At 30.0% G+C, this 57,671-nt stretch carries 37 protein-coding genes (2 of these 37 running past the window's edge); 19 read left to right on the top strand and 18 right to left on the bottom strand.

The window, feature by feature from the left end; all coding sequences use genetic code 11:
* Positions 1-1,700, bottom strand: partial view of a sulfatase gene (locus tag DAD81_RS12265; RefSeq protein ID WP_111708560.1) — the 5' portion only. It extends 811 nt beyond the left edge of the window; the window shows 1,700 of its 2,511 coding nt (coding positions 1-1,700); it begins with the start codon at positions 1,698-1,700; its stop codon lies beyond the left edge, outside the window.
* Positions 1,701-1,967: 267 nt separating this feature from the next.
* Positions 1,968-2,906 carry a UDP-glucuronic acid decarboxylase family protein gene (locus tag DAD81_RS12270; RefSeq protein WP_111708561.1) on the bottom strand — a complete coding sequence of 313 codons (939 nt, stop codon included), beginning with the start codon at positions 2,904-2,906 and terminating at the stop codon, positions 1,968-1,970.
* A gap of 989 nt (positions 2,907-3,895) precedes the next feature.
* On the opposite strand from DAD81_RS12270, the gene DAD81_RS12275 reads away from it, so the two are divergent.
* The 4 genes from DAD81_RS12275 to DAD81_RS12290 all read left to right on the top strand — a co-directional run bounded on the left by DAD81_RS12275 (position 3,896) and on the right by DAD81_RS12290 (position 11,999).
* Positions 3,896-5,728 carry a glycoside hydrolase family protein gene (locus DAD81_RS12275; RefSeq protein ID WP_111708562.1) on the top strand — a complete coding sequence of 611 codons (1,833 nt, stop codon included), beginning with the start codon at positions 3,896-3,898 and terminating at the stop codon, positions 5,726-5,728.
* 128 nt (positions 5,729-5,856) lie between these two features.
* On the top strand, positions 5,857-7,824 hold the full coding sequence (locus tag DAD81_RS12280; RefSeq protein WP_111708563.1) for a NosD domain-containing protein: 1,968 nt from the start codon (positions 5,857-5,859) through the stop codon (positions 7,822-7,824).
* A 183-nt stretch (positions 7,825-8,007) separates the two neighbouring features.
* Positions 8,008-10,260 carry a glycoside hydrolase family 3 C-terminal domain-containing protein gene (locus DAD81_RS12285; protein WP_111708564.1) on the top strand — a complete coding sequence of 751 codons (2,253 nt, stop codon included), beginning with the start codon at positions 8,008-8,010 and terminating at the stop codon, positions 10,258-10,260.
* Between the two features lie 86 nt (positions 10,261-10,346).
* Positions 10,347-11,999: a 3-keto-disaccharide hydrolase gene (locus DAD81_RS12290; RefSeq protein ID WP_111708565.1), complete on the top strand. Its 1,653-nt coding sequence runs from the start codon at positions 10,347-10,349 to the stop codon at positions 11,997-11,999.
* 346 nt (positions 12,000-12,345) lie between these two features.
* Here DAD81_RS12290 and mnmE read toward each other — a convergent pair whose 3' ends face one another.
* The 8 genes from mnmE to DAD81_RS12330 all read right to left on the bottom strand — a co-directional run bounded on the left by mnmE (position 12,346) and on the right by DAD81_RS12330 (position 21,992).
* Positions 12,346-13,731 carry a tRNA uridine-5-carboxymethylaminomethyl(34) synthesis GTPase MnmE gene (gene mnmE / locus DAD81_RS12295; protein ID WP_111708566.1) on the bottom strand — a complete coding sequence of 462 codons (1,386 nt, stop codon included), beginning with the start codon at positions 13,729-13,731 and terminating at the stop codon, positions 12,346-12,348.
* A 109-nt stretch (positions 13,732-13,840) separates the two neighbouring features.
* Positions 13,841-14,281: a DUF4268 domain-containing protein gene (locus tag DAD81_RS12300; RefSeq protein ID WP_111708567.1), complete on the bottom strand. Its 441-nt coding sequence runs from the start codon at positions 14,279-14,281 to the stop codon at positions 13,841-13,843.
* Positions 14,282-14,863 (bottom strand): tRNA-(ms[2]io[6]A)-hydroxylase, encoded by a 582-nt coding sequence (miaE, locus tag DAD81_RS12305; RefSeq protein WP_111708742.1) that lies wholly within the window; start codon positions 14,861-14,863, stop codon positions 14,282-14,284.
* Between the two features lie 2 nt (positions 14,864-14,865).
* Positions 14,866-16,785, bottom strand: a complete 1,920-nt coding sequence (locus DAD81_RS12310; protein ID WP_111708568.1) for a cation:proton antiporter domain-containing protein — start codon at positions 16,783-16,785, stop codon at positions 14,866-14,868.
* Between the two features lie 52 nt (positions 16,786-16,837).
* Positions 16,838-18,541, bottom strand: a complete 1,704-nt coding sequence (gene dnaX / locus DAD81_RS12315) for a DNA polymerase III subunit gamma/tau (protein ID WP_111708569.1) — start codon at positions 18,539-18,541, stop codon at positions 16,838-16,840.
* A gap of 127 nt (positions 18,542-18,668) precedes the next feature.
* Positions 18,669-19,517, bottom strand: a complete 849-nt coding sequence (locus DAD81_RS12320; protein WP_111708570.1) for a class II fructose-bisphosphate aldolase — start codon at positions 19,515-19,517, stop codon at positions 18,669-18,671.
* Between the two features lie 12 nt (positions 19,518-19,529).
* The gene (locus tag DAD81_RS12325) at positions 19,530-21,086 is read right to left on the bottom strand and encodes an L-fucose/L-arabinose isomerase family protein (RefSeq protein WP_111708571.1); all 1,557 of its coding nucleotides are present in this window, start codon (positions 21,084-21,086) and stop codon (positions 19,530-19,532) included.
* Positions 21,087-21,089: 3 nt separating this feature from the next.
* Entirely contained in the window at positions 21,090-21,992 is a 903-nt protein-coding gene (locus DAD81_RS12330; RefSeq protein WP_111708572.1) for a carbohydrate kinase family protein, read from the bottom strand.
* Positions 21,993-22,123: 131 nt separating this feature from the next.
* Between DAD81_RS12330 and DAD81_RS12335 the strand changes: the two genes are divergently transcribed.
* Positions 22,124-22,972: an AraC family transcriptional regulator gene (locus DAD81_RS12335; RefSeq protein WP_111708573.1), complete on the top strand. Its 849-nt coding sequence runs from the start codon at positions 22,124-22,126 to the stop codon at positions 22,970-22,972.
* A gap of 20 nt (positions 22,973-22,992) precedes the next feature.
* Here the strand turns inward: DAD81_RS12335 and DAD81_RS12340 are convergent, their stop codons facing one another.
* The gene (locus DAD81_RS12340; RefSeq protein WP_111708574.1) at positions 22,993-24,777 is read right to left on the bottom strand and encodes an AMP-dependent synthetase/ligase; all 1,785 of its coding nucleotides are present in this window, start codon (positions 24,775-24,777) and stop codon (positions 22,993-22,995) included.
* A 760-nt stretch (positions 24,778-25,537) separates the two neighbouring features.
* Between DAD81_RS12340 and pflB the strand changes: the two genes are divergently transcribed.
* From pflB to DAD81_RS12355, 3 genes are all read left to right on the top strand, one after another.
* Positions 25,538-27,763, top strand: coding sequence for a formate C-acetyltransferase (gene pflB, locus DAD81_RS12345; protein WP_111708575.1), 2,226 nt, complete (start codon positions 25,538-25,540; stop codon positions 27,761-27,763).
* Positions 27,764-27,890: 127 nt separating this feature from the next.
* Positions 27,891-28,604, top strand: coding sequence for a pyruvate formate-lyase-activating protein (gene pflA / locus DAD81_RS12350; RefSeq protein ID WP_262511277.1), 714 nt, complete (start codon positions 27,891-27,893; stop codon positions 28,602-28,604).
* 34 nt (positions 28,605-28,638) lie between these two features.
* Positions 28,639-29,412: a formate/nitrite transporter family protein gene (locus DAD81_RS12355; protein WP_111708577.1), complete on the top strand. Its 774-nt coding sequence runs from the start codon at positions 28,639-28,641 to the stop codon at positions 29,410-29,412.
* Positions 29,413-29,505: 93 nt separating this feature from the next.
* On the opposite strand, the gene DAD81_RS12360 is transcribed toward DAD81_RS12355, so the two are convergent.
* The gene (locus DAD81_RS12360; RefSeq protein ID WP_111708578.1) at positions 29,506-30,708 is read right to left on the bottom strand and encodes a threonine/serine exporter family protein; all 1,203 of its coding nucleotides are present in this window, start codon (positions 30,706-30,708) and stop codon (positions 29,506-29,508) included.
* A 483-nt stretch (positions 30,709-31,191) separates the two neighbouring features.
* Between DAD81_RS12360 and DAD81_RS12365 the strand changes: the two genes are divergently transcribed.
* Positions 31,192-34,389 (top strand): chondroitinase-B domain-containing protein, encoded by a 3,198-nt coding sequence (locus DAD81_RS12365; protein ID WP_111708579.1) that lies wholly within the window; start codon positions 31,192-31,194, stop codon positions 34,387-34,389.
* A 78-nt stretch (positions 34,390-34,467) separates the two neighbouring features.
* Here DAD81_RS12365 and purL read toward each other — a convergent pair whose 3' ends face one another.
* Positions 34,468-38,121: a phosphoribosylformylglycinamidine synthase gene (gene purL, locus DAD81_RS12370; RefSeq protein ID WP_111708580.1), complete on the bottom strand. Its 3,654-nt coding sequence runs from the start codon at positions 38,119-38,121 to the stop codon at positions 34,468-34,470.
* Positions 38,122-38,679: 558 nt separating this feature from the next.
* Here purL and hisG point away from each other — a divergent pair.
* The 8 genes from hisG (at position 38,680) to hisIE (ending at position 46,441) form a co-directional block, all read left to right on the top strand.
* On the top strand, positions 38,680-39,537 hold the full coding sequence (gene hisG, locus DAD81_RS12375; protein WP_111708581.1) for an ATP phosphoribosyltransferase: 858 nt from the start codon (positions 38,680-38,682) through the stop codon (positions 39,535-39,537).
* A gap of 109 nt (positions 39,538-39,646) precedes the next feature.
* On the top strand, positions 39,647-40,930 hold the full coding sequence (hisD, locus tag DAD81_RS12380) for a histidinol dehydrogenase (RefSeq protein WP_111708582.1): 1,284 nt from the start codon (positions 39,647-39,649) through the stop codon (positions 40,928-40,930).
* An 81-nt stretch (positions 40,931-41,011) separates the two neighbouring features.
* Positions 41,012-42,046 carry a histidinol-phosphate transaminase gene (gene hisC / locus DAD81_RS12385; protein WP_111708583.1) on the top strand — a complete coding sequence of 345 codons (1,035 nt, stop codon included), beginning with the start codon at positions 41,012-41,014 and terminating at the stop codon, positions 42,044-42,046.
* A gap of 1 nt (position 42,047) precedes the next feature.
* Positions 42,048-43,184, top strand: coding sequence for a bifunctional histidinol-phosphatase/imidazoleglycerol-phosphate dehydratase HisB (gene hisB, locus DAD81_RS12390; RefSeq protein WP_111708584.1), 1,137 nt, complete (start codon positions 42,048-42,050; stop codon positions 43,182-43,184).
* Between the two features lie 63 nt (positions 43,185-43,247).
* Positions 43,248-43,829 carry an imidazole glycerol phosphate synthase subunit HisH gene (hisH, locus tag DAD81_RS12395; RefSeq protein WP_111708585.1) on the top strand — a complete coding sequence of 194 codons (582 nt, stop codon included), beginning with the start codon at positions 43,248-43,250 and terminating at the stop codon, positions 43,827-43,829.
* Between the two features lie 331 nt (positions 43,830-44,160).
* Positions 44,161-44,886: a 1-(5-phosphoribosyl)-5-[(5-phosphoribosylamino)methylideneamino]imidazole-4-carboxamide isomerase gene (hisA, locus tag DAD81_RS12400; RefSeq protein ID WP_111708586.1), complete on the top strand. Its 726-nt coding sequence runs from the start codon at positions 44,161-44,163 to the stop codon at positions 44,884-44,886.
* Between the two features lie 88 nt (positions 44,887-44,974).
* Complete coding sequence (gene hisF / locus DAD81_RS12405; RefSeq protein WP_111708587.1) at positions 44,975-45,730, top strand: imidazole glycerol phosphate synthase subunit HisF; 756 nt, start codon at positions 44,975-44,977, stop codon at positions 45,728-45,730.
* Positions 45,731-45,844: 114 nt separating this feature from the next.
* Positions 45,845-46,441 (top strand): bifunctional phosphoribosyl-AMP cyclohydrolase/phosphoribosyl-ATP diphosphatase HisIE, encoded by a 597-nt coding sequence (hisIE, locus tag DAD81_RS12410; RefSeq protein ID WP_111708588.1) that lies wholly within the window; start codon positions 45,845-45,847, stop codon positions 46,439-46,441.
* Between the two features lie 123 nt (positions 46,442-46,564).
* Here hisIE and DAD81_RS12415 read toward each other — a convergent pair whose 3' ends face one another.
* From DAD81_RS12415 to DAD81_RS12430, 4 genes are all read right to left on the bottom strand, one after another.
* A complete protein-coding gene (locus tag DAD81_RS12415; protein WP_111708589.1) occupies positions 46,565-47,926 on the bottom strand; it encodes a glycoside hydrolase family protein in 1,362 nt (453 codons plus the stop codon).
* Positions 47,927-48,006: 80 nt separating this feature from the next.
* Complete coding sequence (locus DAD81_RS12420) at positions 48,007-49,614, bottom strand: alpha-L-fucosidase (RefSeq protein ID WP_111708590.1); 1,608 nt, start codon at positions 49,612-49,614, stop codon at positions 48,007-48,009.
* Positions 49,615-49,684: 70 nt separating this feature from the next.
* The gene (locus DAD81_RS12425; protein ID WP_111708591.1) at positions 49,685-51,301 is read right to left on the bottom strand and encodes an alpha-L-fucosidase; all 1,617 of its coding nucleotides are present in this window, start codon (positions 51,299-51,301) and stop codon (positions 49,685-49,687) included.
* A gap of 233 nt (positions 51,302-51,534) precedes the next feature.
* Complete coding sequence (locus DAD81_RS12430) at positions 51,535-52,383, bottom strand: carbohydrate-binding protein (RefSeq protein ID WP_111708592.1); 849 nt, start codon at positions 52,381-52,383, stop codon at positions 51,535-51,537.
* A 230-nt stretch (positions 52,384-52,613) separates the two neighbouring features.
* Here DAD81_RS12430 and DAD81_RS12435 point away from each other — a divergent pair, with 230 nt between their 5' ends.
* Together DAD81_RS12435 and DAD81_RS12440 are read left to right on the top strand one after the other, a co-directional pair.
* Positions 52,614-53,285, top strand: a complete 672-nt coding sequence (locus DAD81_RS12435; RefSeq protein ID WP_111708593.1) for a DUF2461 domain-containing protein — start codon at positions 52,614-52,616, stop codon at positions 53,283-53,285.
* A gap of 216 nt (positions 53,286-53,501) precedes the next feature.
* Positions 53,502-54,500 carry a lipoate--protein ligase gene (locus tag DAD81_RS12440; RefSeq protein WP_111708594.1) on the top strand — a complete coding sequence of 333 codons (999 nt, stop codon included), beginning with the start codon at positions 53,502-53,504 and terminating at the stop codon, positions 54,498-54,500.
* Between the two features lie 189 nt (positions 54,501-54,689).
* Here DAD81_RS12440 and DAD81_RS12445 read toward each other — a convergent pair whose 3' ends face one another.
* Positions 54,690-57,671, bottom strand: the 3' portion of a protein-coding gene (locus DAD81_RS12445) for an endonuclease (RefSeq protein ID WP_111708595.1). The gene runs 828 nt beyond the window's last position; the window shows 2,982 of its 3,810 coding nt (coding positions 829-3,810); its start codon lies off the right edge, out of view; it ends in the stop codon at positions 54,690-54,692.

Here is a 57,671-nt window from a genome sequence, read left to right on the forward strand (position 1 = left end):
TGATTTTTTAAAAATTGATCTCCTTTCAAATAACTTAAATCTGCAGATGTGAAAAAGGATGTTTTATAGTCGTGCTCTTTTAATAATGATGGTAATGTGATGTGATTAAAATCAGGTTTTTCGTTGGTTAAACATTTATAAGATACATAAGGATATATTCCGCCAAACAGAGATATCATTGATTTCATTGTAGCTGGGGCATGGGCATAAGCATTTTTATATAGAATGGCTTTATTGGCATAAGCATTCAAATTAGGAGTAATATTATATTTGCCGTCGTATGCATCAAAATATTTTGCTCCTGATGATTCTAATATTATAAAAATTACATTTTTAATAGCCTTCTCTTTTGAATAATTTTTTACTTTAAGACTAGTACCTTCCCTTGGCTTAAATCTTTCATTATCATCTAAAGGAAGCGTAAAAAAAGAGGTTACTTTATCATTATTAATAATTGAAGCTCCCATTGCTAAAACAGCATTTTCAACTTTCCCTTTGTCGTACTTTTTATCTAGTCTAAATGAAGCGGTTACTAAAAATACTATGGATAAAAAAACAAGTAGATAACTAGGATGTTTTATGTATTTATTGGCGTTTATGAAGGCGTCTATGAATTCCCATATTTTCTCTAATAAAAAAACGCTCGTTGAAATTGCTACCAGATTTATAATTGTAAGTAGTGTTAAATTTTCTTTTATTGCATTTATGGAATCTTCACTTCCTAAAAAGTCAGAATAATAGAACCATTCATAATTAAAAGGATGACCCAATAATATTACTGTTGTTATGTTTGTAAAAGCAACAAATGCAGATATAAATACTATGACTTTAAATATCCAAAGAACAATATTTCGAAGCTTGTTCTTTTTAATAAAAAATAATGTACTAATAACTGTAGATATCAATATTAAAACATAAATGAGATCCTTGAAACTAGCTTTAAAAAGTTTTATTACATTACCCCAATCATAGAACAAAGATTTTGGGTTTAACCTTATAATTTCACTTCTAGCCAAAACGTGAAATAAAAACAAAGCTACGCCAAGGAAAACCACCTTTTTAATCATTGAAGTTTTCTCAAGATTTTTGAACCATAAACCTTTTAACGAGTAAAGAATTAATAGGAAAAGTGATAAAATCAGAAAAATAAGCCATCCGTATGGCACTACTCGAGATTTTTTACTTTTTTCATTTTGAGAATAAACAACTTGAAACGTTAGTTGCTCTTGATTGTTTAAGGTTACTTTTTCTTTACGCCAATCCCATAAATCTTGATAAACTCCAGATGTATTTTTCGTTATCCAAAATCCATAATAAATTTTTGAATCTTTGGGCATCGTAATCGAAATTTTAAATTGGCCAATATTATTTTTTAGCATTGGTGCGTACACAAAATTTTTAAACACTTTGGCACTCTTATTCAATTTAATTACTTTTTCATTAGAAAAATCTTCTGAAAACCAACAAAAATTGACAATTTCAGATTTAGGAGCGTTATAGACAATCTCGTTAGTGATGAGCTCATTCAAATTAATACTATCTGTTAACACCAAGTACGACTCACTATAATTTAGAGAAGTGTTTTTCTTAGAAGTCCCATCTGCATTAACACTATCAAAAGAGCACAAAAAAACAAACAAGAAAAAAAGTAATCTAAAAACTTTATTATATTTAATTAAGTTAACTTTTTTCAAGTTCATTTTTTATTTATTAAATGGTCAATTTATTTAGATTTTCTTTAACTATAAGGCATCTGAAAATTTTGAGTTTTTTGGTAACTTTATAATAGCAATTATTAGGGGGGTATTTTATAAATGTACAATTTTAGCTTTAAGTAAAAAAAAAGTTAAAGCTAAAATTTAATAAAGTAGATTAAAACTAGTTGTATTCAGTTTAAATTAAAATTAGAGCTATAATTTTTTTGAATTCAAATTTTTATTATTGATTTATACATTATGTTTCTAATATTAAATAATTGATTTAAAATATTCAATAGTTTTAATTAAGCCCTCATCTAATTCAGTTTTTGGCTCCCAATTTAATTCCTTTTTTGCAAGACTAATATCTGGCTGTCTCATTAGAGGGTCATCAGAAGGTAAAGGTTTATTAATAATTTTAGAATTTGAACCTGTAAGTTTTATTACTTTTTCTGCGAGTTCAAGAATTGTAAATTCATTAGGGTTTCCAAGATTTACTGGCCCAGTAAAACTATCAGGCGCGGCCATTGTTTTAATCATACCTTCAACTAAATCATCTACATATTGAAAACTACGAGTTTGCTGTCCATCACCATAAATAGTAATATCCTCGTTTTTCAATGCCTGAACTATGAAGTTTGAAACAACTCTACCATCATGTGGATGTAAACGAGGACCATAAGTATTGAAAATTCTGATGATTCTAATATTTACATTATTGTGTCTTTTATAATCCATAAAAAGAGTTTCAGCAGAGCGTTTTCCTTCATCATAACAAGAACGTATACCAATAGGGTTTACATTTCCCCAATATGATTCTGATTGCGGGTGTACAAGAGGATCTCCGTAAACTTCACTAGTAGATGCCTGCAGTATTTTTGCATTAATTTGCATTGCTAGATCTAGCATATTTATGGCCCCCATTACTGAAGTTTTTATTGTTTTTATAGGATTGTATTGATAGTGTATAGGAGATGCCGGACATGCAAGATTATAAATTTCATCTGCTTCAATAAGAAAAGGATTTGTAACATCATGCCTAATCAATTCAAAGTAAGGATTGTTTAATAAGTGAACAATATTCTCTTTTTGTCCTGTGAAAAAATTATCAAGAGAAAAAACTTCATTGCCTTCATTTAATAATCGTTCACATAAGTGAGAACCAACAAAACCAGCTCCACCGGTTATGAGTATTTTTTTTCTAACCATAGTTATTTTAATATGAATAATTTTATAATATGTTGGGATTATCTTATCCTGAAATATAGCTCCAGGTTAAAATTAAATTTAGGGTTTTAATTGATATACAATATTACTTGTTTTATAGTTTAAAGATAAGTGTAATCTTATCTCATTATAAAATTTAATTGTATTTTTTGAAGCTCTTTTCTATTAAGCTACAAATAGAGGTTGGTCGAGATAAACTCGTTTTTTAATATTTCGTAAACTTTTTCATAAATAGCATTAATCTTAAAATTGATTTTCTTTATTATAATAAAATTAATCTTTTTTTTTATTTAAGCTAATTTTTATAGTAGGTTTATTTTTAAAGTGTTTAATCTACTTTCGTTGTTAGCTTAAAGGAAGCAAAGTAAAAGTTAATTAAATGAAAAAGTTGTTATTTAGTTTCTTTTGTTAGATAGGGTAAATTAGAAATACAATAAGTAATAATCCCTTATTTAATTGGATAAACAGAATTAAGGGTAAATAAAAATTAGAGGTTAAAAGTTTATTGTCATTATTGGAGAACCCTAATAATAAATGTAAACCAAGATTACTTTAAACTTAAATGGGAGATATAAAAAAAGCTGATAAGTAAATTAAACAGTTTTCAACTTTATAGAACCGCACAGATATTGTTACTTTTTAATAAAAGTTATTTGGTGCTATTTTTTAATGTAGTAAATTAGATGTCTAAATTATTAGTTACACTAAATTGTTATGATAAAATACCCAGATTCTCTTGTTGGTACGATGAATGAAAAGAATGTAAAATATCCAAGTTTTATTAAACATTTTATTTGTGGAGGAACTGATTTTAAAATTTATACTAAAAAGATCCTAAGGAATTAAATTATATATAAGGATCCTACGTACAAATCAGTAATTAAAGATTTAAAGAACGAGTTAATAGTTTTAAGGAAAAAATAAATTGAAAAAGCTGTTTTTATAGATGGTATAAATAATATTAAAAAAGTATGACTACAAAATTTTTAAAATTAGTAATAATCAACTTTATAATTTTTGGAGTAATTGGATGTAACAGTTCTAAGCTATCTAAAAATACTGATAATTATTCAGTTGATTTTACATTACAAGATAAATATCCTGTTGGTGAGAGTATTATTAAAAGTCAAAATTGGATTTCTCCGAACGGAAATGAAGTATTTAAAAGCAGTGAAAAAGGAGTTTTAGTTTCATCAGAAAAAGAAACAGCTTTTAATTATATACAATATGTTAATGCTATTTCTGCCCCTAAAATTGGTGATGCAGTAACGGCTAGAATTAATTTCACCTATGACCAAGTCAAGAAAAAAGCAGATAAGGAAGTTATCCGTGTAGGTCTAGGCAATGGTTCAAGTAATTTAATGGCAACTTTTAATCGCAAAGGATGGGGAGATTATCATTCTATAGGAATGGAGGATTATGTAGTAGGGGCTGTAATTTTTACTCCAGAAATTGGATTCAAAAACAACGCTTCTATTGGAACTAGTGACCTGCTTCAATTATCTATAACATTAACCCGAGCTAAAGATAATTTATGGGATATGGTTGTCCTATTAAAAAATCTTAAATCAGGATCAGATTGGTCTAAACGTTGGGAGAAACGTGATGTTGCATTTAAATCAGGAAGTACAGATAAGTTATTTGGTGTTATTCAGGCTGGGGCTTCTGATGTTGATGCAGGTATTTCTAATCGAATAATAACTCGTTTCGAGTTAAACAATGATAAAGCACCATTGGGTATTGCTAAAACTTGGAATGGTGTTGATTTTAAAAAATATATACTTCCAATGGAACCACAAGGACCCTTAGTACATAAAGGAATTTGGGGTGAGTCTATCTTGCCTCGTGATCCCAAAAATGGATTGGAAGATCCTACTATGAAGAATTGGTGCTATTGGGATGGAAGTATAGTAAAAGATGATTCCGGTAAGTATCATATGTATGCTAGTCGTTGGACACAAACCGCACCACATGGTAATGGATGGAAAGAGCATTCTAAAGGAATACATGCCGTTAGTGAAAATATTATGGGCCCTTATAAAGATTTAGGATTAACTTGGCCTGAATGGAAAGAGGGACTTGGACATAATGTTGTTGGGGTTCGAATGTTTGACGGGCGTTACGCAATGGTTACTAGCGATAGAACACGTGGAGAAGTGTTTGTTTCTGATAACCCAAATGGCCCATTTAAATTGATGGGGGAAATTAAAGTTGATCCTAATGGATTTAATCCAGGATTGGCGCGTTACCAAAGTGGTTCATCAAAAGGAAATATGTCTAATGTTATGATTATTCCAAGAGAAGATGGACGTTATATGATTGTTGGACGTTCTACAGCTATTTTGATTAGTGATAATGGAATTCTAGGACCATATAAAATTATGTCTGATCGAATTTACAAAGATATGCCTGAGATTCCACAGACACGGATGGAGGATCCTACAGCTTGGTATAGTGGAGGAATGTATCATATGTTAGTAAATCATTGGCCAGGAAAAACAACATATTATTTTTCTTCTAAAGATGGTATAACAGATTGGAGGTACCGTAGCATTGCTTATAGAAAAGATGAATCAATATTTAGATACACAGATGGTACAGTTGACGAGTGGTATATTGTACAGCGTCCAACTGCTTACACAGAAAATGGACATATTACTCATTTTAACTTTTCTGTAATTGATGTAACTAAAGGAAGTGATAAGGGAAATGATAAACATGGTAGTAAAATAATAGTAGTTCCATTTGATGGAGAAACTTTTGATAAAGATATGCAAGCAATTATTAGCTCTGAAAATAACTAATCTTAATATTATTATCTCATACATCTTATGTCTAATTCAATTTTTAGATAAATGATTCTATATAAAAATATGCTAAGTGTATTAATAGCTTATTTATTAGGGGAATAATATTTAAATCTTAATAAAAAATGAAGTTAAAATCGATTTTCATAGGTATAGCTATTTTATTAATATGTAATTCTTTAGTCGCAAAAGAATACTTTGTATCTGTAAAAGGTTCCAACCAAAATCCAGGAACAAAGAAATTGCCTTTTAGAACCATACAAAAGGCTGCAGATATTGCAATTTCAGGAGATATAGTAACTGTTGAAGGAGGTACTTATCGAGAATGGGTATCACCAATGCATGGAGGTTATCATAAAACTAAACCTATTATTTATAGAGCCGCTTCAGGTGAAAAGGTTCATATAAAAGGTTCCGAGGTTGTAACTAATTGGAAGAGATTTAATAAGAATGTTTGGAAAACAACTGTTGATAATTCTCTTTTCGGAGATTTTAATCCATTTGATAGATTCGTTAAAGGGGATTGGTTATTAACAGCTAATAAGTATCATCTTGGAGAGGTATATCTTAATGAAAAATCTTTATATGAAACAGCCTCATTGCATCAATTAGATAACCCTATAGCACATAAAAAAGCACAAGACAAAGAAGCTGCAAAGTTGCAATGGTTTGCAGAGGTGAAGGATGATGTAACAATTATTTATGCAAATTTTGGAGAAGGTGTTAATCCGAATAAACATCTTACTGAAATCAATGTACGTCCAACTTGTTTCTTTCCGAAGAAAACAGGTGTAAATTACATTATTGTTCAAGGGTTTTATATTTCACAGGTCGCTACCCAATGGGCTCCTCCTACAGGAGAACAAATTGGTGCAATTGGCCCACATTGGAGTAAAGGATGGGTTATTGAAAACAATGTAATTCGTAACTCTAAGTGTACAGGTATAAGTTTAGGAAAAGAATTTGCTTCGGGTGACAATGAATTTTCTAAAAGAAATAATTTGAGAGGATTTCATCGCCAGATCGAAACCTTAATAACAGCTATTGATTTAGGATGGAGCAAGGAACGTATTGGGTCACATACAATTCGCAACAATACCATTTATGAATGTGGTCAGACAGGGATTTGCGGACATATGGGGTGTGCATTTAGTACCATTTCATACAACAAAATATACGATATCAATAATAAAAGACTAATCTTTGGTGCTGAGGTAGCAGGTATTAAATTACATGCTCCCATAGATGTATTGGTGGCTCATAATTATGTAATAAATACCTACAAAGCTATATGGTTAGATTGGCAGGCAGAAGGTACCCGAATTACAGGAAATTTGTTTGCAAATAATGAATGGCAAGATGTGTTTGTAGAAGTTTCTCACGGGCCAACGCTTATTGATAATAATATTATGCTTTCACATAGTTCATTAACTACTGCTTCTCATGGTGTAGCTGCGGTGCATAATTTATTTGGGGGAACTATGCGAACGTTGCCAATTCTTCACAGATATACTCCGTATCAATTACCTCATTCAACAAAATTAAAAGGTGTTGCTGCTATTGGAGGAGGAGATCATCGTTTTTATAACAATCTATTCGTTTCAAATGAGGATTTAACTAAAAAATTGGATGCTTCCGGATTGGATGCGTTTAACGATTATCCGGTTTATTATGATGGTATTTATGATACTTATATAGGTAAAACAGCTACAGGTAAAAAAACTACCTGGTTTAGTTATCCTGTCTACATTGGCCAAAATATATACTATAATAAAGCAAAACCATATAAAGATGAGGCAGGAAGTATAGTAACAAAACAACAGGCAAAAGTGCACTTAGATAGAAAAGAGGATGGTTTTTACTTGTATATTGATTTGCCAACAGAGAAATTGAAAGCGCTAAATACAGATTGGATCACCACAGAAAAGTTGGGAATTACAGCCATTGGGGAAGCGAGCTATGAGAATACTGATGAAACTTCTTTAAAGATTGATACGGACTTTTTTGGAAATACAAGAACAGGGAAATTACCATTAGCTGGTCCCTTTAACGAAATTAGTTCTAAAGAAATTAAACTGTTTACTATTGAATAAATTAAAGATGTTCATACAGAAAGACTAGAATTTTTATTTGAACTATATAATTTTAAGAATGATATTGGTGAAGAAAATAATTAATAATATAGAATTAAGAAATTAAAGCTAAGTTGAAAAATGCTTTTCTGAAGCAGAATAAAAGTCTAATAAATTAAAAAATATATTAATAAAGAAAATTGAATGAAAACAATAAAAGAGTTAATCAAATTAGTAGCAAATTTTTCACTTATTTGCAGTTTAGTTTTGTTTTTTAGTTGTACAGAAGTAAACGGCCAACAAAATTACAAAGATGCAAATACAAAACCAGAGGATAGAGCAAAGGACCTAATTTCTAAAATGACTTTAGAGGAGAAAGTAGCTCAATTAAATGGTTTAGGAAATGGACATGGTGTATTTGGAGATAAAAAAGCAGGTGTTTTTGGTACTAAAGGAAATGAAAAATTAGGAATTCCTACGCTTGTTATGGGACATGGTATTACAGGAGTTAGATCTGGCCGTGATGTTTCGGTAAAGTCAACTTATATGCTTGCACCTATTGGTATAGCAGCAACTTGGGATACAGAATTGTATTCACGTGCAAGTGTGGCTATTGCAAAAGAAATGGTTGCATTGGGTCAAAATCTTAATTTGGGAACAACTTTAAATATTATTCGTCATCCTTTAGGTGGGAGAGGTTGGGAGTGTTTTTCTGAAGACCCATATTTAACTGCACAATTGGGAGTGGAACATGTGAAAGCAATGCAAGCTAATGGAATTATAAGTGGACCTAAGCACTTTGTAGCGAACAATCAAGAACAAAATAGACACGATATCAATAACGTGTTAGAAGAGCGAACTTTACGTGAAATTTATCTTCCAGCTTTTAAAACTGCAGTTGTTGAAGGTGGAGCATTAAATATTATGGCGGCTTACAATCGTGTAAACGGTACTTTTATGTGTGAAAACAAATGGCTGTTAACTGATATATTGAGGGATGAATGGGGGTTTAAAGGTTTTGTTTTGTCGGACTTTGGAAAAGGAGTACAATCTACTGTACCAACGGCTCTTGCAGGTATGAATATAGAAATGAGTTCTGCGAAATGGTACGGTTCTAAATTAGTTGCTGCTGTAAACAATGGGGAAATTAAAGAATCTATAATAGATAAATTAGTTTATGATAAACTTTTTACCATGTTTAAAATGGGATTGTTTGATAATAAATGGAAACAGCCTAAAGAAGTTGTTCATAGTCAAGAACATCAGAATATAGCTTTGGAAGTTGCTCGTAAGTCGGGTGTACTTTTAAAAAACAAAAACAATGTATTACCATTAGCATTAAAAAAAGGCAATAAATTAGCAGTTATTGGTCCAAATGCAAAGCGATATGTAGGTGGTGTTTATTCAGAATTTCTTCAAGGAGGAGGTAGTGGAGGTTGTTATTATTTTGAAGATGCAGTAACAAACCCTGTTGATGAAATTGCAAAAATTGCGAATGTAATGGAAGTTAGTTATGCTCGTGGTTGTCATATTGAATTGAAGAAGAAACAAAAGAAAATTGAAGCGAAAACGTTGATGCCAGATGCACTAGATTTAGCAGATGTTAAAAAGGATGACAAACAATTAACTAAAGAAGCAGTTGAATTGGCTGAAAAATCAGATCAAGTAATTTTGGTTGTAGGAATAACAGGAAGTCAAGAATCTGAGGGTCGTGACAGAAAATCAACAAGATTACCAGAAAATCAAGAAAAACTTATCAATGAAGTAACGAAAGTAAATAAAAATGTTATTGTAGTAATGGTTGGAGGATCATATTTTGATACTTCATCTTGGATTGATAAGGTTAATGGTGTTATTAATTATTTTTATTGTGGAGAGAAATTAAGTCAAGCAATGGCAGAGGTTTTATTTGGAAAGGTTAATCCAAGTGGTAAGTTACCTATATCATATCCTAAATCGGCTTCTCAATATCCAAAAGGAAGCATTTTTCAAGGAGGTAAGTATAAAGAAAAAAAGGAGAGCAATATATATTCAGAAGGAATTTTCGTAGGATACCGTTATTTTAATAAAAATAAGGAAGAGATGCGTTTCCCTTTTGGTTATGGGTTAAGTTATACCAATTTTAAATATAGCAAACTAAAAGTAAAAAAAGGAAAAATAGTTGAAGTTAGTTTTACAATTAAAAATACAGGGAAGATTTCAGGAGATGAAATAGCTCAGTTGTATATTCATGATAAGGAAAGTTCTGTTCCTCGTCCAATTAGAGAGCTAAAAGGTTTTAAAAGAGTTTCTTTAAAGGCAGGTGAATCTAAAAAAGTACATATAACACTTAAAGATGATGCTTTTGCCTTTTGGAGTCCAACAAAAAAAGACTGGACTGTAGAGCCAGGAGAATTTGATATTCAAATTGGAGTAAATTCAAGAGATATTAAGTTAAGCAAAATAATAAACAAATAATTTAATTGAAGTTCTATTTTTATACAATACCTGTGATAATAAAGAAATAAAGCCAAAAAATATTAATGTGAAAATTAAGATTTTATATGAAATTTAATCGAATACCACTAATTGTAATTATATCATTAATCTCTATGAGTACTTGGGGACAAACAGTGCCTTATTCCAAAGGTAGAATTGCGATGAGTTCTGATGGAAATGCACATGATCCAGATGATTGGGGAGCAACGGTTGCAAGTCTTGGTATAATTTCATCAAGAAATTTACAAGATAAACTGAGTCTCTATACATATGCAGATCATGTATGGAGTAGTAAGGAAAATCATATGACTCAAATTACTAAAAGTGCCATTACGGGGGGAATTCAATTTGGTTTTGATGTAAGTAGATTTATTCCTGCAGTTGATAATCCAGAAATAGCCTATGGTAAAATGAAGGATGAAATTATTAAATCTACTTCTGAAAATCCATTAACTATTATAGCCGCGGGACCTATGCAAGTAGTTGGAGAAGCACTTAGTTTGGCTCAAAAAGAAAACTCAAATGCTTTAAAATATATTAGAGTTATTTCTCATTCTAAGAGTAATAATCAACATGCAGACAGGCCAAGTAAAAATGAAAAACCGCATGAGGGTTGGCATTGGGATGAGTTGAAAAAATCTTTCTCTAGTGATGGAGTTGTCTTTGATCTTATTTTAGATCAAAATGACAAGAAAAATAAATTCGTTGGTTTTTCATCTAATAACGCAGGGAAAGATGGTAAGGCAGATTGGAGTGTTTGGAACTTTTTAAAAGGCTATAATAATCATTCTATAAGAGTAAATAATGGGATTCAATTGATTTATACACAAATGAAAGCTTCACACAAAGCAGATATTTCAGATGCAGGAATGCTTTATTATTTGTTTACTGGTGATGTGCATGGAGGCCCAGAAAAACTAAAAGCAATTTTTGACAATGGATTTATAGGAGAAAAAGATTTTCAAACTATCTTTAATGGGCAGAATTTTGAGGGCTGGAATTTAAAAATTAGGAATGGTGATTCTGAATTAGCAAAAAAGGTTTTTGCAATTGAAGATGAGCATGTACATGTTTTTAATGATGAATTTCCTGCACGTTATCAACTTGGCGGTAAAGATTGGAAAAAGAATAAAATACCAGTGAATAATCAGAATCGGACACATGGCTTGTTTTATTCTAAAAAAAAGTATAGCAAATACATTCTTCGTTTTGAATATAAGTGGGGGAGCAATATAGCAAATAACTTTATTAGATGGCAATACGATGCAGGATTATATTATCATGTTGTGGATGATAAAGTTTGGCCAAAAGGAATTGAATATCAAGTTCGTTTTAATCATCTAACCAATCAAAATCACACAGGAGACTTTTTTACAGGAGGAGCTTTTACTTGGTTTGCAAATGAAGAGGGAACAAAGTTTGTGTCTCCAAAGCATGGTGGAAAAAAATTTGAAAATAGAAAGAGAGGATTAATAGCTTCGTCTCCAAAAAACTTTCATGCCTTAGATGGTGAGTGGAATTATTGTGAAGTCATTGTGATGGGGAATGAATATACAATTCACAAATTGAATGGTGAAATTGTAAATATGGCAACGGATTTGCCATTTAGTGAGGGAATAATTGGGTTTCAATCAGAAACAGCAGAAGTCTTTTATAGAAATATAGAAATTAAGGAATTTGATAAAATTGTTCCAATAGATGAAATTTTAAAGGAGTAATTAAATTTTAATTGTGGTGTTAGTTGCATATTAAGGAGATAAGTGGATATCAGAAAAAGGTGTGGTTGTCTGGGACTTCAGCGTTTAAGAATGTTATAATTATACCAATAAAACAAATAAGAAATTAGTTGTTAGAAAAATTTATAAAGACGTAAAAGTAAAAGAGATTGAAGTTTCTGTTATTACATGTTTCACTTAAATAAAGGCTGATGTTGGTGCTTTGAAAGAAGCACTAATGTGAAATGTAAATGGGTACATAAACTAAAGAAGCAAGTATTAATGTAATAGAAAACGGATACTTTAATAAAAGGACTGTTTATTAGCTCTTTATAGTGTTTTGTTTTGCTTACTTACCGATACAAAAGTTAGCAAAAATATTTCCTAATAAATCTTCGGTAGTAACTTCTCCTGTAATTTCACCTAAATGAAATAGCGCTTGACGAATATCAATAGCAAAAAGATCAGTACTAATGTTTAAATCAATACCTTTTTGTACTTCTTTTATAGAATTGTAAGCATTATTTAATGCTTCAAAATGGCGAGAATTACTTACAATTGTTTCATTGTTACTTAAAGCTCCTTTATTAGCTAATTGTGTAAGGGTAGAGGTTAGCTCGTGAAGTCCTAATTTTTCTTTAGCTGAAAGAATAATTAGGTTAGAAAATTGTGATTTTAACTGTTTTATTTCTTCATTTGAAAGTAAATCAGCTTTATTAACAATTGTCAATATTTTTTTTGTAGGATACTTTTCTTTTAATTCAGCAATTTTTATTTCAAGTTTATCAATGTTTGAAGCATCAATTAAATGCAGCACCAATTGCGCTTTTTCAATATTTTGGTAAGTTTTTTCAATTCCAATACTTTCAACAATATCTTTTGTATGTCTAATTCCTGCAGTGTCAATAAAACGATATGCTACACCTTCAATATTTATTTCATCCTCAATCGCATCTCTTGTTGTACCTGCAATATGGCTTACAATGGCTTTTTCTTCATTTAAAAGTGTATTTAACAATGTGGATTTTCCAACATTTGGTTCACCAACAATAGCAACTGGGATTCCGTTTTTTAATACATTTCCTAATGCAAAAGAATCGATAAGACGTTTTAAAACAGCACTTATTTTATTAATTAAATTGTTAAATTCGGTTCTATCTGCAAATTCAACATCTTCTTCAGCAAAATCAAGTTCAAGTTCAATTAAACTTGCGAAGTTTAATAATTGCTGACGTAAATTTTCAATTTCGTTACTAAATCCTCCACGCATTTGCTGTAATGCAACTTGATGGGATGCGGCAGAATTTGAAGCTATTAAATCGGCAACTGCTTCAGCCTGACTTAAATCCATTTTTCCATTTAAAAATGCACGAAGTGTAAACTCACCAGCATCTGCATTTCTAACACCATTTTTTAAGAATAGTTGAATAATTTCTTGCTGAATATAAACTGATCCGTGACAATTTACTTCAACAACATTTTCTCCTGTATATGAATTTGGATTTTTAAAAATAGAGACCAAAACTTCATCAATTACACGATTTCCTTCAATAATACTTCCTAAATGAATGGTATGAGATTTAACCGAAGTTAAATTTTTATTTCCAAATTTAGATTTAAAGTGATTATTTACAATTTCAATAGCTTTTTCTCCAGAAAGTCTTATAACTGCAATTGCTCCAACACCTGCTGAAGTTGCTAAAGCAATAATTGTATCGTTTTTAATTGAATTCATGAATGCAAAAATACGCTATTTGTTATGAGTTAGAAAGCTTTTTTTAGAAGAATGAATATGGTAATTTGTTTAGTGTTAGCTGAATTTAGTAAACTGAGAAGTATTAATTTTAATAAATAGCTCTTTTAATGAAATCTTCAAAATCTTCATAAAATTCCTCAAACTGATGCATTGTTAAATTGAAAAATTCATAAGTATCTCTCCAAGTATTTTTATCATATATATTAAACTTTTGTTGATGTTTAACATAAACTCGATGAATAATTTTCCCGTTTTCTAATTGATAATTTGGATCAAAAATTACTTCAGGTAAATAATCTTCAATCAAAACAGATTTAACATCTAGAAGTTGTTCATACAATAGTTCATTTTTAGTTTTATCATATGATTCAATATCTAAACAAACCATGGCTTGTTTTTTATCTGCAACAAATTTAAAACTAAAATCTTTTATTTGTGTATTGTATAATAACCATTTTCTTGGAAAAGATTTTCCAAAACTAGTCCAGAATTCTTTTCTTAGCAATGCAGCTTCATCTTTACTAAACATTTATCCGTGAATTTTAGCTTTAATTCCTCTTTCTTTCATAAATGCGGCTTCATATTCCAGCAAACCTTTCCATTTTTTATCAACTAAATTTCTATCTTGATATTTTCTTGCAAAATTTATAAAAGTTGTATAGTGGTTAGCTTCAGAAGCCATTAAATCTAAATAGAATTTGGAAAGTTCTTCATCCTTCATATTGTCGGCAAATACTTTAAATCGCTCGCAACTTCTTGCTTCAATTAATGCTGCAACTAATAATCTTTGGATTAAACTTTCTGATCTATCTTTTGTTTTTGGAAAATAATTTTGAAGATGTGCGGCATAATCATTTTTTTGACCACGTCCTAAAACCATCCCTCGCTTTACCATAATATCATGAACCATTTTAAAATGCTCCATTTCTTCAATAGCAATTAGTGCCATTTCTTGAACTAATTCTGTTTCTTCAGAATAATTAATAATAATAGATGTTGCATTTGCAGAGGCTTTTTGCTCTGCATAAGCGTGATCAGTTAATATTTGTTCTAAATTATTTTTGGCAATTTCTGCCCACGAAGTTTCAGTTTCAAACTGTAATCCTAACATCATTATGTATCAAATTTAAATTTTAAATCTTCTAAACTATTTTCTGAACCAACAAAGGTAATAATATCACTTAAACGCATTCTTGTATATCCGTGAGAAACTAATAATTGACCGTTTCTTCTAACAGATAATACCAATACATCAGATGGTAAACGAAGGTCTCTTAAACGCATTCCATGTATATCTTTGTTTCTAATTTCAACATCCATTGTTTCTTGTCCTTCGTCCATTCCAAGTAGGAGTGAAGTGGCATTTGGAGACCTAACAAAATGATCTAATAAACTTACCATTGCTGTTGCAGGTTCAATTATTAAAGTTCCTAATTTATGGAATTTTTCAAAGTTTTCTCTTTTATTTAAGCGAACAATTACTTCTTTAGAACCTAAATGCTCGTAAATAAGTTCTGCAATTTTATAATTATCATCATCATCAAGCATTAATATTATAGCTTCAGTTTTTTCAAGATCTAATTTTTTAATAGCGGTATAACTAATTGATGAAAGTTGTACAACATCAAAATCGTTAACTTCTATTGTATTGTTACTATCAACTTTAACTATTCTGGAATCCCATTTATTCTTTTTTAATTGTTTAGCTAGAGCAATAGATTGATCTTCTAATCCAAATATTAAAGCATCTCTTGTACTTTCTAAGTTCGGAATTTTTCCTTTTAAATGACTTTCATTTAAATAATTTAAAACCCATTTAAAAAGAGGTGGACCTACTAATTGGTTTATTACAATTATAGCAATAACAATAGTTTGAAATTTATGTCCCCAATCTGGGAATTCATTAGAAATTAGTGTTGCTAAACCTAAAGCTACACCTGCTTGTGTTAAATATGGCATCCAAGCAACAAAAGTGTATTTTTTATTGTCTTTAGCCGCTAGAACTCCAAATATCCCTCCAAAAAACATTGTAATTAATCGTAAGAAAAAGAGTGCAACTGCAATGCCAAATACGCTCATTAAAGTTTGAACAGATAAGGATGCACCTGTTAATGTAAAAAAGATAATATAAATTATTGGGCTTATATTTTCTAATACTTCTGAAAATTCAATTCTGTGTTTGCTATAATTTGTTAGTACAAAACTACCTATAATACAAATTAATAAAGGTTCAAGTACAAAATCATGATGGAAAAATTCCATTGATTTTACTTTAATTAAATGGGCAAATAAGTAAACACTATAACCAATTAAAACAATTGCAATTCCTTTTAATTGTTTGTCCATTTTTGTTAAAAATGGTAATTGTAAAATCTTACCTACTATATAACCTAAGGCAAACGATGCAATAAGTTCAAAAAATAAGATTATAAAAAATAAAATATTAGTTGGCTCATTATTAATTAAAGCTTTTGAAACTGATAAGCAAACAGCAAATAAAATTATAACAAGTACATCTTTTAATACGGTTACTCCCATTACTGTTTTTGTAAAAGGGCCGTTTGCACGCATTTCATTTATAACTGCAATGGCTGAAGAAGGTGATCGGGCAACGAAAATGGTACCAAATAAAATTGAAATTCCAAATTTATGAGCAGAAGGTAAGTTGGCCATAAACGGAATTTGTTCAGCTACATAATAAATTACGGCAGAACTCATAACAAATGTTATTATAAGTTGACCAATGGTCATCCATTTAATACTCTTTATTCGGCTTCTTAAATCATTTAAATAAAGCTCAGAACCTGCTGAAAATGCAATAATTGATAAAGCTATCTCATTTAAAAAATTAAGATTTTCTAATGCTTCTTTATTTATAAAGTTTAAAACAGATGAACCAGCTATGATTCCTGTAATAATTAATCCTGTAATAAGGGGGAATTTTATTTTTTGAAAAACTTTGGCAATTTCATTGGCAGCAATTGCTACAATAAGAAATCCAATTAAAAAAGTTACTAATAATTTTATATCCAAATTAGAAAAGTTTAGGTGTTAAAGATAGTAATTGGAATTTAATAACGAGATTCTATAAATCTAAATCAAAAGTTTTTTTTAATAAATCTATAGCTTTGTTTTTTTCTTGAAATTTTAAGTATTTTTCTTGAGGAGTATAGGCATATTTTTTAGCCTCAACTTCTTTAACATTTATAATTAAATCAACCTTAAAATTGTTTAAACCTTCTCTGATAAATTTTAATAAAGGATGTTTTCCTTGCAGTAATTGATCTTTCATTAAATGATTTGGAAGATCAAAATGAATGTTTTTTTCAACAATTTTGGGAGTGTTAGTATTTAATACAGACATTAAACTCTTTTTCCCCTTTTTTAATAAAATATCAGAATATTTTTTCCATAGAATAATTAAGTCATTTTCAGTAAAGTCATCAGAAGGTAATCCATCAACTTGATCGTACTCAACTTCAATTTTTTCAATTTCCTTTTTTCTATTAACACTTTTTAAAGTAAGTGCAGATCTTCTTCTAGACTTTAAATCAATATTTGGTTTAGGCTTGGGAAGTTCTTTTTTTACAACACTTTCAGTGTTTTTATATACATTTTTATGCTGTATAATAGTTTTTGGAACAGCAATAGGTTTAGTTTTAGCTCTTCTTTTTACTTTAGTTTGAAAATGAATTGCCGCTATTATGTAGGGTTTATTGTTTTTTTTTTCTCCATCAAAAGTGATAGAGGCTAATTGCATTAAAGTAAGTTCAACTAAAAGTCGCTGGTTTTTACTGCTTTTATATTTTAAATCACATTCATTTGCCAATTCAATTGCTTGCAATAAAAAGCGCATTTCACTTTTTTCTGATTGCTCTAGATATTTCTTTTTGGCATTGTCTCCAACTTCCAATAAATCTAGCGTTATTTTATCTTTTGCAACTAATAAATCTCTAAAATGGGAAGCCAAACCATTAATAAAATGATGCCCCTCAAAACCTTTAGACAAAATGGTATTAAAATGAACTAATACTTCTGGTATTTTATTTTGAAGTAATAAATCTGTTGTTATAAAATATTCATCATAATCAAGAACATTTAAGTTTTCAGTTACCGCTGTACGAGTTAAATTTTTTCCTGAAAAACTTACTACTCTATCAAATATAGAAAGTGCATCACGCATTGCTCCATCAGCTTTTTGAGCTATAATATGAAGTGCGTCATCATCTGCATTAATTCCTTCTTGTTCTGCAATTTTTACTAAATAGTTTTTAGCATCAATAACACCAATTCTTTTAAAATCAAAAATTTGACATCTTGAAAGAATTGTAGGTATAATTTTATGTTTTTCAGTGGTTGCTAATATAAAAATAGCGTGAGCAGGCGGCTCTTCTAAGGTTTTTAAAAATGCATTAAAAGCGGCTTGAGATAGCATGTGTACCTCATCAATAATATAGACTTTGTATTTCCCTATTTGTGGAGGAATACGAACCTGATCAGTTAAACTTCTAATATCATCAACAGAGTTATTTGATGCAGCATCTAATTCAAAAATATTAAAAGCAAAATCATCTTCACTAGTTTCTCCAGCATTTTCATTAATTTTTTTTGCTAAAATTCTAGCGCATGTTGTTTTACCAACACCTCTTGGTCCTGTAAAAAGTAATGCTTGTGCTAAATGGTTATTTTTTATAGCATTTTCAAGCGTATTTGTAATTGCTTGTTGCCCAACTACATCCTCAAAAACTTGAGGTCTATATTTACGTGCAGATACTATAAACTGTTTCATTTGTTAATTTTATGGGTGTGATACAAAAATATAAAAACAAATGGTATAGAATAATTTTATTACAAAAAAACAAGATTAAGTTATCAACGAAACTTAATCTTGTTTTAATTTGAGTTTTTAAATAGAATTAATCTTGTAATTTTAAGTTAACAGCATTTAATCTGCCTAAAACAACTTCTTTAATTCTTGGGATAACGTCTTTCATTAAATATGGAGGATAAGCAGCAGAAATGTCTTTACCAATTTCATTGTAAAGTTCTCTCATATAAGTAGTGTGCACAATTGTACCAACGTTTAATTTAGCAACTCCCATTGTAATTGATTTTTGAATGTCTTCATCAGGTATTCCTGTACCGCCGTGTAATACTAAAGGAACTTTAACAGCCTCAGCAATTTCAGCTAATCTATCAAAATGAATTTTAGGTGTAGTAGGAGTAAACCCATGTGAAGTTCCAATACCAACAGCCATAATATGTGGGTTTGCTTCTTCAACAATTGCTTTTACGTCTGCTACGCTTGCTAAAAAGTCTGCATCAGATTTTACAACAACATCACGGCCCATAATTTTTCCAATTTCAGCTTCAACTAATACACCTGCAGATTCAGCATATTTTACAACTTCTTTGGTCATTGCTATGTTTTCTTTCAAGCTTTTTTGAGAACCATCAATCATTACAGAATCATAACCATCATCAATTGCTTGTTTACACATATCTACAGAAACACTGTGATCTAAATGTAAATAAATTGGTTGTTTTGTATATGGTTGAATTCCATCTACCATTTTTCTACATAAAAGGCTAGAATTTAAATCTACAACAGGTGGATAGGTCATCGCCATTACGGGACAATTTGCTTCTTCAGCAGCTAAAGCAACTGCTTTTAAATCGTAAATATCGTTTATATTAAAACCGATTAAACATTTTTGTTGATCTCTGTAATTGTTTAATAATTGTATTAAATCTGGATTTTTCATTTTATTTATATGTTAGTAGTTTAAATTTTTTTGAATACTTCTTCCTGTAGTTGCTGCTTTTACAAAGTCTAAATCTTTAATGTTAGACCAATGATTAAATTCTTGTAAATCTTCTTGAATATGCCCTCGGCCAATAATCCAATGGTGGTCTAAGCCTTTACTTAATATTGTTCCAACTATAGCTGATGCTTGTACATTTTTTGGTGAAACTTCACCGTAAGCTCCTCTAAAACGCAAAGGAGAATTTACTATTTCACCTTCAAAAGAAAGCATACTTGATGCGTGTGGATATTGATATTTAGCAATTGTTATTGCTCCTTTTTCTAATAGGAATTCTAATAACATTCCGTAAGATTGTTCTTCGTCGTAATTATCTAAAACACTGTGGTTTCTAATTTCAAAACTAGTTCCTTTGCGCAGTAATTTAGTTGCGGAGCCACCACAATGCCACATTCCTAATTTATTTTCATCTGTATTTAAAATGGATAAATCTGTGAGTGTAGGTAAGGCTTCTCCATTACTAATTTCATTCATAGTAATCATGGTTAATAATCCTCCCATATCTGATTCATCAGCAACTGGAATTCCTAAATCCTGAACTAAAGCTCCTGCACCATCACCTGCAATTTGGTAGTTGTCAAACAATTCTGGCCAGTTTTTTAAGGCTACAGCTAAATATTCACCTTGGCGAGCGTAATCTGCAATAGCTAAACTAAAACGAACAGATAAATACAATTCACGTTCACTTACTTTAAGGAATTTGCAATCTTTAGAATTTATTAATTTTTGAACAATGTTATTTATATCTTCTTTTTTGAATTTATCTCCGTGTTTCCAAACAGTTTCAATATCAACTCTATCAACACCTAAACCAAAATGTTTAGCAATTGAGATTTCGTTTAATTCACAATCATAAAAACCAGGAACACGCATACCTCCAATCATAAGCATATTGGCGTGTTGCATTCTTTTTTTAGCACTTACAACTCGTATAAAACGATCTAAAATAGTATCTAATTGTTTTGTTTTTGGAGCATTTAATACCCAAGAGTATTTAACCTCTAAAGAGTTTAAAATATTTAATAAAAAGTTTTGCCCACACAATCTGTTGGCAGTTAATCGGCCACCAGTAACTTCACCATGAGACCAACTTAATAAAGGTATTTTGTTCTCACGAAGCCAATTTCCTAGTGCAAGAGCTAAATCTCCAGCAATGTAAGAAGCTTGATAAATAATTAATCCGCTCATACCTTCAGCATTAAAATTATTTAAGACTTTTAATAATTCTTTTTTAGTTTGAAGTGGTTCTTTTAAAGCTAATAATTGATTATTTGAACCAAAAACACTTTTGGTTTGTTCTATTGCTTGAGTGTAAGATTGTTTTGCTTTTTCCCAATCAAAATGTAATTCAAAACCAATTCCAATCAATCCAATTTTAACATCTTGCTTTATTGGAGCTTTGCAAATAAGTTTTTCCATTTCTTCTGCAACTACACCTTTTCGTTGCAATATATCTAAATTCAAATCTATTGAATTGATAACAGGTTGTTCTAATATATCTGTTGCCATAATTTAATTATTTAATATTTTTTGTGCTACTTCTTCTTTATCTGGAAAATAACTTCTACCTCCAAAATGAGTTGCAATTATTGATGCATATGCAGAGGCATATTTCATGCGCTCAACTAATTTTTTATTGTTTAAAAGGGCAGAAGCATAAGCTCCGTGAAATGCATCTCCACATCCTGTAGTGTCTACAACTTTAGTTGGAAAAGCAGGTTGGTGAATTATTTTTTTATTCTCTAAAGCCCAACTTCCATTTGCTCCATCTGTTATAATTAATTGTCCTTTAGTTAATGTGCTTAATTTTTTTAAACATTCTTCAGGAGTATTAAATTCGCTAATCATTTGAGCACCTTCTAAAGGTAAAATAATATGACTTCCAAGTGAAATCATTTCTTTTAACACTTCTATATCTCCGGTTTCTATATCTAATACTGAAGGAATATTATATTTATTAGCAATTTTTAAAAGTTCTAAATTTCCAACAATATCATAACCATCAACTAATAACAGTCGGCTGTTTTTAACCCAATCTTCATTAATATCTTTTGGTTGAAGTGGTTTATAATTATTTGTAGAATAAAATACTGTTCGGTCTCCGTTTTTTGGATTTACTTCAACAACAGCTATTGCTGGTTGGAAATTATCACTCTCAATTAATAGAGACGTATCTACGTCGCATTTTTTTAATTCTTCATTAGCAATTAAACTTAAGGTGTTAGTTGCTTTATAGCCTAAAAAAGCTGTTTTTAAATTGTTTTTGGCAATTACGCAAGCTGCATTTCCAGCTGGAGCACCACCTTGAACAATTATTTTTGAAACTTCGTGTTTTGTTCCTGTTTTTATATTTGAGGGAACTTCAGATAAAATATCTACAACCATCATTCCTGAAACTATAACGTCAAATTGCATATTGTTTTCTTTATAATTAAAGGGTAAAAGTAATATTAGTTACATAAGAGTATTAAATACATATTTGGTATTAAAGTGTACTATTTTTCCTTATTTTTGTTTTTGAATGTTGTTAATATGAAAATATATACATGATGAAGGCCGTTTTTGAACCTATATCTAATTCTTTAAATCAATCTTTTCACTTTGGTGTGTTCGAAAAATTGGAGTTTGAAACTCCATGGCATTATCACCCAGAATGGGAATTAACATATATAACAGAGAGCACAGGAATACGAAGTGTAGGTAATTCTATACAAGCTTATCATCCGGGAGAATTGGTTTTACTGGGGCCAAATTTGCCACATTGTTGGAAAACTAATAAAGCAACTAAACAATTAGCAAAATCAACAGTAATACAATTTAAGAACGATTTTCTAGGAGAGGGCTGGTTGGAAAAGGATGAGTTTTCTCTGGTTAAGAAAATGCTTGATAAAAGTAATTATGGGTTAATATTTGAAAACTTAACTGCAAATGATATTGGAGAAAAAATGAATTTAATGAAAGAAATGTCTCCAACGCTTAGGTTAATTGAATTTATAAAATTACTTCATGAATTATCTTTAGAAAATGCTAAAGTTTTAAGTTTAGGAGCTAGTTTTAATGTTAATTCTATTGGTTCAGGTAGAATAAAAAAAATAATTGATTTTGTAGATAAAAATTATCAAACTAAAATAGATTCCACTCAATTAGGAGATCTGGTTTTTATGACGCCAGTTTCTTTTTCAAAATTTTTTAAAAAGTCATTTAATAAAACATTTACGTCTTATTTAAATGAGTACAGAGTTAGTAAAGCTTGTGAATTATTAAAGGAATCTGATATTTCAGTAGAGCAAATTGCTTTTGAAACAGGGTATCCAAACTTGTCTTTTTTTCATAGACAATTTAAGCTATTCACAAAAAAAACTCCAGCCAATTATAGGCTAGAGTTTTATAAGTAAAAAAGAATTGTATTAATTTTCTATTCTTTAATCTCATATATTTTGTTATACAAATCTTTATATTTTTTTAAGATTTCTGTTCTTTTAGGTTTCATTGTAGGAGTTAATAAGCCGTTTTCAATTCCCCAATCATCAGGAGTTAGTTCAAACTTTTTAATTTTTTCCCATTTTCCAAATCCTTTATTTCCTTTTTTTATCTCTACTGCTATACGCTCAATAATATGAGGGTTTTCAATTAAATCTTGATTGCTTCCTGGAATTGGTTCATGGTGAATTCTTGCCCATTCTCGTAAAAAATCAAAATTAGGTTGAATAATTGCTGCTGGTAATTTTTGTCCTTCTCCAATAACTAAAACTTGTTCAATAAATCGAGATTCTTTCATTGAGTTTTCTAACAATGCTGGTACAATATATTTTCCTCCAGAAGTTTTAAAAATTTCTTTTTTACGTCCTGTAATAGATAAAAAGCCATTTTCATCAACTTCACCTTTATCACCGGTATGGAAATAGTCACCGGTCATTACACTAGCAGTTTTTTCTTCATCTTTATAATAACCCAACATTACATTAGGGCCTTTCACTAAAATCTCTCCATCTTCAGCTATTTTAACTTCAACATTTCTAATTACTTTTCCTACACTACCTACTTTAAGCATCTCATTTTGAATCATGTTTACGGCAACAACAGGAGATGTTTCAGTTAAACCATAACCTTCCATAATAGGCATTCTTGCAGCAGAAAATACTTTTGCTAATCTAGGTTGTAAGGCAGCACTACCAGAAACCATAGTTTTTAAATTACCTCCTAAGGCATCTCGCCATTTACTAAATATTAATTTATCCGCAATTGCTAATTTTTTTTCATAAAACCATCCATTTCTTTCATAAGGTTCCCATTTTAATCCTAAATCTACTGCCCAAAAGAACAATGCTTTTTTTATTCCTTTTAATTCAGAACCTTTATTTATAATGCCATCATATACTTTTTCAAGTAACCGAGGAACTACAGTCATAAAATCAGGTTTAATTTCTTTTAAATTGTCTCCTATTTTATCTATTCCTTCAGCAAAATAAATTGAGCAGCCAGAGCATTGATATAAATATAATAGCATTCTTTCAAAAACATGGCAAACAGGTAAAAAGCTCAATGCTTTAAAATCTCCTAATTTTAAGGGTAGGCGAGGCATACAATCTAGAACATTACTTACAATGTTTTGGTGAGATAACATAACCCCTTTTGGTCTTCCTGTAGTACCAGAAGTATATATTATAGTAGCTAAATCTTTAGGTTTAATACTGTCTTTAATTTTTTCTATTTCAGGTTGCGAACTTTTATCTTCGCCTAAATTTATTATTTCTTCCCAATTTTTACATTTATTAACTTTATCGAAACTATAAATTTCTGTAAGTGTAGGGACTTTCTTTTTTACTTTAGAGACTTTTTTATACAAATCAGAATCAGAAATAAAACAAATTGAAATTTCTGCATGATTAAAAATATATTCAAAATCGTCTTTTGTAATAGTTGGATAGATAGGTACTCCAATAGCACCAACTTGTAAAATACCTATATCAAGAATATTCCACTCAGTTCTATTTGTTGAAGAAGCAACGGCAATTTTATCGCCAGGTTTAACTCCTATTTTTAGAAGACCTCTACTAACAGCATTGGCTTTTTCTATATATTCTTCTGTTGAAGTAGCAATCCATTTACCATTATGTTTAGTGTTAAAAGCATTACTAAGATTGTAATTTTCCAGTTGATATTGTGGAAAATCAAATAAGCGAGTTATTTTTTTGGACATATTGAGAATTTGATTAAATGCAACGTAGCAAATTATGAAATTTATAATACTTTAACAAATGAGTTTAAGATAATTATTCTGAAGGTGTAAATGTGTACATTTTTAAACATAAGTGATTGTATTACTATTTAATAACTTAATGTTTAATTCTAAATTTTTAAATAAAAGGACTAATTTTTAGAGTTTATTTTATTTAAAAAGCTGAAAAATAAATATTTGAGCCCTTATTCTACTAGTGTTTATTGAATTTTAGAGTTTTTTTTGAATTTAATTAATCTTTGATTATAAAATTAAATACTTAAGTAAATTATAAATGTAAAATGAATTTGTAATTATTAATTAAGACCTTACAATTTTAGGTTTATTTTTATTTAGTGGGTTTTTTGTTTTGAATTTGCACAAAAAGATATACAGTTTTTACTTAATTTTAGTTTTCGGTTTTTATGTGAAAATCATTAATAATTAGATGAAATATTTCGAAAAACGGAAAAATACCGTTGAAAATAGCGTTCAAAAAGAATAAACCTTAAAAAATAGAGCGTCTTATTTACCGTAATTATATGTAAAATTAACTTTTTTTAAAGATGTTAAAAATATTTTTTTTGAAAAACCTTATACTTCAAACGTTTTAGTAAACCTTTTAAAATATAAGAGATAAACAAGCCTTTTTTTTAATGATAAATGTCATTTTTATAGGTTTTTTATCACTTATTTTTGTAATCTAAAATTGAAACAAATAGAACTAATTAAAAGTAATTATATGATAACTGAAAAATTTAAAAAAGGTATTTGGAACGATGTTATTAATTTAAGAGATTTTGTAACTAATAATATTACTCCGTATTACGGAACACATGATTTCTTAGTTGGCCCTAGTGAGAAAACAAAAAAATTATGGGAAATCTGTAAAGAAGCAACTCAAGAAGAAAGAAATAATAATGGAGTTCGTTCAGTAGATACAGAAACTATTTCAGGTGTAAGTTCTTTTAAAGCTGGATATATAGATCAAGAAAACGAAGTTATTGTTGGTTTACAAACAGATGAGTTATTAAAAAGAGCAATGAAACCTTTTGGAGGATTTAAAGTTGTTCAAAAAGCATTGTCTGAACATGGTTTAGAGCCAAATAAAGATATTACAGCATTATTTACAAAATATGTAAAAACACATAATGATGGTGTTTTTGATGCTTATACAGCAGAAATTAAGAAATTTAGATCTTTAGGATTTTTAACAGGTTTACCTGATAACTATGCTAGAGGACGCGTTATTGGTGATTACCGCCGTATTGCATTATATGGTATTGATAGATTAATTGAATCTAAAAAAGCTGATTTAGCTTCTATTGGAGGTCCAATGAGCGATAAAGTAATTCGTTTACGTGAAGAAGTTTCTGAACAAATTAAAGCATTAAAAGAAATGGTTGTAATGGGTAACTATTACAATTTAGAGTTAAATCGCCCTGCTCAAAATGCTCAAGAAGCAGTTCAGTGGACATATATGGCTTATTTAGCAGCTGTAAAACAACAAGATGGAGCAGCAATGTCTTTAGGTAATGTATCTTCATTTTTAGATGTTTATATTCAAAAAGATTTAGAGGAAGGAATAATTAATGAAGTTGAAGCTCAAGAATATATTGATCAGTTTGTAATGAAATTGAGAATGGTTCGCCATTTAAGAATGGAAGCATATGACGAAATTTTTGCAGGAGATCCAACTTGGGTAACTGAAGCAATTGGAGGTATGTTTTCTGATGGAAGAACAAAAGTTACTAAAACTTCATTCCGTTTCTTACATACATTATATAACTTAGGCCCATCACCAGAGCCAAATATTACTATTCTTTGGTCTTACAGCTTACCTCAAAATTTTAAAGATTACTGTGCAAAAGTATCTATTGACACATCTTCAATTCAGTTTGAAAATGATGAGTTAATGAGAGGTGTTAGAGGTTCTGATGATTATGGTATTGCTTGTTGTGTTTCTTACCAAGAATTAGGGAAATCTATTCAATTCTTTGGAGCACGTACTAACTTAGCAAAAACATTATTATTAGCTTTAAATGCTGGTCGTTGTGAGTTTTCTGGAACTGAAATGGTTAAAGGAATTCCTGCATATACAGATGAATATTTAGATTACGATAAAGTAATGGCTAACTTTAAAATAGCTATGAAAGAAGTTGCAAGAGTTTACAACGACTCAATGAATATTATTCATTATATGCACGATAAATACTACTATGAGAAAGCTCAAATGGCTTTAATTGATACAAATCCAAGTATTAATATTGCTTATGGTATTGCAGGTTTATCAATTGTAGCAGATTCACTTTCAGCTATTAAATATGCTAAAGTAAAACCAATTAGAAATGAAGAAGGTTTAACTGTTGATTTTAAAATAGAAGGAGAGTTTCCAAAGTTTGGTAATGATGATGATAGAGTAGATTTATTGGCAAGTGCAGCTGTTGCAGATTTTAATAATGAATTAAAAAAATTACCAGTTTATAAAGATGCAGAACCAACAATGTCTGTATTAACAATTACATCTAATGTAACATATGGTAAAAAAACAGGAGCAACGCCTGATGGTAGAGACCAAGGTGTACCTTTTGCACCAGGAGCAAATCCAATGCACGGACGTGACTGTAACGGTGCTATTGCTTCATTAAATTCTGTTTCTAAAATTAATTATAACGACTCTAAAGATGGTATTTCTAATACTTTTTCAATTGTACCTAAATCTTTAGGAGCAACTGAAGAAGAACAAATAGAAAATTTAGCAAGTACTTTAGATGGTTATTTTTCAAGAAATGCACAACATTTAAATGTAAATGTTTTAAATAAAGAAATGTTAATGGATGCAATGGAAAATCCAGATGATTATCCTCAATTAACAATTAGAGTTTCTGGTTATGCTGTAAATTTTGTACGTTTAACAAGAGAACAACAATTAGAAGTAATTACACGTTCGTTCCACGAATCAATGTAATTTATATTAAATATTATTATTCTGAAAGGTTGATTTTCAACCTTTCAGTTTGTTTTCTAAATACTACTACTAACTAATAAATAGAAAGCTTATCAAAACTGAAGAGAATATATTAAGAGTCCATTCGATTGAATCTTTTGGAACTCATGACGGGCCAGGAATTCGGTTGGTGTTATTTTTACAAGGATGTAAATTAAAGTGCTTGTATTGTCATAACCCAGATACCATTGAAAATTCTGGAGGTACTGAATACAAAATTGAAGATTTAGTAAAACTAGCCATAAAGATGAAACCTTATTTTGGTAAAAAAGGTGGAGTTACAGTTTCTGGAGGAGAGCCATTGTTACAGGCAAAAAATTTAATCCCATTTTTTAAAAGATTAAAAGAAGAAGGTATTCATACAAATGTTGATACCAATGGTAGAATTTTAAATAACCATGCTAAAACATTAATGGATGAATATGCTGATTTGGTAATGCTAGATATTAAGCATATGACCGAAGAGGGCTATTTAGAATTAACAGGTAAGAGTTGTAAAGAAACTACTTTCAATTTTGCTAAATACAGAGAAGATTCTGGAAAAAAAATGTGGCTGAGATATGTATTAATTCCTGGGATTACTAATAAACCAGAATTACTACATGCTATGGGAGAACATTTTAAGAATTATAATACTATTGAAAAGATTGAAATTCAACCTTACCATAAATTAGGAATTCATAAGTGGGAAGCCTTAGGATGGGATTATAAATTAAAAGATGCAAGAGAAAATACTCCTGAAGAGTTAGAAGAAGCTGGAACTATATTAAAAAAATATTTTAAAGAAGTAAAAATCAACTAATAAATGTTGTTCAAAACAGCATACCCATAAAAAGATGAATAGCCCTAAAGAAGTTATAACTATAGTAAACGAGTTAGCAATAAACAAAGGAAGTTATAAAGCTAAAAAAACCCTAATACTTGCTTTTTTGGCAGGAGCATATATTGCCTTTGGAGGGCTTTTAGCTATAATAGTTGCAGGAGGATCACCTGGTATTGCAGCAGAAAATCCTGGTATTACTAAATTTCTTTTTGGAGCAACCTTTCCAATTGGTTTAATACTTGTTGTAATAGTTGGTGCCGAACTTTTTACAGGTAATAATGCTTATTTTATACCAAATGTTATGAATAAAAAACAAGGTGTAAATGCAGTTCTTAAAAATTGGGGATTGGTATATGTAGGTAATTTTATTGGAGCTGTATTTGTGGCTTATGTTATTACTCATTTAACTCATATTGTACATGATTCACCATTTGTAAATTCTGTATTTAGCATTGCAGAAGGAAAAACTAGTCATACTTTTTTAGTAACCTTTATAAAAGGTATTGGAGCTAATTGGTTAGTGTGTTTGGCAGTTTGGCAAGGTATGGCGGCTAAAGATACTACGGGAAAAATACTTGCAATTTGGTTACCAGTTATGGCCTTTGTTGCTATGGGATTTGAGCATAGTATAGCTAATATGTATTTTATTCCATTGGCTATTTTTGAAGGTGCAGATATAACTTGGACTACATTTATTGTAAAAAACTTAATTCCAGCAACATTAGGAAATATTGTTGGAGGTGCAGTTTTTGTTGGGATGTTTTATGGGTATTTATTTAAAAAATAAAATTCAATTTAAAAATCTTAAAAGCCCTTATTTAATATTAAATAAGGGCTTTTTTTTATAATAAATTTAATGGAGAATAATATTTTGTAAGCGCTAATTTACGGAAGTATCTCTAAATACTCCAGCAAATATAAGACCTCCTATTATACCCATTAAAATAAATGCAACTTGTTCAAATAAATTTGATGTATTTATTATGGTTGAATTAAAAAAGGAACTACTAAGTCCCAAAAAAGATTTACTTCCCGGAACCAACATAATAATTCCCTGAGTTAAGTAGATAATTTTAGGAGTTTTTGTTATTTTATTAAATAATCCACTAATCAGAACAACTGCTATTGTACCAATAAACGTACTAATTAGAATTCCATACCCAGAGAATATTACAGGAATAAAAAATCCAATGGCACCTGTTAAAACACCAAATAACATATCTTTTTTTCTAACTTGAAAAATAGGTAAAAGAGTTATTGAAAAAATTGGTACAGCACAAAACATAATCCATATAGGCATTTTAGAGATGTGAGTAAGTAATTTAAAATCTATAAAAGACGACATTAAAGAGATTCCTAATAATACCCCAAAAAATTGTTTGAATAACGAAATTAACGAATCAAATAATTTTGCGCCTCCAGAAACTAAGCTTTTAGAGGTGATTTCTTCTAAAGCTGTTGTAATAGCTAAACCAGGGATAAATATAATTATTGATGAAAGTATACTAATACCAACATTAAAATCTGGGAAAACTAAATAGATTAAACAAGCTAAAATAGTTACTACAAATGAAACTAAAGACTCAAGAGTATTTTCTAAATAGTTAGATTTTGTTGAAAGAAAAACAATAAGATATACAATAGCACCCAACAATAAAGAAAAAGCGATAGAAAGCCAATTGGTTCCTATCATTATACTAAATGCTCCAGAGGCAAACGCATAGGCTAAAGTGAGTATATAATGATTTACTTCTTTAGTTTTTTCGTGAATTAATTTCAATTCATCTTTTATAGAAAAATCATCATTTGTATCTTCAATTACTTTATTTGTAACTTCAACAATACTAGATAATGCACCTAAGTTTAGGTTTCCTGGAGGAATACATTCTACATAATTGTAAGAGTTTTCATCTTCATAAAAAGTATAATTTATCCAAGTAGGTAAATCCATAAAAACACCTTTAATGCCTTTTTGTTCTGCAACTTCAGATAAATAAGATTGAATTTTATAGGAAGGAACTCCATAAATATGCAAGGCTTTTCCTAATTCAATAATAAAATGATACTTTTTAGGTGGTTTCATAAGCAGTTTTAGCTGTGTTTTTATAAATTGAAAACAAAGTAATTGTTGTTGCAAACATATATAAAATTTGAATATTTTTCGTAGTAATTTATTTAGAATAAACTAATTAAGAATTACTTATCAAAAAAGTGATTTTAATAAACATAATTAAGCAGAAGTTTTAAAATATTCAATTACTTATATCTTTCTGTCTTTTTTTATATAGACTATAAATGTGTTTTATTAATAGGCTTCTATGTCAATTGTATAATTCAGTTTTTTATATGAGAATGCTATATGAAAAAGTTTATGAATTTTTTTTGAATAGGAGGAAATACTAAATAATTTGTAAGGTTTTTGCATTATGCAGTTTAAAATAAAATGTTGAAAAGGGAATATTTAGATTAATTTATTTTATATCTTCGTAAATTATAACTGGTTAACCAGTTTGGTTATCCAGTTGAATTGATTTAAATTCTATTTTAAAAAATAACATATATAAGTATGAGAAAAAATTACTCACAGAAGATTCTATTCTTTTCTATTGTTTTTGCTTTCTTATTGTCCTCAATCAATATAAATTCTCAAACCACATATAATATTAATGACCCTGAAGAATTAGAGGATCAGACATACGTGGCGGGAGATGAAATTATATTAGCAAATGGAGTTTATGATACTGATGAGCGAATAGATTTTGTTGGTAATGGTACAGCAGATAATCCAATTACTTTTAGAGCGGAGTCACCTGGAGGTGTTGTTTTTACTGGTGGTTTAGCAATGAATATTGGTGGAGATTATGTGGTTGTTGATGGATTTCATTGGCAAGGAGGCTATGGAGCTAGCAATTTTATTCAATTCAGAAATGGTTCTACATATGCTAATCATAGTACAATTCAAAATTGTGCAATAGATGGCTTAGCTTTAAGTCCAGATGAAATAGCCGATGATGGAACTACTTCAATAACAAAACATAGATGGATTGTTTTGTATGGAACTTACAATTCTGTAATTAATTGTTCATTTATGAATAAAGCAAGTGCAGGAGCTTTGGTTTTAGTAGAGCTTGGTTATAATGCATCTCCTGATAATGGTGTTACAAATACTCGTTGTAATGTAGTTGGTCATACAATTAGTAATAATTATTTTTATAAATATGATAAAATTGATAATACGTTAAGTAATTCTGGAGATAGTGAAACTATTAGAATAGGTTCTAGTGGTGATCAAAATGTAAATAGTAGTACTACAGTTAGTAATAATTATTTTGTTGAGACTGATGGAGAAAATGAAATTATTACTAATAAAAGTAAAAACAACACATTTATTAATAATACTTTTAGAAGATGTAGAGGCTCTTTAGTACTCCGTCATGGTTCTAACGCTACAGTTAATGGAAATTACTTTTTAGGTGAAGATATTGAAGGTACTGGAGGAGTTAGAATTTCTGATAGTAACCATTCAATTACAAATAATTATATTCAAGATTGTATTAATGTTGCATCGCAAGCTCAATGGAATAATGGTATAACATTTATAGGAGGAAACGATAACGCTGCAGTTGTTTGTTCGGCTACTTCGGGGATAACGAATGGTTATCAAAAAGTTGAAAATATTAACCTTTCTAATAACACAATTATAAATACAAATGCTCCTTTGTATTTTAATACAGCTAAAGGATCAACAGATCCAACAGGAACGGTTGATAATAACTTAATTTATTTTGCTGCTAGTGACTCAAATTTAACAGATGTTATTAAGGGTGATTATACAAGTCTTGGCACAGCATTATCTTACTCTGGAAATGTTTATAATGGATCTGATTTAGGAGTAACAAACACAGGTTTTTCTGATGATACAGGAATTACAGCTATTGCTGATGGTGAAATTTTTACTTTTACAGGAGCCGGGTCTAAAGATAAAGGTGCAGATATGGGGGCTTATATGCCAACAACTGATGGTATGGTTGGTTATGGAATTGGAGCTTGTTTTTTAAATAATTTAGGAGCTAATATAAGTGATGGTACTTGCACTATTGTAATAGGTGAATATTTAACGGTTAGTAGTTTGCCAACGTTTACTAATGTTGCGTCTAGTAATAATGTTTCTATTAATACTAATGTAAGTTGGACAGCTACCTCAAATGATTCTTGGATTACTATTGATAAAAGTTCGGGTAATGGTAATGAAACTATTTCAGTTTCAGTTACTGAAAATGTAAATACAAGCAGTAGGACAGGTAGTGTAACTTTTACGCAAGATGCAGGAGGTGATGATATTGTAAGAGATTTAAATGTAATCCAAGAATCGGCTCCACGCTTAAATTTAATTAATGATGGTTCTGTAGCCGACCCGGTTACTATTAATTTTGTTTCAAAAGAAAATACTTCTAAATCTGAATTAGCAATTAATTCTTTAGATAAGGATATGGGTTCTGTTTGGACAGCTGATGATGGTGCTGTCTTAAATGGAGATTACAAAGGTGATGGAGAATTTGTTATTTATGATTTAGGGAGTTCTTATACACTAGATTTTATTCAATTTAACACTACAAATAAATCAGATGCTTTTGGAATTCAAATTTTGGTGTCAACTACAGGAACAGATCTTTCAGATTTTTCAATAATTTTACCTGAAACAGGGGATTTGTTATTGACAGCAACAGGAACTACAGAATTTAATAAATATGAAGTCAATACAGATGCCCGTTATGTTAAATTAATAGGTTATGGCAGATTTAATAGTGCTGGAGATACCAGAGCAAGCGCTTGGTCTGCTATTGGAGAAATAGAATTTTATGGAAATGAAGCAGGTCTTTCAGGTGATGATGATCAAGACGGTGTAATGAATAATACAGATAAATGTTCAAATACACTTTTGGGTGAAATAGTAGATGTAAATGGGTGTTCAGATAGCCAATTAGATGATGATTCTGATGGGGTTATGAATAATATAGACCAATGTAATAATACAACTGCGGGAGCCAATGTAAATGAATTAGGATGTTTTACACTTTTGGAAAACAATTTTAAAATTGAAACAGTTGGAGAAACTTGTCCTGATAAAGACAATGGGAAAATAATTATTTCTGCAATTGAAAATTTGAATTATTCTACTATGATTAATGGAATTGAATATAATTTTAATGATACTTTAGAAGTTGATAATTTGGCTCCAAAAACGTATGAATTCTGTATTGAAGTTGATGGAGAAAGCTATGAACAGTGTTTTAATGTAACAATTGAATCGGGAACTACAGTTTTAGGGAAAACAAGTATTTTATTAAACAAAGTAACTATTGATATTACACAAGGTTCAGCTCCTTTTAATATTTATTTAAATGGACAAGAGTTATTCCAAACTTTAAATAATTCATTTTCAGTTGATGTAGTGCAAGGAGATTTAATTCAAGTTAAAACCGATGTAAATTGTGAGGGGATTTTTTCAAAGAAAATAGATTTATTTGAAAGTATAACTGCATATCCTAATCCAACAAAAGGAAAAATATCAATTAATATACCTAGTGGTAAGAAAGAAGTAATAATTGAATTGTACAATATATATTCCCAGTTGATTTTATCAAAAACATATACTATTAATTATGGAAAAGTTGAAATTGATATTGAAAATATGTCTACAGGAATTTACTTGGCTAAGGTTATGTTAGATAAACCTGTAACAATTAAAATTGTAAGACATTAGTGTTTTTAAATTTAGTATTAAATAAAAAAAGCGCTTTCAAATTTTGAAAGCGCTTTTTTTATTTAATATATATTGGATTTATTTATTAGAATCAATCCATTTTTTTGCATTTACAAAAGCTTCTGCCCAAGGAGAAACTTCATCGTTTCTATGTGCTGGGTAATTCGCCCAGTTCCATTGAAAAATAGAACGTTCAATATGTGGCATCATTACTAAATGACGTCCATCTTTACTACTCATCATTGCAGTATTATAATCTGAACCATTTGGATTTGCTGGATAACTTTCATAACCATATTTAGCAACTATGTTATATGCACTTTCTTCCATTGGTAAATTAAATTTACCCTCACCGTGAGAAATCCAAACTCCTAAAGTACTTCCTGCTAATGTAGAAAGCATTACAGAATTATTTTCTTGAATAGTTACAGAAGTAAAATTACTTTCGTGTTTATGTGAGTCGTTATGAAGCATTTTTCCGTGAACTTTATGTTCTGGATTAATTTCTTCTAATTCCATAAATAACTGACAACCATTACAAATACCTACAGACAATGTATCTTCTCTTTTAAAGAAGTTTTGTAAAGCCGTATTTGCTTTTTCATTGTATAAAAATGCTCCAGCCCAACCTTTAGCTGAACCTAAAACATCTGAATTACTAAATCCACCAACAGCACCCACAAACTGAATATCTTCCAATGTTTCACGACCCGAAATTAAATCGGTCATATGAACATCTTTTACATCAAAACCAGCTAAATACATAGCATTTGCCATTTCTCGTTCAGAATTAGATCCTTTTTCACGAATAATTGCAGCTTTAGGTCTTGGTTTACTTTTGTCAACTTCAGGAGTTTTACCAGTAAAGTGAGTTGGGAACGTATATTTTAAAGGTTGTTTTTTATAATTATCGTAACGATCCTTAGCTAAACCATTTGCAGTTTGCTTATTATCTAATAAATATGATGTTTTAAACCAAATATCTCTATATGTAGGAATATCTAACTTACAAGGTCCAAAATCTAATGTTTCTTCACTCGTTACAGTTCCTAATTTGTAAAAAGAAACGTAATTCTCTTTTAGTTTGTTTTCAATCAGTTTATCTTCTTTGGCTTGGAAAACAATTCCAATATTTTCAGAAAATAAATATTTGATAATATCTTTTTCTTCAAAAACAGAAAAATCTATTTTTAAACCTAAGTTAGTATCAGCAAAACACATTTCCAATAAAGTTGTAATTAAACCACCACTTCCAATATCGTGTCCTGCAAGAATGTTACCTTCTAAAATTAATTCCTGAATTGTATTGAATGCTTTTTTGAAAAAATCGGCATCTTTAATTGTAGGGGCATCACTACCAATTGCATTTAAAGTTTGTGCAAATGAGGAACCACCTAATTTAAATTCATCTTGAGAAAGGTTAATATAATAAATAGAACCACCACCTTTTTGTAAAACTGGCTCAACTACTTTTTTAACATCGGTACAATTTCCAGCTGCAGAAATAATAACCGTTCCAGGAGCAATTACTTCATCATTTGGATATTTTTGCTTCATGGAAAGAGAATCTTTTCCTGTAGGAATATTGATTCCTAATTCAATTGCAAAATCTGAACAACTTTTTACAGCTTTATATAAACGAGCGTCTTCACCTTCATTTTTACAAGGCCACATCCAGTTTGCTGAAAGTGAAAGTCCATCCAAACCATTTTTTATTGGAGCCCAAACAATGTTAGATAAAGATTCAGCAATAGCAGTTCTGCTTCCTGCAGCAGGATCAATTAATGCTGCAATAGGTGAATGACCTATAGAAGTTGCTATTCCTTCTTTTCCATTATAATCAAGCGCCATAACACCACAATTGTTTAATGGTAATTGTAATGGTCCTGTACATTGTTGTTTGGCAACTTTACCACCAACACAACGATCTACTTTATTAGTTAACCAATCTTTACAAGCTACTGCTTCTAATTGCAATACTTGTTCTAAATAAGTTGAAATATTTCTTATAGAATATTCTAAATCACCATAATTATAAGTAACAGTTTTGTCATTCATAATAGTTTTTGGAGAACTACCAAACATATCGTTCAATTCTAAATCCATTGGTTTTTCACCGGTAGTTTTAGATTGAAATGTAAAACGATCATTATTTGTAACTTCTCCAACTTCATAATAAGGAGAACGCTCACGATCTGCAATTCTATGAAGGTAATCTGCATCTTTTTCACCAATAACCAATCCCATTCTTTCTTGAGATTCATTACCAATAATTTCTTTTGCTGACAGTGTAGGGTCACCAACTGGTAATTTGTCTAAATCAATTAATCCTCCAGTATCTTCAACAAGTTCAGATAAACAGTTTAAATGTCCACCAGCACCGTGATCGTGAATAGAAACAATGGAGTTTACATCACTTTCTACCATTCCACGAATTGCATTTGCAGCTCTTTTTTGCATTTCAGGATTAGAACGTTGAACGGCATTTAATTCAATACCACTTTCAAAAGCTCCAGTATCTGCAGAAGAAACTGCAGCTCCACCCATTCCTATTCTATAATTATCACCACCAAGAATCACAATTTTATCGTGTTCTTTTGGCGTGTCTTTTAAAGCTTGTTCTTCTTTACCATAACCAATACCACCCGCTTGCATTATAACTTTATCAAATCCTAACTTACGCGCTTCTTCTTTATGTTCAAAAGTTAAAACAGATCCTGTTATTAAAGGTTGTCCAAATTTATTTCCAAAATCTGAAGCTCCATTAGATGCTTTTATTAAAATATCCATTGGAGTTTGATACAACCATTCACGTTCTTGCATTCCGTTTTCCCACGGTCTGTTTTCTTCTAAACGAGAATAGGAAGTCATATAAACTGCAGTTCCTGCTAATGGTAAAGAACCTTTTCCACCTGCAAGTCTATCTCTAATTTCTCCTCCAGAACCCGTTGCAGCTCCGTTAAAAGGCTCTACGGTAGTTGGAAAATTATGAGTTTCTGCTTTAATAGAGATTACAGATTTAAAATCTTTTTTCTCGTAAAAATCAGGTTTGTCAGCTGTTTTTGGAGCAAATTGTTCAACGGTTGGTCCTTTTACAAAAGCAACATTATCTTTATATGCAGAAACGATATCGTTAGGGAATTGTTTAGAGGTTTCTTTAATTAATTTGAATAAAGAAGAAGGCATTTCCTCTCCATCAATAACAAAAGTTCCGTTAAATATTTTATGACGACAGTGTTCTGAATTTACTTGTGAAAATCCAAAAACCTCAGAGTCAGTTAGTTTTCTGTTAATTTTAGAGCTTAAATTATTTAAGTATTCAACTTCTTCATCACTTAAAGATAAACCTTCTTGTTTGTTGTAAGCTGCAATATCTTCAATATCTAAAACAGGTTCTGGTTGAATATGAATATCAAAAATTTCTTGGTGTAGCTTTTCATACTTTTGAAATATCATTGGGTCAAAATCTTCTTCCCCGTTTGAAGTTGTGAATTCTTCAATTCTTAAGATTCCTTCAATACCCATATTTTGAGTAATTTCAACAGCATTGGTACTCCAAGGAGTAATCATTGCTGCACGTGGACCAATAAAAATAGCATCAATAGATTGAAGTTCTAGTTTTTCTTGATTACCAAAGAGCCAATTTAATTTTTGAGTAGTTTCTTGCGAAAGTTCTTTTGACGTTTTCACAGCAAATATTTTACCGTTTTTGTTCCCAAAGAAATGAATCATACTTAAGTTAAGTTTAGTGTTTTGTTAGAAAAATGCAAATTTAATTAAATAATATAGAATGAAGTAGATTTAAAGGATAGAGATTTGGTAACTTATTAAAATAGTTTTTAACAAAAAATATGAATTTAGTATATTTTAGGTTGTTGATTAACAGTTTATTATTGGTGTTTGTAAAAATAACGCAAACTAAAATATTTAAAAATGAATGAATGGAAATTAAATATCCTAAGAGTTTTCTTCTTTAGAGATGAGTTTAATAAGGAAATAATTATAAGAATCTTATAAAAATTGTTAAATAATTAACATTAGAATAAGGGTTGTAATTTTTTTTAAAATAATAATTAAATATTAAGTCAATTTGTTATATTTGCAACTCAAAATAAATAAGAAATGTTATTAATTCAATTACATCATCGTCATCATTTAAATACTTGCAATCAAGCGAAGTGAAGATGTATTGAATTTAGTTAAAATATATTATAAACCCGTTTGAGTAAATCAAGCGGGTTTTTATTTGTAAATCAAGCACGTTTACTTAAACACATTATTAAAAATAAGATGAATAAAATTAAAATCGCAGTTCAGAAATCAGGAAGATTAAACGAAGATTCATTAAAATTATTAAAAGATTGTGGAATTTCAATTGATAACGGAAAAGATCAATTAAAAGCTTCATCTAGTAATTTTCCTTTAGAAGTACTGTATTTACGTAATGGAGATATTCCTCAATACTTAAGAGATGGAGTTGTTGATATTGCTATAATTGGTGAAAATGTATTAATTGAAAAAGGTACAGATATTGGAATTGTTGAAAAACTAGGTTTTTCTAAATGTAGAGTTTCAATTGCAGTACCAAAAGAAGTTGAATATAAAAGTATTCAAGATTTAAATGGAATGCGTATTGCAACTTCATATCCAAATACAGTATTAAATTATTTTAAAAAGTTTAATGTAACAGCTGATATTCACTTAATTAATGGTTCTGTTGAAATTGCTCCAAATATTGGATTGGCAGATGCTATTTGTGATATAGTTTCAAGTGGAAGTACATTATTTAAAAATAACTTAAAAGAGGTTGAAGAAATGTTGACAAGTGAAGCTGTATTAGCAGTTTCTCCAAATATTTCTGAAGAAAACCAAGTGATTTTAGATAAATTACAATTTAGAATTCAAGCAGTTTTAAAAGGACGTAAATCTCAATATGTTTTAATGAATGCGCCAAATGATAAAGTTAAAAGCATTATTAAATTATTGCCAGGAATGAAAAGTCCTACAGTGTTACCATTGGCAATTGAAGGGTGGAGTTCTATTCACACAGTTGTTGAGAAAAATTCATTTTGGAAAGTTATTGATGACTTAAAAGCGAGTGGGGCAGAAGGATTGTTAGTTATTCCAATTGAAAAAATGGTATTATAATTTTTGTTAAAGAATTGGTTTGTTGAAGCAATTAACTGTTGAAATTTAAACAATTTCACAATTATTATTTTATACAAATCAATAATTAAACAATTAAACAGAATTTTAAATGAACAAAATAATTAATCCTCCAAAATCTGAATGGTCTCAAATTTTATTAAGACCAACTCAAACTGTTGAAGATGTTGAAGCAACTGTTACTGAAATTTTCATGGATGTGAAAAAAAATGGTAATGAATCTGTTAAAAAATATACATCTAAATTTGACGGTGTTCAATTAAGTAATTTATTTGTTTCTGAAGAAGAACTTGCAAGTTCAGAGCAATTAGTTTCAGAAGAATTGAAAGAAGCAATACAACTTTCAAAAGCAAATATTGAAAAATTCCATACAGCTCAAAAAACAGCTAAAGTTTTAGTTGAAACAACTGTAGGTGTTCAATGTTGGCAAGAAAAAAGACCTATACAAAAAGTAGGTTTGTATATTCCAGGAGGAACAGCACCTCTTTTTTCAACAGTGTTAATGTTAGCAATTCCCGCTAAAATTGCCGGATGTAAAGAAATAATATTAACAACGCCTCCAAATAAAAAAGGAAAAATTAATCCTGCAATTATTTATGCTGCAAAACAATGTGGTGTAACTAAAATTGTAAAAAGTGGAGGAATACAAGCTATTGCAGCATTAACTTTTGGTACGGAAACTATTCCACAAGTTTATAAAATATTTGGACCAGGAAATCAATATGTAACTGTTGCAAAACAATTAGCAACTAAATATGGAGTGGCAATTGATATGCCAGCAGGACCAAGTGAATTATTGGTGGTAGCCGATGATACAGCAAACGCGAGTTTTGTTGCTTCAGATTTATTAAGTCAGGCAGAACACGGAACTGATAGCCAGGTTATTTTAGTTACAACTTCAAAAAATAAATTAAATGAGGTTGAGGAAGCTTTAGAAAAACAAATTGAAGATTTATCAAGAAAAGAAATTGCAAAAAAAGCGATTAAAAATTCTAAACTTATTTATGTTGAAAGTAAAGAAGAAGCTTTAGATATGATAAATGAATATGGTCCAGAACACTTTATTGTTTGTACAGCTGACAATGATTTTTACGTTGATGGGATTGAAAATGCAGGTTCTGTTTTTATAGGAGATTATACACCAGAAAGTGCAGGAGATTATGCATCAGGAACAAACCACACGTTACCTACAAATGGGTATACAAAAGCATATTCAGGTGTAAATTTAGATTCATTTTTAAAAGCTATTTCTTTTCAGAAAATTTCAGAAAAAGGAATTAAAAATATAGGTAATGCAATTGAAGTTTTAGCAGCAGCTGAAGGGCTAGATGCACATAAAAACGCAGTAACTTTACGATTGAAAAGTTTAAAATAAGTATAATAAAAAGGAAACTAAGTAAATGGTTAGGTTGTATAACTTATCTTGTCTAAGTTTTTAAGGAGTAAAATAAATGTTATGAATATTATAGATTTAGTTCGTGAAAACATAAAGGTATTAAAACCATACTCTTCTGCAAGAGATGAGTTTAAAGAATTTAATTCTGATATGATTTTTTTAGATGCAAATGAGAATCCGCACGAAAACGGAGTAAATAGGTATCCTGATCCTCAACAAATTACTGTAAAAAAAGAGTTATCCAAAATTAAAAAAGTTAAAGAGAATCAAATATTGTTAGGTAATGGAAGTGATGAAATATTGGATTTAATTTTTAGAGCTTTTTGTGAACCTAAACAAGACAATATAATTACATTACCACCAACTTATGGAATGTATAAAGTTTTGGCTAATATTAATAATATTGAAGAAAGAGAAGTTTTATTAACTAAAGACTTTGAACCAAATGTTAAACATATTATAGAAGCGATAGATGAAAACTCTAAAATATTGTTTTTATGTTCGCCTAATAACCCAACAGGAAATTCTTTTTCAAAAGAAAGTGTAGAAGTTTTATTGAGTACTTTTAAAGGTTTAGTTGTGTTAGATGAAGCTTATATAGATTTTTCAACCCAAAAAAGTTGGTTAAAGAAGTTAAATGAATTTCCAAATTTAATTATAACTCAGACTTTATCTAAGGCTTATGGGATGGCAGGTATCCGTTTAGGGATTTGCTATGCTTCTACAGAAATAATAGCAATTTTAAACAAAATTAAACCACCCTATAATGTTAATGAATTATCCCAGCAAAGAGCATTAAAACGGTTGATAAATGTGGTTAAAGTTAAGGATGAAATTAAGAAAATTCTTAAGGAAAGAGCTCGTCTTATAACACAATTAGAAGAAGTTACTTTTGTAGAAAAAGTATATCCAACAGATGCAAATTTTGTTTTGGTAAAAGTAGATGATGCAGATAAAAGATACAAACAACTTATTGATAAAGGAATTGTAATTCGCAATAGAACAACACAACCTTTATGTGAAAATACATTGCGATTAACAGTTGGAACAAAAAGAGAAACAAAGCTTTTAATTAAAGCACTTAAAGAAATTTAATATGAGTAAAAAAGTATTGTTTATAGATCGTGATGGTACTATGATAAAAGAACCTGCAGATGAACAGATAGATGCATTTGATAAACTGGTTTTTTATCCAAAAGTATTTACTTATTTAGGTAAAATTGCAAAAGAATTAGATTTTGAATTGGCAATGATTACCAATCAAGATGGTTTAGGAACAGACATTTATCCAGAAGATACTTTTTGGCCTGTACATAATTTTATAATGAATTCTTTTGAAAATGAAGGAGTTGTATTTAATGATGTATTTATAGATAAAACATTTCCTCATGAAAATGCTGATACTCGAAAACCAAAAACTGGATTGCTAACAAAATATTTTTCAGAAAAATATGATTTAGAGAATTCATTTGTAATTGGAGATAGATTAACAGATATTGAATTAGCAAAAAACTTAGGAGCTAAAGGGATTTTTATTAATGATAATACCAATCTTGGAACGGATGAAATTTCAGTAAAAAGAAATGAGTTAGATTCGTTTATAGCATTAGAAAGTAACGATTGGGAAAAAATATATGAGTTTTTAAAGCTAGAAAATAGAACTGCTGAATTAACGCGTAATACGAATGAGACGAAAATTTATATAAAATTAAATTTAGATGGAACTGGTAAAAGTGAAATTTCAACAGGAATTGCATTTTTTGACCATATGTTAGATCAAATTTCTAGACATGGAAATATGGATTTAATCATTCAAGTAAAAGGTGATTTAGAGGTAGATGAACATCATACTATTGAAGATACTATGATTGCTCTAGGTGAAGTATTTGCAAAAGCATTAGGAAATAAATTAGGAATTGAACGTTATGGTTTTTGTTTACCAATGGACGATTGCTTAGCGCAAGTTGCTATTGATTTTGGAGGTAGAAATTGGCTAGTTTGGGATGCAGATTTTAAACGTGAAAAAATTGGTGAAATGCCAACTGAAATGTTTTATCATTTGTTTAAATCATTTACAGATGGTGCACGATGTAATTTAAATATTAAAGCAGAAGGAAATAACGAACATCATAAAATTGAAGGAATCTTTAAAGCGTTTGCAAAAGCGATTAAAGTTGCGGTAAAACGAGATTCTGAAAAAATGATATTGCCAAGTACAAAAGGAATGCTTTAAATTAATAATTGTTTAGTCTTTGCTAAGGAGTAATGACTGTGGCAATTTGATAATAAGAAATAAATGAAAATAGTAATAATAAATTACGGAGCAGGAAATATTCAATCTATAAAATTTGCAATTAAACGTTTAGGTTATGAAGCTGTTTTAACGGATAATGAAGAAGAAATAAGAAATGCAGATAAGGTAATTTTCCCTGGAGTAGGTGAGGCGAGTAGTGCAATGGAAAAGTTAAAACATACTGGGTTAGACAAGATAATACCAACCTTAAAACAACCTGTTTTAGGAATTTGCTTAGGTATGCAATTAATGTGTAAACATTGTGAAGAAGGAGATACAAATGGTTTAAATATTTTTGATGTTGATGTTATTAAGTTTGATGATACTAAAAAAGTACCTCAAATTGGTTGGAATCAAATTGAAAATTTAAAATCAGATTTGTTTAAAGGGATTTCAGAAAAAGAATATATGTATTTAGTGCATAGTTTTTATGTTCCAATTAATGAAGAAGCAATTGCGATTACTAGTTACGGATTAAAATATGCTTCAGCATTACAAGAAAAGAATTTTTATGGTGTGCAATTTCACCCAGAAAAAAGTAGTAAAGCAGGAGCGCAAATTTTGAAGAATTTTTTGGAGTTGTAACTCGTCATTTCGAGGAGAGATAACGACGAAGGCTAATTAAGAAAAGATTGCCGCAGTAAATAAAAAATTTGCTTCGCAATGAAGGTGAGAATGTAACGTCATTACGAGGAGAGACAGCGACGAAGTAATCTGTTAATTTATAACTAAAAACAAACAGATTACCACAGCAAATGAAAAATTTGCTTCGCAATGATAGTTAGTAAAAATAAATATTAAGAATAAATTATCGTCACCCTGAACTTGTTTCAGGGTCGCATCAAAATAGGATTTGTAATGATGAGATACTGAATTAAGTTCAGCATGACTAAATTGAAAATATAATTAATAAACAATGAGAATTATACCAGCAATAGATATTATTAACGGAAGATGTGTTCGTCTTTCAAAAGGAGATTACGCAACAGAAAAGGTTTATAATGAAAACCCGTTAGAAGTAGCTAAAATGTTTCAAGATCACGGTGTTAAACATTTGCATTTGGTTGATTTAGATGGCGCAAAAGCCAGTCATATTGTTAATTATAAAGTATTGGAAACAATTGCTTCAAATACTGATTTATCTATAGATTTTGGAGGTGGGTTAAAATCTGACGAAGATTTGAAAATTGCTTTTGAAAGTGGAGCTAATCAAATTACAGGAGGAAGCATTGCGGTAAAGAATCCAGATATATTTAAAAGTTGGTTACAAAGATTTGGTGCTGATAAAATTATTTTAGGTGCTGATGCTAATAATGAAAAAGTTGCTGTTGGTGGTTGGTTAGAAGAATCAGATAAAGAATTAGTTCCTTTTATTCAAAATTATGAAAAAGAGGGTGTTAGCTATGTGATTTGTACAGATATTTCAAAAGATGGAATGTTACAAGGACCTTCATTTGATTTGTATCAGAAAATTTTAAATGAAACAAATAATATTAAATTAATAGCATCAGGAGGAATTTCAACATATGATGAATTACCTAGGTTGGCTGAAATGGGTTGTGAAGGAACAATTGTTGGTAAAGCCATTTACGAGCATAAAATTAGTATGAAGCAAATAGAGAGTTTTATTTTAAATAATTAATTGTCATTACAAGGAGAAACGAAGTGGTAATCTGTTTTTTTTAGAAAGAGATTGCTTCATTTTATTCACAATGACGAAATAAAAGAAAATGTTAACAAAAAGAATAATACCTTGTTTAGATATTAAGGATGGAAGAACTGTAAAAGGCATAAATTTTGTAGATTTACGTGATGCCGGAGATCCTGTTGAATTGGCTGAGATATATGCAAATGAAGGTGCCGATGAATTGGTTTTTTTAGATATTACGGCAACGGAACAAAAACGTAAAACATTAGCTGAATTGGTAATGCACGTTGCGGAAAAAGTAAATATTCCGTTTACAGTTGGTGGAGGAATTTCATCAGTTGAAGATGTAGATTTATTATTGAATTCGGGAGCAGATAAAGTTTCTATAAATTCTTCCGCAGTAAAAAATCCTCAGTTAATAAATGATTTAGCGGCCAAATTTGGAAGTCAATGTGTTGTTGTAGCTATAGATGCTAAACAAATTGATGGTGAATGGATGGTGCATTTAGTTGGTGGGAAAGTGCTAACAGATATTAAATTATTTGAATGGGCTAAAGAAGTTGAAGAACGTGGAGCTGGTGAAATTTTATTTACATCAATGGATCACGATGGAACTAAAAATGGATTTGCAAATAAAGCGTTGGCTTATTTAAGTGATTTAGTTAATATTCCAATTATTGCTTCTGGAGGCGCAGGGAATATGCAACATTTTGCAGATACTTTTATTGAAGGAAAAGCAGATGCAGCTTTAGCAGCAAGTGTATTTCATTTTAAAGAAATTGAAATAGTAGATTTGAAAAAAGCATTAAAAAAGAATAATATACCGGTAAGATTATAATAATATCGTTATTACAAGAAGTAAAATAACGAATTAATCTTATGATTAATAATTAAAAAATAACAAATTGCCATGGCAAATGAAAAATTTGCTGAGCAATGACAAGACGCAATTATGAATATAGATTTTAACAAAAACAGTGATGGTTTAGTACCTGCAATAATTCAAGATTTTGTAACAAGACAAGTATTAATGTTAGGTTATATGAACAAAGATGCCTACGATAAAACTGTAGAAACTGGAAAGGTTACTTTCTTTAGTAGAACTAAAAAAAGACTTTGGACAAAAGGGGAAGAAAGTGGTAATTTCTTGAATTTAGTTTCTGTAAAAAATGATTGTGATAGTGATAGTCTTTTAATTAAGGTGAAGCCCGCTGGCCCAACTTGCCATAAAGGAACTGATACTTGTTGGGATGAAACAAATGAAGCTTCATTTGGTTTTCTTTCAGAGCTTGAGTCTGTGATAACAAGTAGAAGAATGAATGCTGATTCTAAAAAGAGTTATGTAGCGTCGTTGTTTGAAAAAGGAATTAATAAAATTGCTCAAAAAGTAGGAGAAGAAGCTGTAGAGATTGTTATTGAAGCGAAAGATAATGACGACAATCTATTTTTAAATGAAGGAGCGGATTTACTGTTTCATTATTTAATTCTTTTACAAGCAAAAGGGTTTACATTAAAAGATATTGTAAAAGTTTTAGAAGGGAGACATTAGTCTATCCTTTAGTAATAGAATATCTCAATGATGTTCAGCAATTAAATACTGAAGAGTATCATTGAGATATTTGTACGTCTATTAAGGTCGTTCTTTTTATAAATGGAAAAGTATAGATAAACCTTAGTTATTTTTATTTTTCTTCTTTTTATGTTTTTGGATCTTTACAATTCCGGAGTAACTACAATTGTTAAGTAATTCATTATTGGAAGCAACATATTCTTTATTTTCCATAACTCCATCAACTAAGGGGAAACCTTCCATTTTAAAATTAGGCATTTTAATAGTGTAAAAACCTTCACTTTGCTCAGTGCCTCCTTTTGCAAAGTAAATAATTCCGGCAACTGTTGGTCCTTTAAAACTTTCATTGTCAATATTTCTTTTTTGAGCTAATAATTTTCTTTGGCTACAAGGAACAAAACCACGTCTTTGAGATCGTAATTGAGCGTTAGTTCCGTAAACAACAGTTAAGTTAGATATAATAGAGTTAGAATCGAAATAACCAAATTGATATCCAGGCATAGGAGCTCCTTGTTTATTCTTCTCGCCTTTTTTAGCGCTTAAAAAGCCACTTGCAATAATTGCTCCAGCTTCGCAGCTTTCAGCTCTTACATTATCAATGGTAACTAAACCATTATCAACAGTGTGTGGAGATAGTGTAACAGCCGCTTGACCATTTTTACAAAAAATATTATAAGCGTAAATATTATGTAATTTAATAGAATTATCAATAGCATGAGGTTTTCCTATAGCTCCAGTTTCAAGTCTAAGTGTAGCTCCACCTTCTCCTTGTAAATTTCGGTATAAAATGTTTATTCCAGCTTGGTTTTGAACAGTTCCATATCCATAATGTCCATTTTCTGTTTTTAAATGCTCTATAATTCCATTATTAGCAAAAAGAAATTTGGTTTTAGAAAGTAGCTGTAGATTAATTGTTATTGAAGAAAATGATGTAAAATTATCTTTTACGTGAATATCTGAAATTTTAAAATTTTCAACACCACCAAGTGAAACTGCAATTGCACCTCCATTTTTTTCTCCAGAAATACGTTTAGAAAAATCAACTGTGAAATATGATTTTGGATTAGTACATGACATACTAAAATTAGAAATAAGAGTTGTCCCTTTTTTACCTGCGGAAAACAATGTTATTTTTCTTGGCGATGAGCTTGTGAAAATTACATTTGGTGCTACACGGATATGAACATTAGATTTTAATTGAATTTCTTTATTAATTTTATAAACATTGTTTTTAGATGAAGCTTTTATTGTTAAGGTTCCTCCACCAGCTTTTGCAACGGCATCAATTGCAGTTTGTAATTGTTTAAAGTTATCTTCTACATTATCTGGTTTTTCAATAGTTTTATTGAATTTAGCAATAGTAGGGTTATAAAAATTTGTATCGCTCGGGAATGATATTTTTTGTGCATTTACTGTTGTGGTGAAAATGAATAGGGTAAAAGCTAATAAAAGTATATTTTTCATTTTTGTGTATTTATAAAATTTAATCTTAATTCTTGTTTACTTAAAAGTTTTCTATTTTGAATGAATTTAACTTGTAATAATTATTTTACAAAAGGAATTTGACCTTTAAATTCTAACCTTATAGGATATGCATATTTGTAGGTAGGTTTTTTAGGCAAACTAATTTCTAATCCTTCCACAGTTTGTTTAATTTTCACACGTCCTTTTTCACCAATTAATTTAATAGATTTTAATGTTTTTAAATCTAAATTGGACAATGATTTAATTATTAATTTGCAATTTTCAGGCCATTTTAAAGAGGTAATATATAAAATAGTATTTTTCTTATTACGAGTAAAACGAACATCTTTTGTGGTTGCAGTGTATATTTTATGTCCTGTTTCGTTTTTTTCTCCCCATTTTTCACCAACATCACCAAACACTTCATAAGGACGAGTTTTATAAACTGCTTCTCCGCATATTTTTAACCAAGCACCTAATTCATACATCATTGTTTTTTGTTCTTCGGGAAAAGTACCATCAGGTCGCGGAGCAAAAGACAACATTAAAACACCTCTTTTACTAATAATATCCATTAACTGGTCTACTATCATATTTGTTGGTTTAATAGGTGTTCCTTCAACAAACCCCCAATTATGATCGTCATAAACACAATCATCTGTTTGCCAAACCATTTTAGCAATATCGTTCATACCACCACGTTCAAAATCACGTACAGCAGAGCCTTCAGCATAAAATTTCGATTTATAATTTAATACAACATTAGGATTTCCATATTTACCTTTCCCTGCTTCAATTGCATTATTGTAATAAAATGCACCAAATTCTTTTTTACGTGATTCCCAAACAGGAAGCTTAAATCCCCAATCGAAATAATATAAATCTGGTTTATACATATCAGCTAACTCTTCAGTACGAGCCAACCAACGATTCATATCACGCTCACTAGGTTTAACCAAGCCTCGAGAACGAGGTATCCAAGTTTTACGTTCTTCGCCATCATAAATTCGAACAGTATCTGCACTTTTCTGTACAATTGGATTTCCATATAGGTCTTGATATTCTGGGTTGGTAGCATCATATCTATTTATATGATTCCATTGAAAAAAAGCATAGTTCCAAGCAGTATGGTTTGAAACTCCAAATTTTAAACCTCTTTTACGAACAGCTTTTTCAATTTCACCAACTAAATCACGTTTAGGTCCCATATTAACCGAATTCCATTTACTTAATTTAGTATCCCATAAACAAAAGGAATCGTGATGAGCTCCCATCATTGTAAAGAATTTTGCTCCGCCTTGTACACATAAATCAGCCCATTCATCTGCATTAAAATTTTCGGCTTTAAACATTGGAATAAAATCTTTATAACCAAATGTTTCTGGGGGGCCGTATGTTTCGTTGTGATGTAAGTGTGTAGCTAAACCTTGATTATTTCTACTACTTTGATCTTTTTGAGAATACATCCATCTTCCATACCATTCTGCAGCGTGGTTGCCCTTAAAAGCAGGAACTGAATAAACACCCCAGTGTACCCAAAAACCTAATTTAGCGTCTTCATACCATTCAGGAGCTTCATAATTTTGAAGTGATTCCCATTCAGGTTTGTACTTTTCAGAATTGGTTTGTGCAGAACTTATAATTGATATGCTAACAAAGAGAATAAACAAATAGCTGAAGTTTTTCATTTTAAAAGGTTCTTGGTTTTTATATAAAAGAATTGATTGTTTCTTATAGTTGAAAAAATGTTCTTGAAATCTAATTATGGTTTATTTTTCCTTTAGGTAATTGTCCATTAAAATCTATTTTAATAGGATAAGCAAATTTATAGTTTGGTTTTTTAGGCATGGTAATTTGCAGGCCTTCCCGTGTTTGCTTCCATTTTAGTATTTTGGTTGTACCTAGAAGTTTTATTGATTTTAACTTACTTAAATCAGCTTTGGCAAGTGTCTTAATTAGCATTTTTTCTCCAGGCCAAACCAATGAGGTTGCATAAAGTGTAGTATTGGCTTTATTCCGAGTAAATCGAATATCTTCTGTAGTAGCTAAAAAAAGTTTATGTCCATGCTCATCTTTTATTAGCCATTTTTCACCAAGTTCCCCAAATACATCATAAGGACGAGTTGAGTAAACAGCTTCTCCACATATTTTAAGCCAAGTTCCCATTTTTTTTATGAATTTTTTTTGATTTTCTGGAATTGTACCATCTGCTTTAGGTGCGATAGCTAGCATTAAGACTCCACGTTTGCTGATTACATCTATAAATTGGTCTATAACCATGTTTACAGGTTTAATTTCTATTCCATCGGCATATCCCCAATTATGTCCAAAATAAATAGACTCGTCTGTTTGCCATACCATATCACTAATACTATCAAAGGCACCATGTTCAAAATCACGTACGGCAGAATCAGCTTCAAACATTTTATTTTTGTAATTAATTACTACATTTGGTTTTCCAAAATTACCGTTTCCTCTTTCAACTGATTTATTGTAATAGTGAGCAGCAAACTCCTTTCTATACGGTTCCCACACAGCTGTTTTAAATCCCCAATCGAAATAGTGTAAATCCGGTTTATATAAATCTGAAACTTCCTTTGTTCGCTCTATCCAACGGTTTAAATCGCGTTCGCTAGGTTGAACTGCATCTCTGGAACGTGGAATCCAAGTTTTACGTTCTTCTCCCTTGTATATACGAATTGTATCTGCACTTTTTTGTACAATTGGATTTCCATATAGATCTTGATAATCCGGGTTTATTGCATCATATCTGTTGATATGATTCCACTCGAAAAAGCAATAATTCCATGCAGAATGATTTGATACTCCAAATTTCAAACCTTGTTTTCGACTTTCCATTGCTAATTCACCTACAATATCTCGTTTGGGGCCCATTTCAACAGAATCCCATTCTGTAGAAGGAGAATCCCACATACAAAAAGCATCATGGAAAACAGCTAGAGCAGTGAAATATCTGGCACCACCTTCTTTACATATAGTTATCCATTCTTTGGCATCGAACTTCTCTGCCGTAAACATTGGGATGAAATCTTTATAACCAAATTTTCCTGGAGGTCCATAAGTTTCATTATGATGTAAATGCGTTGCTAACCCTTGATTATTTCTACTACTTTGATCTTTTTGAGAATACATCCATCTACCGTACCATTCGGCAGCATGGTCTCCTTTAAAAGCAGGAATAGAATATACACCCCAAATTGGCCAAAAACCCAATTTTGCATCTTCGTACCATTCTGGAGCTTCATAATTTTGAAGTGATTCCCATTCAGGTTTATACTTTTTAGAATTGGTTTGTGCAAAACTTACAATTGATATGCTAACAAAGAGTATAAACAAGTAGCTGAATTTTTTCATTTTTAATGAGTTCTTAATTTTAATATAAAAATACCTTAATCTAAAGTGCAGCTTGTTGTTTGTAGTGTAAACTTTGTATTTTTCAGTTTATTTAAGTTGTATATATAAAGTATAATTCTAATAGTCGCTGTTTAAATGACTTTAATAGATAGATGAATTTGAATTTTAAAAAGAAAAAAGCACCCAAATTGGATGCTTTTTTTAATTTCTTAATAAAAATTAACAGGATGTTATTATTCAACGCAAGGATTTTGAACTGCGTTTTTTGCATATTTATTGTAGTTAGCATAGTCGTATTTATTTAAATCCACGATTAAAATTCGGTCCATACTAAATTCAGATGATCTTCCTGTAATTGTAAGTGTATAAGTTTCCCCTGCTTTAAAGTTATATGTAGCCCAAGGTTTAACGTTATGCAAGTCTAATTGTCCAGCTGCGTTTTTAAATTCACCATCGCCACCCGTACCAAAAAATTTGGTATCTTTTTTCAATGCGTTTGTGTTGGTTGAGTTTCTGTCAGCATTTTTAAGGCAGCTATGCATTTCACCTGCAATAAAATCTCCCTCCATTTTAATAAAACAATCGTTATTTGCATCTGAAGCTACACCATCTGGTTTTGAGCTTCTAATCATAAATCGATAAATTCCTGCATTTTGAATTTTAAACTTATAAACTAGTGGAGAACTACCAGTAAAAGGTCCTTTATACCTTAAGTAACCAGTTCCTCTATAATTTGGAATTGAAGTTTCATAAATCCATTTGTTAAAATCTGATTTTGTGTTTTCAGCTTCAAAAATAAGGAGTCCATTTTCTTCTAAAAAAGTATCACATTTGTTATCAGTAGGAGTTACGTTGGTATCAATATATTCAGGAGTTGGTTGAATCTCTCCATCGCAGATAGCAATTCCTATTTTGTTAGGTTCTTCTTCTTCTTCTTCTTCTTCTTCTTCGTTAACTTCCTCATTAGGAGTTACCTCTGTTTCGGACTCCGTATTTTCTATTAAATCTATATCATCGTTAGATTTTGAACAAGAAAAAATTAATACAAAAAGGGATAATAGTAGCGCACGAGAAAGCTTCATATAATATAGGTTTTAATTTTTTTAAAAATAATGTATCATTTAGAATGATAATGAAAGGCTAGACTAAAAAGGTATTACATATGTCTTTTTTTAGAAACAATTATTGTTTAAAAAGGATTATGTTATTATAATACTATCTTATGATGGGGTATTTACAAAAAAGTAATTTTAATTGGTAAAAAATTATTCTTCTAAATATTTTTATATATTCACAATCCAAAAAATATATAATGGCATTAATAGATAAATCTATTTTAAATATATTAAACGAGTTAAAGGAAAATAATAGTAGAGAATGGTTTAATGAGAATAAACCTCGCTTTCAAAAAGAACAACAAAAAGTTAAAGATTTTTATAATTCTTTAATGGAACAGTTAAAAACTCACGATAATATTGATAAGTTTAAATTTTTTAGAATTTATAGAGATGTGCGTTTTTCAAAAGATAAAACACCTTACAAATCACATTTTGCAGGTTCTTTTTCAAGATCTTCAAAGAGATTAAGAGGAGGATATTATTTAAGAATTAGACCAGGTGAAACTTTTTTAGCAGGTGGTTTTTGGGAACCAAATAAGGAAGATTTGTTACGTATAAGAAAAGAATTTGAAATGGATTCAACAGAAATACGTGAAATAATTAATAACAAATCCTTTATTAAATATTTTGGAAAACTAGAAGGAGATTCATTAAAAACAGCACCTAGAGGGTTTGATAAAGAGCATCCGGATATAGATTTAATTAGAATGAAACAGTTTATTGTAACAAGAGTTTTTTCGGATAAAGAAGTTCTAAGTCCTAATTTTTTAGAAGAATTAGATGGTACTTATAAAGCAATGCGTCCATATTTTGATTATATGAGCGAAATTTTAACAACAAATTTAAATGGAGAATCAATAATATAAATTAAAAGAGGTTGTTTGGAAAGGTGAATTTTGTTAACCTGAATTTATTTCAATTTTTCATTTTTATTTAAAATCAATTTAAGGAGGTTCTGAAATTAATTTAGAATGAGACGGGGTTTAAAACTAACATAACAACCATTTTTATTTAGGTTTAAATAATTAAAATTACCTTAAAAATTCTTTACATTTGTTTCCTGCAAAAATTAAACAAATTTTATGGTTTTTATTGATAATGAAGGGTGTACTGACCCTAAATTAAATTTAGCATTAGAAGAATATGCGTTAAGGAATTTTGATACTTCTACAGATTATTTATTATTTTATATTAATAAACCATCTATAATTATTGGGCGTAATCAAAACACTTTAGAAGAAATTAACCAAGAATATATAGATGAAAATGATATACAAGTTGTTAGGCGAATTTCAGGCGGTGGAGCAGTTTATCATGATTTAGGAAATTTAAACTTTAGTTTTATCACTAATCATGATGGAAAAAGTATTAGTAATTTTAAAAAGTTTACCGCACCGGTAATACGTGTATTAAATGACATGGGTGTTGAAGCCGAGTTGAAAGGGCGAAATGATATTTTGGTGGATGAGAAGAAAATTTCAGGAACTGCTCAATTCTCTACAGGAAAAAGAATGATTAGTCATGGTACTCTATTATTTGATACTAATATGCAGGAAGTAACGAGGGCGCTTCAAGTAAAAATGAGTAAAATTCAGTCAAAAGGGCATAAATCTGTTAGAAGTCGTGTAGCAAATATTAGTGAGTTTTTAAATACTCCTATTACAATGGATAATTTTAAAAATCAGTTGCTTATTGGTTTGTATGAAGCTCGTGAACATTTCGAAATCTATAAGTTAACTGAAGCTGAATGGAAGGCGGTACATCAATTAAAATCTGAAAAATATAATTTATGGGATTGGAATTTTGGGCATTCGCCTAAATTTAATATTCAACGTAACAAACGTTTTTCTATAGGAGAAATTGACCTACGTATTTTTGTTGAAAAAGGACTTATTTCAGATTTTAAAATTTTTGGAGATTTCTTTGGAAGACAGCCAGTTAGAGATCTTGAAGATTTATTAATTGGTGTTCCTTACGATAAAAATGAAATCAGTAAAAAATTAGAGAAAATAACTATTGAAAATTATTTTGGAAAATTAGAAAAATTAGATTTTGTAAATCTTGTTTATGGTAATGATTAGTTACTTGTAATTGAAAATTAATTTTAAAATAGAATAAACGTTATTACGAGGAATTTTTATGACCAAGTAATCTCACGATAATGCACTAGTTCCAAATTAACAGATTGCTTCAATTGTTCCTCTTTCGCAATGACGGGTTTAATTACTTAATGTATTAAGATTACTTCGTTTATTATTTAATTATTGCTTTTATTCTACAATTAATCTTTTTGTTGAGTAAGTTTTATCATTAAATACTTTTATAATATAAAAACCTGAAGGAATATTTTCTACTTCAATTTTATTTTTATAGGTATCTGTATTTTTAATGTTTACAATTAATTGCCCTAATAAATTATAGAATTGAATAGCATCTATAGTTTCATTATTTTTAACGGAAATAGTTGCACTATTTGTTTTTGTTGGGTTTGGATATACATTAAATAAATTTTTAACAAATTTTTGTATGGATAAAGAACTTAATGTGTGACTGCCTAAACCAGAAAAAGTATCAATTGGATAAATATCCCATTCACTTACTGTATAAGTTGTATTTGGTGAAGAGATTGTGGGTTTTCTTCTTAATGTAACCTGTGGTGCATAATCTACATCACTTGCAACAACTCCTAAAAGATCTATTAAAATATCATTTTTAAAGAGACCTATAGCATCATTACCGCTAAATAATAAAGGAGCAGTTGAAGTAGTTAAATCTGCTTCGGCAAGAATTAATGGGTCTGCAAGCGAATTTGCAGCTATAAAAACATCACCATTATTTAAAGTACCGGAAAGATTTAAAATTGTCGTATCCCAATCTGAAGCTCCATTCACGTTTATTTTTAAAGAATATATAGATAAATCTATAGCACTACCCGTGAAATTAGTAATTTCAAGAGCTTTATTTTCTAAACTACCTTCAATATATTCTGAAATAAAGAGTTCCGATGGAGTAGAAGAACCTGCCAATGTTGTAAAAGTTTCGGTATTACTTACCAAAGAAGTATTTCCTGCAGCATCTTTTGCATACACAGTAAAATCATAACTTGTACTTCCACTTAAACCAGGAATAGTATAAGAATTTGTAGGTGAAGAAGCTAAAAATACGCCATCTTTAAAAATTTCATAAGAAGTAACACCAATATTATCTGTTGCGGCAGTCCAAGTTAAATCAGCAGAATTACTCATTACATTACTAGAACTTAAACCTACAATTGTACTTGGAGCTTCAGTGTCAGAAATTGCAAAACAAGACCATGAAATATCATCAATTATAACTTGTTTTCCTTTGGTATTTCTAATCTCAATAATAATATCTCCAGAAATATTAATTCCACTAATAGTAAATGTTTGAACGGATGTATTATCCCAAGCACTTGAAGTTCCTTTTAATACATCATTTACATATAAAGCAACTTGTCTGTCACCACTTCCAGTAAATCCTTTAAGTAGACTACAGGTGAATTCTCCAATTCCATTAGAAACAGTTGAAGATATTAATGTACTGGATGTATTTCTAAGCATAAAGCTTGTTCCAGTAATTGAGTATCCTCCATCATTACGAGATTCTGTATATGTCCAAGTAACTCCATTATCTCCAGTAAAACTACTATCATTATAACTACTTGTTGCATTTGAATTTGTAAACGTTTCTGAACCACAAAAACTCGGAGTAGCAGTTGTTGTTCCATCTACAGCAATACTTAGTGAAGAAGATTCATTATCAGAAGTATCTCTAGCCAATACAGAAAAACTATAAGTTGTTGAAGGAATTAAACCACTTGCAGTGAATGTAGTAGAACTTGTAGTTGACTCTAAAATACCATTAATGTAAACATCATATTCTTTTATAGCTTCATTATCAGTAGATGCTGTCCAAGATAAATCTATAGATGTATTAGTTTCATTACTAACAACCAAGGCTGTGGGTATAGAAGGATTAGTGGTATCAATAATATTTGTAGTTGTAAAATTTTCAGGATTACTTACTAAAGAAGTATTTCCTGCAGCATCTTTTGCATACACAGTAAATTCATAACTTGTATTTATAGTTAAACCCGAAACATTGTAAGAATTTGTAGTTGAAGAAGCTAAAAATACTCCATCTTTAAAAATTTCATAAGAAGTAACTCCAACATTGTCTGTAGAAACTGTCCAAGTTAAATCAGCAGAATCGTTCGTTACGTTACTAGCACTTAAATCGGCAATGGTACTTGGAGTTTCAGTATCAGAACTTGAAAAACAAGACCAAGATAAATCATCAATACTAACTCTGTTACCTGAAGTACTACCATCAAAAACTATAGTTATAGAGCCACTTATATTTATATTTGGAATTGTAGTAGTTGTAGCAGAAGAACTGTAAGGAATGTTTCCTACAATAACATTATTAACTTTTACATTTATACTGCTTGCTGAATCAGAAAATGGAAGTTTAGTAGTAACTGTTAATTCTCCTATTCCGTTAGCTGTTGTAGGAGTTGTTAATGTTCCGTTTTTAATTGTTATAGCTTTTCCTGTTATAGTTTGATCGGTTCTTGCACCTGTTGCATTCCAAGTACCTCCACCATCACCAGTCCAATTAACTGATGTATATGAAGAACTACTAGCTCCAATATTTGTAAACGTTTCTGAACCACAAAAACTCGGTGTAGCAGTTGTTGTTCCATCTACAGCAATACTTAGTGAAGAAGATTCATTATCAGAAGTGTCTCTAGCCAATACAGAAAAACTATAAGTTGTTGAAGGTGTTAAACCACTTGCAGTGAATGTAGTAGAACTTGTAGTTGACTCTAAAATACCATCAATGTAAACATCATATTCTTTTATAGCTTCATTATCAGTAGATGCTGTCCAAGATAAATCTATAGATGTATTAGTTTCATTACTAACAACCAAGGTTGTGGGTATAGAAGGATTAGTGGTGTCAATAATATTTGTAGTTGTAATATTTTCTGTATTACTAACTGTTGATGTATTTCCAAAGGCATCTTTTGCATAAACAGTAATATCGTACATCGTATCTATAGTTAATCCAGTAAGTGTTGTTGAAGCTGCAGTAGAAGTAGCATATGAAGAACCGTCTACAAAAATTTCATAACTTGTAACACCAACATTATCTGTAGAAACTGTCCAATTTAAATCTACAGTTGTATTTGTAATATTTGAGGCTGTTAGATTTGTTGGTGCAGTTGG

The sequence above is a fragment of the Lutibacter citreus genome (assembly GCF_003260195.1).
Classification (GTDB): domain Bacteria; phylum Bacteroidota; class Bacteroidia; order Flavobacteriales; family Flavobacteriaceae; genus Lutibacter; species Lutibacter citreus.

Coding starts and splice junctions, on each gene's coding strand:
- DAD81_RS12270 (WP_111708561.1), bottom strand. CDS start 2,906: ATGGTTAGAAAAAAAATACTCATAACCGGTGGAGCTGGTTTTGTTGGT.
- DAD81_RS12275 (WP_111708562.1), top strand. CDS start 3,896: ATGACTACAAAATTTTTAAAATTAGTAATAATCAACTTTATAATTTTT.
- DAD81_RS12280 (WP_111708563.1), top strand. CDS start 5,857: ATGAAGTTAAAATCGATTTTCATAGGTATAGCTATTTTATTAATATGT.
- DAD81_RS12285 (WP_111708564.1), top strand. CDS start 8,008: ATGAAAACAATAAAAGAGTTAATCAAATTAGTAGCAAATTTTTCACTT.
- DAD81_RS12290 (WP_111708565.1), top strand. CDS start 10,347: ATGAAATTTAATCGAATACCACTAATTGTAATTATATCATTAATCTCT.
- mnmE (WP_111708566.1), bottom strand. CDS start 13,731: ATGAATTCAATTAAAAACGATACAATTATTGCTTTAGCAACTTCAGCA.
- DAD81_RS12300 (WP_111708567.1), bottom strand. CDS start 14,281: ATGTTTAGTAAAGATGAAGCTGCATTGCTAAGAAAAGAATTCTGGACT.
- miaE (WP_111708742.1), bottom strand. CDS start 14,863: ATGTTAGGATTACAGTTTGAAACTGAAACTTCGTGGGCAGAAATTGCC.
- dnaX (WP_111708569.1), bottom strand. CDS start 18,541: ATGAAACAGTTTATAGTATCTGCACGTAAATATAGACCTCAAGTTTTT.
- DAD81_RS12320 (WP_111708570.1), bottom strand. CDS start 19,517: ATGAAAAATCCAGATTTAATACAATTATTAAACAATTACAGAGATCAA.
- DAD81_RS12325 (WP_111708571.1), bottom strand. CDS start 21,086: ATGGCAACAGATATATTAGAACAACCTGTTATCAATTCAATAGATTTG.
- DAD81_RS12330 (WP_111708572.1), bottom strand. CDS start 21,992: ATGCAATTTGACGTTATAGTTTCAGGAATGATGGTTGTAGATATTTTA.
- DAD81_RS12335 (WP_111708573.1), top strand. CDS start 22,124: ATGATGAAGGCCGTTTTTGAACCTATATCTAATTCTTTAAATCAATCT.
- DAD81_RS12340 (WP_111708574.1), bottom strand. CDS start 24,777: ATGTCCAAAAAAATAACTCGCTTATTTGATTTTCCACAATATCAACTG.
- pflB (WP_111708575.1), top strand. CDS start 25,538: ATGATAACTGAAAAATTTAAAAAAGGTATTTGGAACGATGTTATTAAT.
- DAD81_RS12355 (WP_111708577.1), top strand. CDS start 28,639: ATGAATAGCCCTAAAGAAGTTATAACTATAGTAAACGAGTTAGCAATA.
- DAD81_RS12360 (WP_111708578.1), bottom strand. CDS start 30,708: ATGAAACCACCTAAAAAGTATCATTTTATTATTGAATTAGGAAAAGCC.
- DAD81_RS12365 (WP_111708579.1), top strand. CDS start 31,192: ATGAGAAAAAATTACTCACAGAAGATTCTATTCTTTTCTATTGTTTTT.
- purL (WP_111708580.1), bottom strand. CDS start 38,121: ATGATTCATTTCTTTGGGAACAAAAACGGTAAAATATTTGCTGTGAAA.
- hisG (WP_111708581.1), top strand. CDS start 38,680: ATGAATAAAATTAAAATCGCAGTTCAGAAATCAGGAAGATTAAACGAA.
- hisD (WP_111708582.1), top strand. CDS start 39,647: ATGAACAAAATAATTAATCCTCCAAAATCTGAATGGTCTCAAATTTTA.
- hisC (WP_111708583.1), top strand. CDS start 41,012: ATGAATATTATAGATTTAGTTCGTGAAAACATAAAGGTATTAAAACCA.
- hisB (WP_111708584.1), top strand. CDS start 42,048: ATGAGTAAAAAAGTATTGTTTATAGATCGTGATGGTACTATGATAAAA.
- hisH (WP_111708585.1), top strand. CDS start 43,248: ATGAAAATAGTAATAATAAATTACGGAGCAGGAAATATTCAATCTATA.
- hisA (WP_111708586.1), top strand. CDS start 44,161: ATGAGAATTATACCAGCAATAGATATTATTAACGGAAGATGTGTTCGT.
- hisF (WP_111708587.1), top strand. CDS start 44,975: ATGTTAACAAAAAGAATAATACCTTGTTTAGATATTAAGGATGGAAGA.
- hisIE (WP_111708588.1), top strand. CDS start 45,845: ATGAATATAGATTTTAACAAAAACAGTGATGGTTTAGTACCTGCAATA.
- DAD81_RS12415 (WP_111708589.1), bottom strand. CDS start 47,926: ATGAAAAATATACTTTTATTAGCTTTTACCCTATTCATTTTCACCACA.
- DAD81_RS12420 (WP_111708590.1), bottom strand. CDS start 49,614: ATGAAAAACTTCAGCTATTTGTTTATTCTCTTTGTTAGCATATCAATT.
- DAD81_RS12425 (WP_111708591.1), bottom strand. CDS start 51,301: ATGAAAAAATTCAGCTACTTGTTTATACTCTTTGTTAGCATATCAATT.
- DAD81_RS12430 (WP_111708592.1), bottom strand. CDS start 52,383: ATGAAGCTTTCTCGTGCGCTACTATTATCCCTTTTTGTATTAATTTTT.
- DAD81_RS12435 (WP_111708593.1), top strand. CDS start 52,614: ATGGCATTAATAGATAAATCTATTTTAAATATATTAAACGAGTTAAAG.
- DAD81_RS12440 (WP_111708594.1), top strand. CDS start 53,502: ATGGTTTTTATTGATAATGAAGGGTGTACTGACCCTAAATTAAATTTA.